Genomic DNA, 43066 nt, shown 5'->3' on the forward strand with positions numbered 1-43066 from the left:
CAAGCTTGCCGGCGGCGTCCACCGTCTCGACGGCCAGCTCATGGTCGTTCTCGATGTCGATCGCGTTCTCGAACTCGAAACCAAAGTGCAAATGGCTGCGTGAGCCCAACAACATCGAAGCCGGAGAACCAAAATGAAGACATGTTTGGTCGTCGATGATTCCAGCGTCGTGCGCAAGATCGCGCGCCGCATCCTGGAAGGCCTTGAATTCGAAGTCACCGAAGCCGAGGACGGCTCGAAGGCGCTGGAGATCTGTCAGCAGAAGCTGCCCGATGCCGTGCTGCTCGACTGGAACATGCCGGTCATGGACGGCTTCGAATTCATGGGCCACATGCGCCGCATGCCCGGCGGCGACCAGCCCAAGGTGGTGTTCTGCACCACCGAAAACAACGTCGCCCACATCGCCCAGGCGCTCAGCGGCGGCGCCAACGAATACATCATGAAGCCGTTCGACAAGGACATCATCGCCGACAAGTTCGCTGAAGTCGGCTTGATCCCGGTCGGACAAGCCTTTGCTTAAGTCTTCCTGGCCTGAGTGTTCCCGGTAATCCTGCGAGAGGCTGCCCTGTGACCCCGCCCGAGTATGAGTATCTGCGGAAGTTTCTGAGAGACCATTCCGGTCTCGATCTGTCTGCCGACAAGCAATATCTGATCGAGAGCCGGCTGTTGCCGCTCGCGCGCAAGGCCGGACTCTCCGGCATCGGCGAGCTCGTCCAGAAGCTGCAAGCTGGTTCGAGCGCGCTGATCACCAGCGTGGTCGAAGCCATGACCACCAATGAGACCTTTTTCTTCCGCGACAAGGTCCCGTTCGATCATTTCCGCGATACGATCATGCCAGAGGTGCTCAAGGCGCGCGCGGCGCGCCGGAGCGTGCGTATCTGGTGTGCCGCCGGCTCGACCGGGCAGGAACCCTATTCGCTGGCGATGAGCTTGAAGGAGATGGGCGCGGCGCTCACCGGCTGGCGGGTCGAGATCATCGCCACCGATCTGTCGCAGGAGGTTTTGGAGAAATCCAGGGCCGGCATCTACAGCCAGTTCGAGGTGCAGCGAGGCCTGCCGATTCAGCTTCTGGTCAAATATTTCAAGCAGACCGGCGAGACTTGGCAGATCAATCCCGAGCTGCGCGCCATGATCCAGCATCGGCAGCTCAATCTGCTGCACGATTTCTCCCAGCTCGGCACTTTCGACGTGATCTTCTGCCGCAACGTGCTGATCTATTTCGACCAGGAGACCAAGATCAACATCTTCAACCGCCTCGCTCGTCAGGTCGAGGGCGACGGCTTCCTGGTGCTCGGAGCTGCGGAAACCGTGGTCGGGCTGACCGACACATTCCGTCCGATTCCGGAGCGGCGCGGCCTCTACAAGCCCAATGACGCACGCAGCGTCGGCGCCAAGCCGGCGATCGCGGCGGCGCCTCCGCGGACTGCTGCAATGGCAGGGCTGCGCGCATGAGCGAGGATGGCAAGGGTGCGGAACGTGTGACGTTCAGTCGGGGCTATGATGTCTGCATCATGGCGATCGACGGAACCTGGCGTCGCGATTGCAAGCTCAACGCGATTTCCGACACCGATGCCATCCTTACGGTCGAAGGCTCGATCCAGGGCCTGAACCTCAAGGAATTTTTTCTCCTGCTGTCCTCGACAGGCCTTGCCTATCGCCGTTGCGAGCTGGTGCGCGTCAACGGTGCGGAAATGGACATCCAATTCCTGCGCGGCAAGAACAAGAAGAAGCGCGCCGCCGCGGGTCATGACGCGATGGTCTGAACACGGGGCTGGCGTCCTGCTTGCTTTCCTAACGCGTTGTGTCGAATTTGCTGCAAACATCCGATTGAATTCGCGGCCTCCGTTTTACGTGGCCTAAGCGCGTGCGCTGTATGAATTGCCGGTCTCACTCGCAGGATCCGGTAATGCCAAGAAGCTCCTTCTCCACACTCCCGTCAAACCCGTCTGATGCCGGCGAACGGCGTCCGTTGCAGCTTCTGGTCGTCGATGACGACGCCACGCAGCGCAGCCTGATCACGGTCGCAGCCAAGCAGGCCGGACATGCGGTGACCGTGGCGTCCTCGGTTTCGGAGGCGATCAGCAAGCTTCGCGCCGGGCGCTTCGACTGTGTGACGCTCGATCTCGTTCTGGAGGACGGCGACGGCATCGAGGTGCTGCGCGTGATGTCGGAGGCGAAATTCGCGGGCTCCGTGATTGTCATCAGCGGCATGGATGGCCGGCGTCGCAGTGCCGCCCGCCACTTTGCCCGGTCGGTGGGAATCGAACTGCAGAGCCTGCCGAAGCCGCTCGATCTCGCCGCGCTGCGCATCTGCCTTGCCAATCTCGGCAAGATGGCGATGGGTCTGCCGACGATGCATACTTGGGGCGGAGTCGCCACCGATGCGATCGTAGAGCGCCACCGCGCGTGATCACGCGCGGGGTACGCGCGGTATCAGCCGATCAGGTGCGGCTGCCGTGCCGCTGCGGTCGCAGTTTCAGCCAACCTGCCGGAATCAGAGAACGATTTTAAGGCAAGGTCGAGGCCGGCCCTGCACGCACCGAGCGCTGCGTTTGCCGTGGCATAGCGGGGCGTGACGTCATCCAGCACGAAAACGTCGGTGGAACCCGGCGGATCGCAGGCATCCTCCAGCGTGATCGCGGCCTCGATCAGGCGTATGCTGGTCTCGATCTGCGCGATCAGAGAGCGAAGATCGGCGGCGATCAACTGACGGCTGTCGGAAATGGCCGCTGCGACACGTGGGTCGGTGCCAGCAGAATTTTGCATGGATATTCTCCGTCCCCCAGTCATTAGGCACTACGCCGCTACTTGTGCGTTAACTTCATGTCCCGTACAAATGCGGGGTGGGCCGAATCCGTGCCGAACGCCAAAAACGTTTGGCGCGGACACAAGTCTTCTCATGCCGGATGGACGTGGCACATGGCCGAAAAAACCTCCCGTGGCGAGATCTTTGTGGTCGACGACGACCCTGCCGTTCGCGACACCCTCTCGATGGTGTTGAAGGCGGCGGGCTATGAAGTGATCTGTTTTGCCGACGGCGCCGCGCTGCTCGCGGTCGCGCGAAATCGCACACCGGCCGCGATCCTGCTCGACGTCCACATTCCCGGCAAGTCGGGCCTCGACATCTTGAGGGAGCTGCACGGCGAGGATTATCCCGCGCCGATCTTCATGATCTCCGGACAGGGCGATATCTCGATGGCCGTCAGCGCCATCAAGAACGGCGCGCTCGACTTCATCGAGAAGCCGTTCCGCGGCAGCGAGATCGTCAACCGGCTCGACGAGGCGATCGGGGCTTATGCACGTCGGCAAGCGGAGAGCGCCTCGCCCAAGTTCGGCCAGCTCCACTTCCCCGGACGCGAGCCCCTGACCCGGCGCGAGCGCGAGGTGCTCGAGCAGTTCGCCGCGGGTGCCTCCAACAAGGAAGCCGGCCGTACGCTCGGGATCAGCCCGCGCACCATCGAGGATCATCGCGCCAACATCATGAAGAAGCTCGGTGCCCGAAATGCGGCCGATCTGATCCGCATCGTGATGACGGCGGCCCAGCGCGCGTCGTAAATCGAAGCTCCTCTCTCGTGCCCCGGACACAGCGCGTCACGCAGTGATGCGCTGCTGAGCCGGGGCCCATCTCTCCAGTTTAGAGCAAGCGTTGTGGATCCCGGCTCTGCACAGCAGCGCTGGCGCGCTGCAGTGCGTCCGGGACACGAGAGTTACGCGCGTCTCAACCGTCGAGCGCCTTGCGCAAAATCCTTGCGAGATCCGACTTGCGGTACGGCTTGGCCAGCAGCAGAACGCCTGAGTCCAATCGTCCGTGGTGGATGATCGCGTTTTCCGTATAGCCTGATGTGTAGACCACTTTGAGATCTGGCCTGGTCTTCAGGATCTCGTCGGCAAGCTGACGGCCGTTCATCTTGCCCGGCATGATCACGTCGGTGAACAGGAGGTCGAACGGCTTTCCGGCCGTGACGATCACCAGCGCGTCAGCCGCATTGGCCGCCTGCAACGTCGCGTAGCCCAGCGAATGCAGCTGAGCCAGCACATAGTCGCGCACCAGGCGATCGTCCTCGACCACCAAAATCGTCTCGTCTCCGCCCTCGATCGTAGCCGGCGTCACGCCCTCGCCGTTCGCGGTCGCCGTCATGCCCGGCGGCAGGTACATCTTGATCGTGGTCCCGTGTCCTTCCTCGCTGTAGATCCTGATATGGCCGGCAGACTGCTTGACGAAGCCGTAGACCATGGAGAGGCCGAGGCCGGTGCCCTTGCCGGGTCCCTTCGAGGTGAAGAAGGGATCAAACACCCGGTCCAGGAGCTTTGCCGGGATGCCGGCGCCGGTGTCGCTGACCGCGATCAGCACGTAGTGGCCGGGGCGAATGTCGTTGATGTTGGCGTAGACTTCGTCGAGATAGGCAGCTCCCGTCTCCAGGATCAGCTTGCCGCCGTTCGGCATGGCGTCGCGGGCGTTGAGCGCCAGGTTGAGAAGCGCGGTGGTGAGCTGGTTGGGGTCGACGATCGCCACGCAACTTTCCGCCTCGAACACGGACTCGATCTGGATCTGCTCGCCCAGCGTCGGACGCAGCAGCTTGGCGGTGTCGACGATCAACGAATTGACGTCGATCTCGCGCGGTTGCAGCGGCTGCTTGCGTGCAAAGGCGAGCAGGTGCTGGGTCAGATCGGCGCCGCGCGCCGCGGCCTCGTCGATCATCTTGGTGATGGCGGCAAGCTGCGGCTCCTTCTCGACCGCTTCCGCCAGGATCTCGATCGTCCCGGTGATGACGGTGAGGATGTTGTTGAAGTCGTGCGCCACGCCGCCCGTGAGCTGTCCGACCGCCTCCATCTTCTCGGCATGGCGAATGCGCTCCTCGGCCGCGACCTTGTCGGTCAGGTCGCGGTAAAAGACGTTGAACAGCAGTCCTTCGCGACGGCTCAGCGCGGTGACGCTCAGCTCAGCCTGGAATTCCTTGCCGTCACGTCGGCGGACCATCATCTCGCGCCGGCGCTCGGGGACCCTGCCGTCTTCCGAGCTCACGAAGCGTTGCAGGCCGGCCCGGATCGTTTCGCGTTCGCTCTCGGCGACGATCAGGTCGATGCTATTCCTGCCCAGCGCCTCATCGCGCCGCCAGCCGAACAGCCTTTCCGCCTGCGAGTTCCAGTCCAGGATGGTGCCGTTCTCGTCGGTCTGGACGAAGGCGTCGAGCGAGGTCTCGATGATGTTGCGGGCGAGCTGCTCGCTTTCCCGCAGCGATTCCTGCGCAAGCCGGGCTTCGGTCATGTCGCGCCCGACGAAGTAGAAGCGCTTCATCTCGGCAGACCATGTTCCGAGCCAGGAGAGCCAGACCTCGTGCCCGTCCTTGTGGAAACAGCGGGTGTCGGCCAGCTTCGGCCGTTCGCCGTGCCGCAAGGCCCGCATGTCCTCGCGTGCCCCCTCCAGATGATCTGGATGGACGAAGTCGGCGCCGCTGCGGCCGACCATCTCCTGCGGCCGATAGCCGAGAATGGCTTCCGAACTCGGACTTATCTGAGCGACGTAGCCCCTCGCATCCATGATCATGATCAGGTCCTGCGAGGCGTCGAAGATCCGCCGCCGCTCCTCGAGCTGCTGCTGCAGTGCCCGCTCGGTGCGCCTGGCTTGGGTGATGTCACGGGCCGATCCGGAAGCGCCGATGATTTCGCCGCCGGGACCCCTGATCGGCGACAGGCTGAGCGCGATCTCCACAGGAGTGCCATCCCTGCGCAGGCGCACCGTCTCGAAGCGTTCGATCGGTTCGCCGCGCGCGATCCGTCGCAAATAATCCTTGCCCTGCTCGCGGCGATCGGGAGGCACGATGATCGAGGTGTGCTTGCCGATCGCCTCGTCCGCCGAATAGCCATAGAGCCGTTCGGCCGCAGGATTCCAACCGGTGATGATGGCGTCGAGCGACTGCATGACGATCGCATCGTCGGAGGATTCGACCGCGGCACTGAACAGGCGCTCGCGTTCGGCATGATGGCTTCGCGCGGCTTCGGTACGGCGGTGCTCGCGAACCTCGCGTTCGAGAGCCGCGGTCTTGGCCTGCACCTCCGCTACCATGTGCGCGAAGGCCCGTGCCAGTGCGCCGGTTTCGCCGGCCGCATCGACTGGAATGGCGATCTCGCCGCCTCGGCCGACGGTCTCGACGGCGCGCGTCAGTTGCACGACAGGCCGTGTCAGGGTTCTCGCGAGCAGGATCGCCAACACGGCTGCGCCGAGCACCGCAATCGAGCCGACCGACAAGGTGGTGTTTTGGATCGCCGCGGCAAAACGGGCGAATGTCGTGTTGGGAGCAATCTCGATGATTCCGAGCCATTCTTTGCCGGCGAGTAGCGCCGGCGCGAAAGCTGCGCCGCCAACCCGGCCTCGCGCATCCCTGACGGCTTGAGCAGCACCTTTGGTGGCCCCGATCATCCCCGCAAAATAGGGAAGATCCTTCGTCCAATCGTTGGACTCGCCGTGCGAAAGGCCGAACTCGCGACTGCGGTCGGGATGCACGACGTAGTCGCCGCGCGCATTCACGACGTAGAGCTGCTCGCCCGGGCGGACCAGCGAACGGAGACGCTCCAGCTCCGGACGCATATCGATGTTGACGATGATGATTCCGAATGGCTTGCCGTCCGGCGTGAACAGCGGAGAGGCCACACGCAGCGTCGGTGCGTGGGCCGTCGTCGTGCCGCCTCGATCACTCGCCGGTTCGAGTGGCGAGACGTAGAGCTCGCCCGGAGGAAGCCGGATCGTCTCCTGGAAGTAGCTGCGCTCACCCTTGCGCCGGAGCTCGTCATTGGGAGCAATCCGCGCCGAGTCGCTGGGGCCGGTCCGGTCCACCCGGATCAGTTCCGGCTCGCCCTCCTCGATGCCGATGATACGAAACTGCGCGTAAGCCGGCTTGGAATCGATCTCGGCGGCAAGGCGCGCCGCGAGGCGGTCGCGCCAGGTTTTCTCGGAAACGCCATCCTGCGTGTCGGTCCCTCCGGCAAGATGCGCGCGGATCAGGCCGTTGAGAGCGGCCGCCGCGCGGTAGCCGGCAATGTCGCCGCGCGCGCTGGCGACGTAGCCTTCGACGTCGGATGCAAGCAACCGTGAGTGGGTCTCCAGCCGATCGATCACCCGCGGCAGGACGGCCTGCTCGACGCTCGAGGAACTCAGCCAGCCTACCGCAGCCACGGTAGCCGCAACCAGCAGAGTCATGGCGATAGCGAGCCGCGTCGCCAGCGTCATGTCGCGCTTCTCGCTGTTTCGGGTACGGTTCGGCTTGTCCTGGTGCGTCGCAGAACCGCTGCCCTCGTTATCTGCCGCCGGTGCTGACATCAGGAGTCCTCGGCTTGCTCGCCTGCAGGCAATCGTCGACGGCCGCGAGCAGCGCCTCGGGGCGGAACGGCTTGGGCAAGCTTGCCGCTGCGCCGAGCCTCGTCGCCATATTGAGGAAGTCCGGTTCGGCATAGGCGTCGGGCGCGGCCGACCGGCCGGAAATCACGATGATCGGCACCCCCGGCGCTCGCGACCGGATGTGTCGCATCGTCTCCAGTCCATCCATTCCGGGCATGAAGATATCCAGGAACAACAGCTCGAACTGATCGGCTTCAAACAGTGCAAGGCCCTGTTGGCCGTCACCGGCGACCATCACGCGATGGCCAGCCCTCTCCAGCAGCAGCCGGATCGTCATCTGCACGGCCGGATCGTCATCCACGATCAGGATGTTGGCCAAGTTCCAGTCCCCCGAGCCTGGTCCAGGTCGACCATGTCGGTCGAAGCAGGGATTAGGAAATTGTTGCGCGGATTCCGCGTAACCTGCAAGCACTTCGCGACGATGGGACGTGCCGGTGGCGTGGCTCGGACGTGATCTGCCTATATGCACGCTTGCATGCATATCATGCTACAGCAGGTGGCTGCGCCGCGTCTAGTCGCTGAGATATTCCGGATAGCTTGCCCGGATCCTGTCGAGCTCGCTGAGCGTGCCTGACAGATGCGTGCGCAAATGCTGCTGCGCGGCATCGGCGTCGCCGGCTTCGATCGCGCGGGTGATCAGCCTGTGGTGCCGCACGATGTTCTGGGCCTTGCCGGGGGAGGGAAGGTGCAGCCGCCGCAAACGGTCGATATGTCCGCTGCGGCTGCGTACCAGCGTCCAGAGCTCGTGCTTGCCCGCGGCCGCGTAGAGCTGGGCGTGGAAATCGTTGTCGCCGGCGATGAAGCTCTCGAAATCTCCGCCCCTGGCGCATTGCTGCTGGAGCGCGATCGCGTGGTCGAGACGGATGATCAGGGCTTCGTCATGGCTCTCCGCGAGCAGCCGCACGATCTCGAGCTCCAGCGCCTGGCGCAGGAAATGCGCCTGCTGGGCGCGGCCGACATCGATTCGGCTGACCACCGTCGCGTGCTGAGGAAACACGTCGACGAGCCCTTCTTCCTCCAGTCGCATCAAGGCGTCGCGGATCGGCGTCGAGCTGACGCCGAATTGCGTGGCGAGATCGGCACGCGACAGCGGCGAGCCCGGCGGCAGCTCAAGGGACAGGATCGCGTTGCGCAGCCGCTCGAACACCTGTGGCGCGGCCTGCCGGGCGCGGTCGAGCCGTGCGCCGGCGCGGGACGCCCCGCGAGGCGCGGTATGGGACACTTCCATGGCGGCGGCTCCGCGCGCTTGCCTTTGATGCACTAATGCATTAGTGCATCACCAACGCCGCTCGTCAATGCCGGCCGGAGGAAACGAACAACAATGATCAAGCAGTTCCAGCACGGCCTCGCCGCCGTCGCCCTGATCGCCGCCATGGCCGTGTCGGCGACTCCTTCAGCGAGAGCGCAGCAGAAATCCGAGATCGCGCTGTCGCGGCAGCCCGGCATTTTCTACATGCCGAGCCACATCATGGAGAAGCTGAAGCTGATCGAGAGGCATGCGGCTGCGCTCGGCGTATCAGGCGTCACCACCAAATGGATCACCTTCTCTGGCGGCGGCGCGCAGACCGACGCGCTGCTCGCGGGCGGGGTCGACATCCTCAACACCGGCACCGGCAATCTCCTGCTGCTGTGGGATCGCACCCGCGGCGGCGTGAAGGGCATCGTCGCGACCTCGGCGCAGCCGATGACGCTGATCAGCCGCGATCCCAACGTCAAATCGATCAAGGATTTTGGCCCGACCGACAAGATCGCGGTGCCGACGGTCAAGGTCTCGACCCAGGCGATCGTATTGCAGATCGCGGCCGCCGAAGCCTTTGGCGCGGACCAGTGGTCGAAGCTCGATGCCAACACGGTGCAGCTCGGCCATCCCGATGCCTACGCCGCGCTCGCCAATCCCAAGCACGAGGTGCACAACCACTTCTCGATTCCGCCGTTCAGCTTCCTGGAACTGAAGAACGTGCCGGGCGCGCATGTCGTGCTGAATTCATCCGACGTGATGGGTGGGCCCCTGAGCCAGGCGCAGTTCTTCACCACGACCAAATTCGCCGACGCCAATCCAAAGATCATCCAGGCTGTGCGCGACGCGACCAAGGAAGCGCAGGACCTGATTCGCAGCGACACCAGGCAGGCGGTCGAGATCTACAAGGAGATCACCGGCGACAAGACCTCGGTCGAGGAGCTGCTGGATCTGCTCAAGCAGCCCGGCATGATGGAGTGGAATCTCGAGCCGCAGGGCACGATGAAATTCGCCGCCCATCTATTCAAGACCGGCACGCTGAAGACGCAGCCCAAGGCGTGGACGGACTATTATCTCCCCGTCGCGCACGATCTGAAGGGCAGCTGAGTCCATGGCGCTGCTCGATGTCAGCGGGGTGACGCTGCGCTACAAGACCTCGAGCGCCGTCGTCACCGCGACCGAAAAGGTGTCATTCACCGTCGACAAGTCCGACCGCTTCGTGTTGCTCGGACCGTCCGGCTGCGGCAAGTCGACCCTGCTCAAGGCGGTCGGCGGCTACATGGTGCCGAGCGAAGGGCGGATGGCGATCCAGGGACGCGATATCGTCGGCCCCGGCGCCGACCGCATGATGATCTTCCAGGAGTTCGATCAGCTCCTGCCCTGGAAGACCGTGCTCGCCAACGTGATGTTTCCGCTCCTGACCGCACGGCGGCTGCCGCGCAAGGAGGCCGAGGCGCGCGCGCGGGCCTATATCGACAAGGTTGGCCTCACCCGCGTGGTCGATGCCTATCCGCACACGCTCTCGGGCGGCATGAAGCAGCGCGTCGCCATCGCCCGCGGCATGGCGATGGAGCCGGACATTCTCCTGATGGACGAGCCGTTCGCGGCGCTCGATGCGCTGACGCGGCGAACCTGCCAGGACGAATTGCTCCAGCTCTGGCGCGAGACCAAGTTCACCGTGCTGTTCGTCACCCATTCGATCGCCGAGGCGATCCGCATCGGCAACCGCATCCTCCTGCTGTCGCCGCATCCCGGCCGCGTCAAGGCGGAGGTCGTCGATGTCGATCGCGTCTCCACCGACGATGGCAGCGCCGGGCGGCTGGAGAAGGAGATACATGATCTCCTGTTCTCGTCCGCGGCAACGGCGCATTGAGGGAGCCGGTCATGAGTGAAGCGAGAATCCTGCTGCGAGCCGCACCGGTTGGGGACGCCGTCAGCGCCGGGGAAGTCGAGCGCAGGCTGAGCGTCCTTGAGCTGTTGTGGAACGAAGGCTTCGTCCGCAAGACGATCATCATCCTGTTTCTTGCGGCGATCTGGGAAGCCTACGGCGTCTACCTCGACAATCCCCTGCTGTTCCCGACGCTGCACGATACCCTCGTCACGCTGTTCGAACGCGTCAAGGACGGCACCATTCCCATGCGCGCATGGACCTCGTTGAAGGTGCTGTTCATGGGGTACTCGGCGGGAATCGTGCTGGCCGCGATCTTCACGGTGCTGGCGATCTCGACCCGTATCGGCACCGACTTCCTCGAGACCGTCACGGCGATGTTCAACCCGCTGCCGGCGATCGCGCTGCTGCCGCTGGCGCTGATCTGGTTTGGGCTGGGCAATGCCAGTCTAGTGTTCGTGCTGATCCATTCGGTGCTGTGGCCAGTCGCCCTCAACACCCATTCCGGCTTCAAGAGCGTCTCCAACACGCTGCGCATGGTCGGGCGCAATTATGGCCTGCGCGGATTGCCTTATGTTGCAAAAATTCTGATCCCGGCGGCGTTCGGCTCGATCCTCACGGGCCTCAAGATCGGCTGGGCCTTTGCCTGGCGTACGCTGATCGCGGCCGAGCTGGTATTCGGCGTGTCGTCAGGCCAGGGCGGCCTCGGCTGGTTCATCTTCGAAAATCGCAACCTGCTCGACATTCCTGCGGTCTTCGCAGGCCTCTTGACCGTCATTATCATCGGGCTCTTTGTCGAGAACCTGATCTTCCGCGCGATCGAGCGGAATACCGTCCAGAAATGGGGTACCCAATCATGACGAAGAAAAAGACGCCCGACCAGCTCCGCAGCGCGCGCTGGTTCGCGCCTGATGACCTGCGCTCGTTTGGCCACCGCTCGCGCACCATGCAGATGGGTTACGCGCCGGAGGAATGGAAAGACCGGCCGATCATTGCCATCCTCAATACATGGTCGGACGCGCAGCCCTGCCACATGCACTTCAAGTCGCGCGTCGACGACGTCAAGCGCGGTATCCTGATGGCCGGCGGTCTGCCGATCGAATTGCCGGCGCTGTCGCTGTCGGAATCGCTGCTCAAACCGACAACCATGCTTTACCGCAACCTGCTGGCGATGGACGCAGAGGAGCTGCTGCGCAGCCATCCCGTCGACGGCGTGGTGCTGATGGGCGGCTGCGACAAAACCACGCCGGCGCTGCTGTTGGGGGCCACCTCGATGAACATCCCGGCGATCTACCTGCCGGCAGGTCCGATGCTGCGCGGCAACTGGAAGGGCAAGACGCTTGGCTCGGGTTCCGACGGCTGGAAGTACTGGGACGAGCGGCGCGCCGGAAAGATCTCCGACAAGGACTGGGTCGACATCGAAGCCGGTATCGCCAGAAGCTATGGCACCTGCATGACCATGGGCACGGCGTCGACCATGACGGCGATCGCCGAAGCGATCGGAATGACGCTGCCGGGCGCCTCCTCGATACCCGCGGCCGACGCCAATCACATTCGCATGGCCAGCGAATGCGGTCGCCGCATCGTCGAAATGGTCTGGGAAGACCTGACGCCGAAGACGGTCCAGACGCGAAAGGCATTTGAGAACGCGATCGCGGTCGCAATGGCGATGGGCTGCTCGACCAATGCGATCATCCACCTGATCGCACAGGCGCGCCGCGCCGGTCAGGACATCGGCCTCGATGATTTCGAGAAGGCCAGCCGCAAGGTGCCGGTCATCGCCAATGTGCGGCCGAGCGGCGATGCCTATCTGATGGAGGACTTTTTCTATGCCGGCGGTCTGCCGGCGCTGATGGAGCAGATCAAGCAGCATCTGCATCTGGATTGCATCACGGTCACCGGGAAAACGCTTGGCGAGAACATCGCGGGCGCTGAGGTTCACAATGATGATGTCATCCGCTCGGTCGATAACCCCATCTACAAGGAGGGAGCGCTTGCCGTGCTCACGGGCAACCTTGCGCCGGATGGTTGCGTGATCAAGCCAAGCGCTTGCGCGCCGCGCTTCCTCAAGCACACGGGACCGGCGCTGGTGTTCGACGACTATCCGTCGATGAAGAAGGCAGTCGACGATCCCAATCTCGACGTCACCGAGGACCACATCCTCATTCTCCGTAATGCGGGGCCTCAGGGCGGGCCGGGCATGCCGGAATGGGGCATGCTGCCGATCCCGACGAAGCTCGTGAAGCAGGGCGTGCGCGATATGGTGCGCATTTCTGACGCCCGCATGAGCGGCACCAGCTACGGCGCCTGCATCTTGCACGTCGCGCCGGAGTCTTATGTCGGTGGCCCGCTCGCGCTGGTGAAGAACGGCGACCGCATCACGCTCGACGTCGCCGCGCGCACCATCAATCTGGATGTGCCGGACGCCGAGCTCGCCAAACGCCGCGCGGAATGGAAGCAGCCCGAGCGCCGCTTCGAGCGCGGCTATGGCTGGATGTTTACCAAACACATCAAGCAGGCCAATGACGGCTGCGACTTCGATTTCCTGGAGACCGGCTTCGGCGCGCCGATCGGCGAGCCATCGATTTACTAACCCAATCACCGTCGTTCCGGGATGGTCCGAAGGGCCAGACCCGGAACCTCGAGATTCCGGGTTCGATGCTGCGTATCGCCCCGGAATGACAACACAGGGATGCACCAATGACAAAACTCAGCGACGCCACCCGCAACAAGCTCAAATCCGTCTCCACCGCCACCGTCGCCACCGCGCTGTTCAAGCGCGGCCTGCGCATCCAGATGATCCAGGATGTGCATCCCCTGAGCCCGAACCAGCCGACCATGGTCGGCGAGGCTTTCACGCTGCGCTACATGCCGGCGCGCGAGGATCTCAACACCATCGAGGTGTTCCGCGATCGCTCGCATCCGCAGCGCAAGGCGGTGGAGGATTGTCCGCCCGGCGCCGTGCTGGTGATGGACAGCCGCAAGGACGCGCGCGCTGCTTCGGCCGGCGCGATCCTGGTGACGCGATTGATGAAGCGCGGCGTCGCCGGCGTCGTCACCGACGGCGGCTTTCGTGATTCCGCCGAGATCGCCAAGCTCGGCTTCCCCGCCTTCCATCACCGCCCGAGCGCGCCGACCAACCTGACGCTGCACCAGGCGATCGAGATCAACGTCCCTATCGGCTGCGGCGACGCGCCGGTGTTTCCCGGCGACGTCATCCTTGGCGACAGTGATGGCGTGATCGTCATCCCCGCGCATCTCGCCGATGAGATCGCGAATGAAACCTTCGAGATGACCGCGTTCGAGGATTTCGTCACCGAGGAAGTCGGCAAGGGCCGCGGCATCTTCGGGCTCTATCCCGCCACCGATCCGCAGACGCTCACCGACTTCGCGGCCTGGCGCAAGGCGAACGGCAGGTAGCTGAGCGCGGCCAACGTGCGGCGCGTAGCCCGGATGGAGCGAAGCGTAATCCGGGGCGGTGTTGTCGTCTGCACGAATCCCGGATTTCGCTGCGCTCCATCCGGGCTACCTGGCTACGCCACCGCCTCCGTCATTCCCGCCGCCCAGAGCGCGAACGCGTAGACGATCGCCACCTCGTCTAGCCGGTCGAAGCGGCCCGATGCGCCGCCGTGGCCGGCGCCCATGTTGGTGCGGAGCAGGACCGGGCCGCCGCCGCTCATAGTGGCGCGCAGGCGCGCGATCCATTTGGCGGGCTCCCAGTAAGTGACGCGCGGATCGGTCAAGCCGCCCATCGCCAGGATCGCCGGATAATCCTTTGCCGCAACATTGTCGTAGGGCGAGTAGGACAGGATCGTACGAAAATCCTTCTCGCTCTCGATCGGGTTGCCCCATTCCGGCCATTCCGGCGGCGTCAGCGGCAGCGTGTCGTCGAGCATGGTGTTGAGCACATCGACGAAAGGCACCTCGGCGACGATCCCTGCGAACAGCTCGCCGGCGCGGTTGGCGACCGCGCCCATCAGCATGCCGCCGGCCGAGCCGCCATGGCCGACGATGCGTTTTGCGCTCGTGTAGTTGGCCGCGATCAGCGCGCGCGCGCTCGCGGCGAAATCGTCGAACGTATTGGTCTTCTTCTCGCGCTTGCCGTCGAGATACCAGCCCCAGCCCTTGTCGGCGCCGCCGCGGATATGCGCAATGGCGTAAACGAAGCCGCGATCGACCAGCGACAGGCGGTTGGTGTTGAAGGAGGCCGGCATCGCTGCGCCATAGGAGCCGTAACCGTAGAGCAGCAGCGGCGCCGTGCCATCGAGCTTGAGGCCGCGGCGATACAGGATCGAAACCGGCACCTCCGCGCCGTCATGGGCTTTCGCCATGATACGGGTGGTGACGTAGTCGGCCGCGTCGTGGCCGGACGGAATCTCCTGGCGCTTGCGAAGCACGCGCGAGCGCTTGGCCATGTCATAGTCGTAGACCTCCGACGGCGTGGTCATCGACGAATAGGAGAAGCGAAGATTCGTCGTCTCGAACTCGTAGGAACCCATGGTGTCGAGCGAATAGGCCGCCTCATCGAAGGCGATCGCGTGCTCTTCGCTCGAAGTGAGATCGCGGATCACGATCGCCGGCAGCGCGTTGGCGCGCTCCAGCCGCACCAGATGGCCGGCATAGAGATCGATATCGATGATATAGATGCCCGGACGATACGGAATCAGATCGCGCCAGTTGTTGCGCTCCGATGCGGCGAGCGGTGCGGTGACGATCTTGAAGTCGATCGCGTCGTCGGCGTTGGTGAGGATGAAGAGCTGGTCGCCGCGATCGGCCAGCGAATATTGCACACCCTCCTCGCGAGCCGCGACCAGTCGCGGCGGCGCGTCGGGATTGGCGAGGTCGATCAGCCGCTGCTCGGATGTTTCGTGATCGCCGCCGGCGATCACGCAGAAGCGCCCGCTGGTGCTTTCGTGCAAATGGGTGAACCAGCCGGAGTCCTGCTCCTCATAGACCAGGGTATCGTCGGCCTGCTTGGTGCCGAGCCGGTGCCGCCACACCTGCATCGGTCGGTGATTGTCGTCGAGCTTCACATAGAAGAAGCTTTTGGCGTCCTTGCTCCAGACCACGCCGCCGTCGCTTTCCTCAACGAGGTCGTCGAGGTCTGTTCGCGTCGCCCAATCGCGCACGCGGATTGAAAAATACTCCGAACCCTTGGTGTCGGCTGTCCAGGCCTGGAGCTTGTGATCGGGCGAATGCCGGCTGCTGCCGAACCTGAAGTATTTGTGATCCTTTGCGAGCGCATCGCCGTCGAGCACGATATCGCTGTCGCCGCCGTTGCGCGGCATGCGGCCGAACAGCTCATGCTGTCCGCCTTCGCGAAACTTGCGGAAGTAGGCGAACAGGCCGTCCGGTGAGGGTACGCTGGAATCGTCTTCCTTGATCCGGGACCGCATCTCGCGCACCAGCGTCTTCTGCAGGAGGGCGGTGTGGCCGAGCAGGCTCTCGGTGTAGGCGTTCTCTTCCTCGAGATAGTTGCGGATGTCGGGATCGAGCACCTGGGGATCGCGCAGCACCTCCTGCCATTTCGCATCCTTCAGCCAGGCATAGTCGTCACTCACGCTGATGCCGTGCCGGGTGAACGAATGCGGCCGCCGCGGCGCGACGGGGGGCTTGGTGGGGCTGGCGGTTTTGGTCAAGTCGATCCTCGCGTCAGGGGGCGTGTCTCGCCATATATCGGATCGAAGACACCAGATTTAAAGAAGCGCCAAGCACCGCGCTCGTGTCCCGGACGCGGCGCGGCGCGACAGTGACGCGACGCAGAGCCGGGACCCAAGGCCGCCACCTGGGCCCCGGCTCAGCAGCGCATCGCTGCGTGCTGCGCTGCGTCCGGGGCGCGAGACGAGAATTACGCCCCCACCTGCTCGCCGAGATACGCGACCGCCGCCTCGAGCCCACCCTTGCCGTGCGGGATCTTCAGCGCGTTGAGGCCCACTTCGATCACGCCGAGCGTGCCGAGCAGCATCGGTGCGTTGACGTGGCCCATATGGGCGATGCGGAAGGCCTGGCCCTCGAGATCGCCGATGCCGGTGCCGAGCACCACGCCGCATTTGTCCTTGCAATAGCGTTGCAGCACGGCCGGGTCGTGACCGTTGCCCATGGTTACGGTCGTCACCGTGTTGGAGCGCTCGTTGTTCTCCAGAATGTTGAAGCCGAGTACCTGGCCCTCCGACCACACCGCGACTGCTTGCCGCGCGGCTTCGCCGAGCAGGTGATGGCGACGGAATGCGTTCTCCAGACCCTCCTCGTGCAAGAGGTCGATCGCCTGGCGCAGCGCGAACAACAGATGCACCGGCGCGGTGCCGGCATATTTGCGATAATGCTCGGTGCCTTCGCGCTCGCTCCAGCTCCAATAGGGCGTCGCCATGTTCGCCTTCTTGTGCGCCTCGAGCGCGCGATCATTCGCCGCAACGAAGCCGAGGCCGGGCGGCGTCATCAGGCCCTTCTGCGAGCCGGACATCGCGACGTCGATGCCCCATTTGTCCATCTCGAACGGCATGCAGCCCAGCGAAGCCACGGTGTCGACCATGTACAGCGCCGGATGGCCGCTCGCCTTGATCGCCTTGCCGATCGCCTCGATGTCGTTCTGTACGCCAGAGGCAGTGTCGACCTGCACGACGACGACGGCCTTGATCTTGTGCTCCTTGTCACGGCGCAGGCGCTCCTCGACCTCGTGCGGCCGCACTGCGCGGCGCCAGTCACCCCGGAGCACCTCGACCTCGGCACCCATCAAGGATGCCGCATGGCCCCAGCCGATCGCGAAGCGGCCGCTTTCCAGCACCAGAAGCTTATCGCCGCGCGACAGCACGTTGCTGAGCACGGCTTCCCAGGCGCCGTGGCCATTGGCGATGTAGATGTAGGACTTGCCCTTGGTCGCGAACAGTTTCGAGAGGTCGCTGATCAGGCTCTCGGTCAGATCGGTCATCTGCTTGGAATAGATGTCGATCGCCGGACGATGCATCGCCCGCAGCACCTCGTCGGGCATCGTGGTGGGCCCGGGGATGGCCAGAAATTCCCGGCCCGCGCGAACGGTCATTGTTGTTTTTCCTTAGTTGATGAAGACGGTCTGGAGGGTCATTGATCTAGCTTTTACGCGCCGCGGGGGCCCGAGAAAAGCACGTAAAACGCGGGATGATCATGCAGGGCGAGAGCGTCCGGAGCCCTATCGCCGCGTCTCGCGACAGCCGGCGGCCTCCGCCTCTTCGACTGAACAGAACCAGCGGGTGCCCTTGCTGATCTTCATCTTGATCTGCGCGTACCAGCGGCTGGTCGGCTGGTGAAAGATGCATTCGCCGGCACTGTTGACGTTGCCCTTGATGGTGCAATCCGGCGAGGGCGCGATGGCGCCCGACGCCGAGGCGAGCAGGATTGCATGCGCCCCTTCGGGCGGCTTGGTGGCGCCGAGGATCGCGGTCTTCTTGTTGCGCACGCGCCAGTCCCAGGGGGCGATGAAGGCGCCCTGCCACATGCCGGCCTTGGCTTCGCGTGCGGCGGCTTCATCCGCCTCGTAGTCGTGGGAGATGCGAGTAAAGGCCAGCGCCCAGCCGTTTCGCACCAGCCATTTCTGGATGTCCTCGCCATCGACCTCGCAGCGCGCCACGGTGCGGCCGCGGCGGTCGATCGACCTCGCATGGCAGACCCAGCTCTTGCCCTCGACGTGTTTGGTCAGTTCCTCGCGTGCTGCCACGCCGCAGGTCCAGCGCTCGCCCTGGGTGTTGAGGCACAGCTGGTCGGTCGAGGGTGCATCGATGCCGCCGAGCCGGATGCGGGTATTGCCGATCTGGAGTGTATCGCCGTCGCGGATCTTTGCCGTGCCGGTGATGTCGGCGGCCTGCGCCAGCGTGGGCAAGGCGAGAAGGGAAATCGCAGCTAGGAATTTGCGCAGCATGCCGGTCCGCGGGTCAGGAAAAATCGCGATCAACGACGCAATTGTGGTCGGGATTTGGCCGCCGGGCCAGCACCTGCCCAAGTTATGGGCTTTCAACTTCCTGTCATCGAGCTCCAGATCCGTAGGGTGGGTTAGCCGAAGGCGTAACCCACCTCTTTGCTTTCCGCGGGTCGAAGGAAGTGGTGGGTTACGCTTTGCTAACCCACCCTACGATTCTACGCGGATCCGCGCATCGCCTTCCGCGCCACGGCCAGCCCCATCAGCACGAAGGCCGACGTCACCTCCGGCCCGCCAACCAAGATCCGCGTCGGGGTCTTCATCTTGTTCCATTCATAGGCGCGGAACGGGCCACGGCGGCCACCTTCGCCGAGAGCTTTGACGATGCAGTTCAGCGCCGGCGCGAAGGTCCTGGGATCGGCGCCGAGATGGCCGAGCGCGATCAAGGCGAGCGCCGCGTCGAATGCGTTCATCTCGGCGACGAGCATCTCGCCCTGGACATAGCCGAGCACGCGGGCGCGGATGAAATCGAAGGTGCCGTCGGGATCGATCGCGGCCTGGGCGGCCAGCGGCAGCGACAGGAAGCTCGCATAGCAGCGGCCGAAATAGGCGCTGTAGAGTTCGGGCAGATAGTAGATGTGCGAGCGCGAATTGGCGAAGGCGCCGCTCACCGACAGCCGTTTCTGGAACGCGATGATGCGATGTACGGTGGCGAGCCGCGCCGGCATCTCCAGAATTTTCCAGCGCTTGAGATTGCGGAACGACACTTCGAGGATGTCGAGGTTCAGCGTCGGATCGAGATCGTTGCCGTAGGGCCGCTCGCCGGCGAGATTGTCGATCCAGGTGGCGACGCCGCCTTCGTAATCGATGTTGTCGTTGAGCGGCACGGTGACGCGCGGCTCGTTGACGCCCTCGCGCACCTGGTAGCCGGCGTAGAAATCGAGCAGCGGTTGGGCGAGGATCGGATCCTCGCAGCCGGCCTGCGTCGCGGCCGAGAGCGAGCACGCCGTGGTGTCGCAGTCCGGCACGTAGACGCCGAAGCCGAGATCCTGCTTGATCTGCGCGAAAAAGCGGGAGAAGCGCGGATGCGGCGCCGGCGCGAGCGCGGTGATGACGTCGAAGCGATGGCCTTCGCTGCTTCGCACCTCCTCGCGACTGATGTTGATGCAGAAGTCGACCATGTCGGCGATCGCGGCCTGCGCGGCAGTGGCGTCGTCGGGCGAGGCGAGGCCGGTCTCGCGATAGGCGAGCAGCGCCTCGATGAAAAAGGCGTCGTAGTAGGCCGAACGGTGGCGGATCTGCACCGGCTCCCACATCGGCTCGGCGATGCCCCTCCAGGGCGGATTGATGATGGCGCCTGCGCTCGAGCGCGCGATGAAGACGCGCGCCAGATTGAACAGCAGTGAGGAGTTCTTGTAGCCGCGCGAGTTCAGGCCGGTCAGCGCCATGATCAGCTCGCGACCGCGCAGGTCTGGATCGCCGATCAGGTTGAACGCGGCGAAGGTCGGCAGAAAGCCGTTCTGGCGGTAGCTGCGCAGCAGATGATGGGCGCAGTCGCGGATCACGTTGTCGATCTCCGCCAGCGCCGGCGCCGCACCGTTGAACGGCATCGGTGGCGGCTTGGGATGGTCGAGCGCGATGGTATCGAGGAGGTCGGCGACGGGGCGGCCGACCGCCTCCCAGTCGGGTTCGGCGTCGTCACGGGCGCGGGTCAGCGCCGCGCGCAGCCCGCTGAGCCTTGTCTCCTCGAGCAACTCGGGCAGGCCGGCGCGGCGGAGCAGCGCCCGCAGGGCGGGATTGCCGAGCGCGGTCTTGTAGAATTTTGCCAGATGCGGATCGCCGGTGGCCGGGTCGGCCAGCACAGGATCGCAGACGTCGTAAAGCGAGGGGCCGTCCTTCCGTGCCGTCAGGGCGCGGAAGGCGTGCCCGGCGAAATAATGAAAGCTCATGAATGACCTGGTCGCGCGGGGCCTTGCCGGGGTTCACGGCACGCCGTCCCGGCAGCGCGCCTATGTCTCCGCAAGTGTTTGAAAAGTGTCACGAATTCGTGGGGAACACAAATGTGACTTATGTCACATAAAAATCCGTCACGGAGGCTGCCCCTTTAGCCCCCAAAAGGCGGCGAAAAGGTGCAAAAATTCGCATCGGGGCTGACGTGAATTAACCAGTATATTCAGTGGTTTATCTAAAAAGAGGGGCAATCTATTGCCCCGGGGGCGATATCCGGTTAAGGGTTTGTTTGGTGCGGCGCCGCAAATTGCGCGCAATTCGGGGACACACCCCCGGCCAATCCCTCAAACCTAAAGACGCCATCGCGCTACTCGGACAAGTACGCGCGTCGCGATGGCTCCTGACAGGAATGAACCGAGATGAATGTAAGGCAGCTCGACATTTCCCGACGCACCATTGCGGTCGCCGCCGCCCTGATCGGCACGGTGTCGCTGGCGATCGGCGCCCACGCTGCCCTGAACATGCGCGCCCTCGATGCCGCGAAGGCGGTCTCGACCGTTGAGGTCACCGGTTCCGTCGGCCACACCTCGCGCCTCGCCCTCGTCATCGGCAATGGCCACTATCCCGATGCCAATGCGCCGCTATCGCAGTCGATCAACGACGCGCGCGCGCTGTCGTCCGCGCTGCGCAAAGGCGGCTTCGACGTCGACATGGTGGAGGACGCAAGCAAGGATGACATGGTCCGCGCCGTCAATCGCCTCAAGTCGAAGATCACGCGCGACAGCGTCGTCATGCTGTTCTTCGGCGGCTACGGCGTGCAGGCCGGCCGCGAGAGCTACATGCTGCCGGTCGACGCCGTGATCTGGAAGGAAAGTGACGTCCGCCGCCACGGCGTCTCGATCGAGAGCGTGCTCGAGATGATGAAGGAGCAGGGCGCCAAGGCCAAGCTCGTCGTCGTCGATGCCTCGCGCCGCAACCCCTATGAACGCCGTTTCCGCTCCTACAGCCACGGGCTGGCGCCGATCAGCGCATCCGACAACGCGCTGATCCTCTCCTCCGCCTCGCCCGGCAAGGTCGCCGACGACGGCAGGGGCGAGCACAGCGTGCTGGTCGGCGAACTCCTGAATAACCTCAATGCGCAGGGCAGCGCCGAAAGCGTCTTCAACAAGACCCGCGTCGCGATCTCCCGCGCCTCCGAAGGTGACCAGGTCCCGACGGTGTCGTCCTCGCTCCTGGAAGACGTCCAGTTCGACCAGGCCGGCGGCTAGTCTCTCGCCGCAATTTGTAGCGCTGCATTTTGCAGGGTGGGCAAAAGGCGCAACGCGCCGTGCCCACTGGTGGGCACGCTTCCGCCTTCTCTTCGAGCTACGGCGGACAAGCCGCTTTGCCCGCCCTACGAAGTTGCGCGTTACTTCGTCTCTGCGCTCGCCATCACCGGGCGCACCGGGTCGCCTTCGCGCAACAGCGCGCCGGCGCGGGCGACGACGATGTCACCTTCGTTGACGCCGTCGCGGATCTCGATATTGCCGCCGGACATCAGTCCGATCTCGACGCGCTTGGTCTCGACGCGGTTGCGACGGATGAGCTGAACCACGGTGCCGGCGGGACTGTACTGCACGGCGGTGAGCGGGACGGCGACATTACAGCTCTGCCCGGTCTTGATCAGCGCGCGCCCGCTGGAATTCAGCAGCAGCCGTCGCGGCGTCGAGATGCCGATATAGACCATGCCCTGCTGGATGTTCGGCTCGACCGTCGGCCCGATCTTGCGCACCTTGCCGTCGATGTCGCCGGCACCCGCGATGCGCACGGTGGCCGGCTGGTTCACCGCGAGCTTCTTGATGTCGGCGGTGGCGACGAGGCCGACGAGGTCATATTCGCTGCGCGCCACGATCGAGAACAGCGCTTCGCCGCGTGCCGAGGCCGGCGCGCCAATCTGCGCGGTCGAGGCGGAGATCACGCCGGCGACCGGCGCCGTCACCTGGACTGTGCCGCCTTCGGGCAAGGCCAGCCGCGCCAGCACCTGGCCGGCGGTGATGGTGTCGCCGGCTTCCGCCAGCACCTCCGTCACCTTCAATCCGGGACGCTCGGGCCGCACCGAGGTTTCCTCGCGCGCGATGATCGTGCCGCTCGCCTCCACGATATCGGAGAAGCAGGACTTTGCCGCCTTCAGCACCGTGACGGCCGGGCCCTTCGGCGCCTCCTCATCGGCGGCCCGGGCCGGGAGGGGCCCAAGAAAAAGGCCAAGCCCCAGTGCGATGGTCACGGGAAACAGGGTTTTGCGAGATTTGCGGGTGCAATGACGCATCGGACTAATCCACGGGATCAAACGCTTCACTCGATAGCAGATGGCGGGGGCACAGACCATGGCGCACGGGTGCCACAGCAGGATCGATTGCCGCGGGGTGTAGTCCACGGCAAGCCTTTGATTAGTCGCGGAATTGAAGATCAGGTTCGGCGCCTCGCGCCATCCGTCAGCGGCGTTCGCCGAGCAGCCTGCCGGTCGTGCGATTGATCAGGTGCAGGCGCGCGCACGCCGGACACGTCACCGAATCGTGCGTATCCTTGGCATCGGTCGGCTCGGCCACAAGCCGATGCTGAACGTTCATGCCGGTCTGCGGGCATTTGAAGACAATATGACGGTCCATCGCGTGTCGGAATATGACCGCGGCGAGCCGCGACCGAAACTACGGATGATTGCGTAGGTCGGTCGCAGCTCCCGTACTCTTACGGCAGCGTGACGAACTCCACCCAGTTCGGCTTCTTGCCGGTCGGATAGGACTTCAGCTTGGTTAACGCGCCGCTGGCCTGGTCGATGGCGTAGACCGACATGCCGTCGGACAATTCGCCGACGGCGGCGAGATAGCGGCCGGTGGGATCGATGTTGAAGCCGCGCGGCTGCTTCTCGGTCGGCACAGTTCCGACCGTGGTGAGTTTGCCGCTTGCCGGATCGATCTTGTAGGCGGTGAGCGTGTTGGTGGTGCGCTCCGAGGCGTAGAGGAAGCGGCCGTCGGGCGTAACATGGATGTCGGCGGCCCAGGGTTTGCCGGTGAAGCCTTCGGGCAGCGCCGTGGTCCGCTGGATCTCGCTCCACGCGCCGGTCTTGGCTTCATAGCTGAATGCCGCGACGTCGCCGTTCAGCTCGTGGATCAGATAGATATATTTGCCGTTGGGGTGGAATACGAAGTGCCGCGGGCCCGATTTCTCAGGCACCTTGTAGACCGGCGGATCGCTCGGCGTCAGCTCGCCGGTGGTTGCATTGAAGGCGAAGGCGAGCACCTGGTCGGAGCCGAGATTGGTCGCAAACGCGAAGCGGTTGTCGGGCGAGGGGATGAAGGCGTGCGCATTCAGCCCGGTCGGAATCACCTGCTTGGGCTCGCCGACGACGCCGGTATCAAGCAGCGGATTGAGCGCGACCTTGTTGCCGCCATAGGAGGCGCTGAGCACGAACTTGCCGGTGCGATCGGTCATGACATAGGCCATGCTGTCGGCGAGCGGCCCGTTGCCGATATGCTTGAGTGTGCCGGTCTTCTGATCGATCGCAAAGCTCACCGCCGAGAACGGCTGCGAGCGCACGCCGGCAATCAGCACGCGGTGATCGGGCGTCACCGCCAGCGGCGTCGAGGAGCCAGGCTTCTCGATGCCTGCGAAGGGCGCGGTCTGCACCGCGCTCATTTCGCCCTTGTCGTCGATGCGGAAGACCGAGATGTCGTTGCTGTCGGCATTGCCGACATAGGCGAAAGTGTCGGCCATGCCGGCGCTTGCTCCGAATTGGGTGGCGAGAATGACGGCGCATGCCGTCAGCGGCAGTTGCAGGGCAATACGGCGGGTCGGTCGAGACATGAGGCTTCCTCCAGCTTTCCAAAATCGCCATTGCCGTCCGGCAAGGCTTTTCTTGGTTCCCGCGAGGATACAAGGCTGCCTGCCATTCCACCAAAATCCAGTTTGGATCGATCGATGTCGGAATTGTATCAGTCGGGCGTCGCAAAGCCGGTCCCGCGATGCCAATCAATAGGGTGGGCATGAGTGTGGGGCAGGCCTTTCGAAAGAGGAGCTTGACCATTGCCCCGCGAAAACGATCTTGAAGGCAAGCCCGACATGGGCGGCGAGCATGGCGGCCAGGCCGGCCAGCCGAAATCTCCGCCACGCCCAAAAACCAGCCAGCGCGATGAAGATGTGATGGCAAAGCATCGGAGCCATCAAACCGATCAGAGGCCGCCGCCGACCAACAGGTGACAGTTCGGCAAGAGATTGGCCTCAGGATACGGGACAGGGTTGGTTCAAGAACTGGTCCAAGGGTTGATTCTTGAGTGCGCTCACAGGCCGCAGCAAAAGAGGAACGGCATCGTCGTTCGGCTGTTCTAGAATTCCTGCATGCGGCGGGAGGTTTTTGCGGAGGCTGACGTGTTTTGGATTTATTGGGACACCGCCTGGTCGATCATCATTAGCGGCATCATGTTCGCGACCATCGTCGCGCATCCCGATGCCGAGTTCGCGGAAGTGCGCGCGGCGAAACGGTCCTGAAGATCGCGCTGCGTCCTGGCTGCGTGTCTCCGTAGTTCTGCGGAGTTTGCCCTTCCGCGCGTCATTATTCGACGCCACGGCCTTTGCCGGCATCGAGGTGAACCAAATCTTAGGAGCGCGACGGTATTTTTCCGCATCTTTTTAAAGGATGCGGCCCCGCAATGAAATTGTTCGGCAATCCCTCCATTCGTTCGGTTCTCGGCGCCATCATCGGCATCCTCGGCCTGTTTCTGATCGCCCAGCTCGCGACCGGACTCTATGGCGCCGTTGAGCGCAACGCCACGGCGCAGAAGCTCGAGCGCTTTGCCGGCACCGACCAGCAGCTGTTTGCGACCCTGCTCGGCTTTCGCTTGGAGCGCGGCACCTTCCTGTCGGCGCTGCTGGCGGAGGGGCCGGCCAACGCCAATGCCGACAATCGCATCGCCACCAACCGGCAATCGTCGGAAGTCGCCTATAAGATCGTGCTCGAGCGTCTCGAGGGCGTGACCGATTCCCGTCTCGCCGGCGCCCTGAGCAGGCTGGTCGCAATCCACGATGCGCTCGTGTCGCTCCGGCCCAAGGCGGAAGCCGCCATCCACCAGGCGAGAGCCGAGCGCGACACGAAGCTCGCCGACGATTTCCGCAAGACCGCGCAGGACTATCTCGACGGGATTCTGGCGCTGACGGGTGAGCTCGAGAACGCGCTGAAGCTGAGCGATCCCGTGGTCGATCATCTCCTGGGCGTGAAGCAGTCGGCCTGGGCCGCGCGCAATTTCGGCGGCCTGATCGCGATCCGCCTGGAAGCCGCGGCGGCCAGTGCAAAACCCTGGAGCGCCGCCGACATGGTCGGCGCCGCCGAGGATACCGGCCGTGCCAAGCAGGCCTGGAGCCAGGTGCTGGACGCAGCCGGCCGCGCCGACGCGCCCGCCGGCCTCACCGACGTGATCGCGCGCTCGAAGCAAGGCGAAGCCGCCGCCATGGTCGAGCGCCAGCAGGGATTCATCAAGGCGCTGAGCAACAACCAGACGATCGACATCAAGGTCGAGGACCTCTCCAAGCTCAACACCGCCATCCTCAACTCCAGCGTCGAGGCCGGTCAGGTTGCGCTTGCCGAGATGGTCGCGCGCGCCGGCCAGCAAATGAGCTCGGCGAAGTGGAGCCTGGTGTTCAACGGCGCGATGATGCTGGTCGCGCTCGCCATCACCGTGTTCGGCTTCATCCTCGTCAACCGCCGCGTCAGCGTCCCGATCCGCAAGCTGACCCAGGCGATGCAGCGCCTCGCTGAGCGGGACTATGCGATCGAACTCGCCGGCATCGAGCGTGGCGACGAGATCGGCGAGATGTCGCGCGCGGTGTCGGTCTTCAAGGAGAACATGATCACGGGCGATCGCCTCGCCGAGGAGCAGGCGGACGAGCAGGGTCGGAAAGAGCGGCGCCAGCTTGCTGTCGAGCGGCTGATCGGAGAGTTCGAGAAGACCGTCACGGCATCACTGCATACGCTTGCCTCGGCGTCCGGCGAGCTGAACGGTACCGCGCAGTCGATGTCGTCGACCGCCGAGCAGGGCTCCTCAAAAGCGGCCTCCGTTGCGTCCCTCTCGGGTGATGCGTCATCCAACGTGCAGACCGTTGCCGCTGCCACGGAAGAGTTGTCGGCCTCGATCGCCGAGATCAGCCGCCAGGTCGCGGAATCCTCGAGTATCGCCGGCGCTGCCGCGGCGGAAGCCGATCGTACCAATGGCGAGGTGCAGGCGCTGGCGGACGCCGCCCAGCGCATCGGCGATGTCGTCGAACTGATCACGGGCATCGCAGAACAGACCAACCTGCTGGCGCTCAACGCCACCATCGAGGCCGCGCGCGCCGGTGAAGCCGGCCGCGGCTTTGCCGTGGTCGCAGCCGAGGTGAAGAATCTCGCCACGCAAACCGCGAAGGCGACTGAAGAGATCACCGGCCAGGTCGCCGCAATCCAGGGCGCGACGCGTTCGTCGGTGACCGCGATCCAGTCGATCGGCACCACCATCCAGCGCGTCAACGAGATCGCGGCCGCGATCGCCGCCGCGGTCGAAGAGCAGGGCGCCGCCACGCGCGAGATTGCCCGCAACGTGCAGCAGGCCTCCCAGGGCACCACGGAAGTCTCGCGTCACATCTCCGGCGTCTCGCAGGCCGCCGGCCAGACCGGTGCGGCCGCCGGCGAGGTACTCGATTCGGCCAAGATGCTGTCGCGCCTCTCGGACGACCTGAAGCGCGAGGTCGATCGCTTCGTCGAGGATCTCAGGGCGGCGTAGTTTTGCAGTGCGGTAGGGTGGGGTAGCCGGTCACGTTCTCGCTTGCTCAACAGGCGACAGCGCAAGGCGTAACCCACCGCTTGTCTCGTACGCGGGATGATGGGTTACGCCGGCGCCTGTCATCGGGTCGCGCTTCGCGCGGACCCGGTGGGCCAACCCACCCTACGAATCCCGCGAAGCCTCACGTCATGCTGCCGGGCATGAAGCAGCGGATCAGCGTGCGGCCGTTGACGTAGTACGGCCAGACCATGGTGCGACCGGCGCGGTTCGGCTCGGTGATCACGGTGTCGTCGGGCACCTCGACCCACATGCCTTCGAGACGAACGCGGTAATGGCCTTCCCTGGTGTCCCAGTCGGCATCGGCTACCGCGGTGCCGTCGGCGTCCCCGCAGCACGGGCCACCGCCTTTGCTGTGCAGGCTTTCGAACCAGCCTTTGAGGGGGGAATTTGCAAACTGGCCGTTGTCGCGGCCTAGTGCGGGGGCGCCGATCAGGGCAAGCGCCGCAACGAGAGGCAGTAACCGATAGCCGACAGACATCCTTTCGCCTCTTGAGTTTCGCACGCAAAAGACCGTCCGGCCCCCGGAGGCCCGGTGCGCACGTGATGTATTTTCGGCTGACACCCCCCGGCTGGACCGTTCCGCATCAGCGATTGCGACAACCCGCGGCTCGAAGCTTTGATCCTATTTGGGAACGCGCATCACTGCGGCCCTATCGGTCAGAAGTTGTGACCGATTGCCGATCGTCCATTTTGCCGACTTGATGCGCGCGCGAATTGAGCGCAGTTTGCGTTCGTGATTTGTCGTGAAGGGCTTTAAGGGGCTTTGGGATTCATGGTGATCGCATCGAAGGCGACAATCGCCGTTTGCTCATTCCTGCTGGTTGCGGCCGGGGGTACAGCGATCGCTGTCGGCACCGGTGGGCTGTGGCAGGCTTTGCGTGGCCAGCCCGAGGCCAAGGTCGCCGACGGCAATGCCGAATCCAAGCCGGAGGCCCGGACGGCACGCGCGGCGCCACCCACATTCCTGCCGCCGAGTGCGCCGTCCGTCGCACCGTCAGCGTCGCCCAGCAATGACGTCGCCAATGCGCTCGGCAAAGCCGAGACCGCGCTTGCCGATCTGCCGACGCCAACCGCTCCGCCGCCCACTGCCAGCGAGGAGACCGGACCGCGCTTCGATGTCGCTCGCGTCGATGACGACGGCGAGGCGGTGATCGCCGGTCGCGCCGCGCCGGGCGCCCGCGTCGAGCTGCTGCGCGATGGTGAGAGCCATGCATCCGCAGTCGCCGATGCGTCCGGCCTGTTCGTGATGACCCCGCCCAAGCTGCCGCCGGGCAGCTACAAGCTCAGCCTGCAATCGACTGCGCCGGACGGCAGCGTGACGAAATCGAGAACCGACGTTCCCGTGACGCTGAACGCGATGGCGCAGCCACCGCGCGCCGCACAAGCGCGTACCGATGTCGCCAAGGTTGCAAAGGATACGCCCGCTGCCAAGGAAGTGTCTGCGAAGGAAGACAGTCCGGCGGCACCGCCGGCCGCATCGCCAAGCACCGCACAATCGGTTCTGGCACTCGCCGCCGCATCGCCCGTCGAGAAGGGCCCGTTGCGCTCCAGGGTGGAGGCGACGGGGGCGATTGCCAACAGCCGCATCGTCATCCGAGGCGACAGCCTCTGGCAGATCAGCCGCCGCGCCTATGGCGACGGCCTCAACTACGCCCTGATCTACAACGCGAACCGCGACAAGATCCACAACCCGGACCGGATCTATCCCGGCCAGACATTCGTCTTGCCGCGCAAGGCAAGGTGAGGGGTTCTCGCTCCGTAAATTGTAGGGTGGGTTACTGAGCGCGGGAACTTTCTGTTCCACTGCGCGTCATTCTCGTTGTGACGAGATGCGGCTCGACCCGGAGACTTGGTGCTGAGGAGTGAGCCAGGGTGACCATCATGTCGAAATCCCGCTTTGGATTTGCGGCCGCCGGGATCGCGCTGGTCGTTCTCGCGCTGCTGCCTGACGTGGCCGAGGCCGGCTTCGGGCTGCGAGTCGGCGGCCCGCTTGGTGTGGCACGCTTTGCGATGGCGCGTATGCTCGGGGTTGCCGGCATCCGCCACATGCGTTTGGCGGCGCGGCGCGGCCATGCCCGGATGGCGGCGCTGCATCCGCAGGATCTCCGCTCTGCCGCGGACGCCGTCCGCCCGACCGTTCGGGCCCAGCTCACGGCCGTTGCGGCGCTGGCCGGCTGGCGCGGCGGGCGCGCCGAGCAGGGCTGGTGGCAGCACGCCGACGGGACCTATGGCTGGGTCGGCCCCCTGTTCTGGCCGTTCGCCGATGACGACATCACCGATTTCACGATGCGCGGCGACGGCACCGCGCTGTGGGCTTATGGCTATGGCGATATCTATGCCGCGATCTTCGCGCCCTATGCCCCGACCGAGCTCGCCGCCTACACGGCGACCGGCCGTCGTCACCGCAGGGTCCCCGAGCTCCAGCAGCTCTGCGACACCGGCGATGCCGTGGGCCTTCCGATCGATGCCATCCTGCGCACGGTGCAGCCGAACGAGGTCCAGCGCGCCGGCCTCGACGAGCTCGCAAGTGCGTGGGGCTCGGCTGGTGCGACGATCCGCTCATCCTGCCCGACCGATGCGGCCGCCAATGCGATCGATCGCTTCGCGCTGATGCAGCGCCGCCTCGAGGCGATGATCAACGCGGTGGATGCGGCCGCACCATCGCTCGCAAAATTCTACGGCCTGCTCGACGACGAGCAGAAGTCGCGCCTCAACGCGCTCGGCAAGGACAGTCGCGCGAATGCTGCCGAGACCAAGCGCAAGGAGATGCAGGCCGCGGCGTGCAAAGCGCCCGCTGAGCCCCCGAGCGACGAGCAGGCCCAGCGCCAGTACGAGCAGCTCGTAAAGCAGCAGTGGCCGGCCGACGAGATCGGTGCTGCCCTTCGCCTCGACGATACCAAGCGCGCTGCGCTGGAGGTGCTGCAAGACACCACCATGCGCACCATGGAGGCCTTGTCCCCCTGTCCGCCGCAGAACCTGCACACCCCTCAAGCTCGCCTCAAGGCGGTGAAGGCGCGGCTCGATGCCGTGCTCGAGGCGGTGAAGACCGTAGGCGACGCGCTCGACGATTTCGAGTGGGGGCTCTCCGACGAGCAGAAGACGCAGTTCGAGGCGATGGGGCTGAAGCGGGGCGTGTGAGCAGCGGAGAGGTGCGGGCTGTCGCCACGTGGACACTCTTCTCCCTCCGCCTTGCGGCAGGGCTATCGCATTTGATGTGAGAGCTCGAGGCGTTGAAGCTTCCAGATCGTCGTGGCCGGGCTTGTCCCGGCCATCCACGCCTCGCCCCGGCACCAAGAACGTGGATGCCCGGGACAAGCCCGGGCATGACGACCTCGTGAATGCCTATATGCGATTGCCCTGCCCGCAAGGGGGGAGGGAATGCAGCGGAGGCGACGTTGTCGAGCCTGCGCGCTACCCGCACGCCCAGTCGAACTTCATGTCCTTGAAATCGAGCTGCGCGTTGCCACCGCCGAAATTGTAGCCGCCGAACTCTTCCTCGAACTCGATGTAGAACGGGCTCATCTCCGGCACCCACTGGTTGGGTCGCATGGTCCCGCCAAGATGATTGTTGCCGTGGTTCTTGGCCCAGTCGTGCTCGCGCCAATTCTCCAGCCTGCTCGCATCGCCGACATAGTAGTAATAGGGCTGGTAGCCGGTGGGTTCGCCTCGCCAGAGATGTTCGTCTCGGGGCGCCTTGCCGGCGTTGGGGTCGCGCTCGCGCGGTTGCAGCGCGATCGCTCGGTTCTCGGCGAGATTGGCGCGCGGCGGGCCGGCGAACATCTTCTTCGCGTAGGGGGCGGCGTCTTCGTGAAAGGCGCTGGCCCCGCCGACGTCGAGCCAGCGCGGCCGCTCTAAGGTCGCGAGCGCAAGCGGTGCCGGCGGGATCGCGAAGGCGCCGACATATTCGCGCGCCGTCAGCAGAAGCGCGGCATATTCGTAATCGAGAATGTCCGTCATGCGGGCGAGGCGCGGGTGTGAGGGGTGTGCTAGCACCGCCTCGCGGATTTCAGGATCGTCCGGCGCGCCGCCGCCATTGTGGTCAAGGGCGGGCGCGAAGAACGACAGCGCGACGATGTCATCGCCATGCACGCGATAGTCGTCCGGCAGCTTCAAGGTGAAGCCGTGCATCAGCGGATAACCGGAAACCGGATCGAGCGGCCACTGCTCGCTGGCGATACCCGGCGGCAGGCCGAATACCCAGCCATTGTCGCTTTGCCGATCGGCGGCGCGATCCAGCATCTGCAAATCATAGGCGCGCGAAGGCGGGGCAAGCGTCACGATCGATCTCTTCATGCGAACGCCTCGCGATCGAGGCGATCGTTAGTCGTGGGCAGGAGCGGTGAGGTTCGTGGGACGGGGGAGGGAGTTTTGCCGGAGGAGCGCGCCGCGTTCTCAACTGTCGTCGCCCGGCTTGACCGGGCGATCCAGTATTCCAGAGACGGTGGTGATCAATCGAGCAGCCGCGGCGTACTGGATGCCCCGGTCAAGCCGGGGCATGACAGTGAGTGTTTGGCACGCATCGTCGCTCACATCCTCCGCCGCGCCGCCGACGCATCCACGACATTGTCGACTTCGTCGCGCCAGCTCAGGATCTCCATCGCGAGCACGGGGTGATTGAAGCCCTTGAGCTGGAGATCATCGAGCGGGCGGGCTTCGACCCAGGGCTCGACGATGCCGTAGACGCGCCGCGCGACCACGACCTGTCCGGCCTTGGCCTCGTCGCACAGGCGCGAGGCGAGATTGGTGACGCTGCCGATCGCGGCGTATTCCAGTCGCTGCTCGAAGCCGATCTGGCCGAGCGTGGCATAGCCGAGCGCGACGCCGACGCCGAAGCCGAGCGAATGGCCGCGGTTCTTCCATTTCTCGGTCAGCTTGCCGATCGCATCGCGCATCTCGACGGCCATCTTCACCGCGCGCTTGGTGTGGTCGGCAAATTGAAGCGGTGCGTTGAACAGGATCATCACGCCGTCGCCGGCGAAGCGGTCGAGCGTGCCCTCGTAGCGGTGGATCAAATCGCCGAGCGCTGCGTGGTATTCGCGCAGCACGTTCATTGCCTCTTCCGGCTCGGTCGCTTCGGTGAATGAGGTGAAGCCGCGCAAATCGCAGAACACGACGGTGACCTCGCGGCGATGGCTGTCGAGCAGCGCATCATGGCCGTCGGAAGAAGCGATGAGCTGTGCGACCTGCGGGGCGAGGAAGCGTTCGAGCCGCTTGATGCGGCCGATCTCGCCAAGCTGCTTTTCGACGCGCTCTTCCAGCGAGCGGTTCCAGTTGCGGAGCTGCTCGGTCTGCTCCTGCAATTTTGTCGCCTGCTGCTGCACCGTCTCATGGGCGGCCGCAAGCTCGCGGCCTTTGTGGTCGACCTCGGTGAAGAGCCGCGCATTGCGCATCGCGAGCACCGCCTGGTGCGCGAAAGTGCGCATCAATCCGGTGAGGCTGCTTAGGAACTCGCCAGCCGCGCGGCGCAGCACCACCAGCGAGCCGAGCGTGCCCTGCTGGTCGACCAGCGGCACCACGAGCACGGAGTGGAAGCCGGCATTGACCGCGACGTCGCGCAAAGGCTGCTCGGGGGCCTCATCGAGATCGGGAAGCGCGATCGGCTCTCCGCTCCTTGCGGCGTCGCTGAGCAGGCTCGCGCCCTCGTCGATGGCGACATGCGCGCCGTCGGTCGACTTGTCGATGCCATTGGCCTCGACCAGGTTGAACTGGTGCTTCTCGGCATCGTAACCGTAGATCAAGACCGCGTCGGCCTGGGTGATCTCGATCGCGCGTGCGGCAATCGTCGGCAAGACCGCATCGAGATCGAGCGAGGAGGCGACGGCGCGGCCGACTTCCTCGAGAACCTTGAGCTCGTTGATGGACTGCGCGAGGTCGCGCGTGCGTTCCTCGACCTTGGTTTCGAGAACCGAATAGGTCTCCTGGATCTGGCCGGCCATGCGGTTGAACTGGCCGGCGAGCTCCTCCAGCTCATCGGAGGTCTTCACGTCGATGCGGTGGCTGAAATCGCCCTCGCCGAGCCGGTTTGCACCGGCACGCAGCGCGGTGATCGGGATGAGCATGCGCCGCGCCAGCAGCGTGCCGGCGAGGATCGCAACCAGCAGGCCCATGCCGATCAGAAGCGCGACCCGCACCAGCTGGTCGCGGATCGGCGTCAGCGCCTGCGCAGTCGGCTGCTCGAACAGCACCGTCCAGTCGAGCTTTGGCACCTCGCTTGTAGCCGTCAGCACCGCGTGGCCGTTGAAGTCGGCGCCGGAGGACGCGCCATCGCGGTCGGAGGCGATCGCGGCCGCGACTTGCGGCAGTTTCGAAAGGTCGGCGGCGACGTCCGGCCCCTTTGACGATGCCGCCAGCACCCTGCCGTGCGGATCGACCACATAGGCAAACGCAACCTTGCCGACCTGGGTGTCGGACAGCAACTCGGCGAGGAAGCCGAGGTCGACCTCGGCCAGCGTGACGCCGGGCTTGAAGCCGGAATGCGCGACCGAGATCGTCATGAACGGCTCCTGGTCGATGAAATGAGCCGGCGCGTAACTGGTGCCGCGAGCGACGGCGTCGGTGAAGCGCATGTCGCGCGCGTAGTCCGTGCTGCTGCCGCTGGAGACCGCGGCGCGCGACACGCGTTGCACCACCTGGCCCTCGCCGTCGAGCTGGGTGAGCCGGCTCACGGCCGGGACCTGGTTCAGGAGCTGGACATAGTCGGCGCGGCGCTTCTCGATGGTGTCCTGCGAGGCGCGCGTTACCCAGCTGATCTGGCGCTCGAGATCGGACATCGATTGCTCGATGCGCTTGGAGACGGCCTGCGCTTTCTCCTCGAGGCCGTCGGTCAGACTTGTCCTGGTGGCGCGATAAGAGATCCAGGTCTCCATCGCGCCGTTGACCGCGAGCACGAACACGACGAGGCCGACGAGCGAGACGACATATTTGGCGAACAGGCCCTCGCGGAAAAACCAGGTCTTGTCTTTCGCTCCCGCCATCCAGATCCTCACGCGCCACGGCCGATGCTGGGGCTGCGGGCCGTTTTAGCACAGTTCAGCCGCCATGGCGGTAAGCTCGGCCGGCGTGGTTACCCATTGTGGGCTAGGAGAGCCTTCCGCAGGCGTCGAATCGTCGCAGTAAGCAGGGCTTTGCGCTGGCGCGCCGCCCGGAAAAATCACCGGTTAAAGAGCTGGCGTAGCACGTCATTCATCGGCTGGCTGTCCTGCTGTTCGGCGGGCGGGTTGGCGGGCGGGTTGTCCTGGGCCGGCGGCGCCGGTGAGGCTTGCGGCGCCGGTTGCGCCGGCGTTCCGGGTAGGCCGCGGCTGCGGCCGGTGCTGGTCCCGGGGGCACCGCCGGACAGGCCCTGCTGGATCAAATTGCCGATCGCCTCGCCTAGCGCGCCGCCGAGCGGATTGTTTTGCGGCGGCTGTCCTTGCGGATTGGCATTGCCCGCATTGTTTCCGCCTGGGGCAGCGCCGCCGAGACCGAAGCTGCCTAGGATGTTGCCCAGGCCGGCGCCATCGGGACCGAACAGGCCCTTGCCCATCTCGCGCAGCTTTGCATAGGCAGCCTCCGGATTGTCGAGCATGCCCGCCATGTCCGGATAGATTTTTGGCTGCGACCAGGAGCCCTCGATCATCACGGGAATGCCGAAGCCGATGGGATCGGAGGTGCGGCCCTGGCCCTCGGTGGTCATCACCAGTTTCGGCTCGACGCGAAAACCCATCATCTTGGTGTCGAGCGCGATCGTGCCGGCGCCGGTCACACGCACCAGTGGGCCGATCAGGTTGAGATCGGTCGTCACCGCCTGGCCCTTGTCGATGCTGAAGGAGGCTGAGAGCTGCGTCAGATCCGTGCTCTGCTCCTGGCTGTCCTGCCAGCCGGACAGGGTGGACGTGGTCAGCGAGCGGATCATCTGCGCGACATTGATGCCGCGGATGGCGCCGTCCTGGAAATTGGCGAACGCCGTGCCCTGCATGTTCGCCATCAACGCACGCTGGCTGATGCCTGCAGAGCGCACCGCGATCTTTGCCTGCAGCTTGCCGTCGAGCCGGTCGAAATCGGCGAGCCCCTTGAGCAGCGGCAATGCGCGCACGCCGACGAGGTCGGAATGCATGGCAAAGCTCGGCGCGCCGCCGGTCGCATCCAAGATCACCTCGCCGGAGACTTGGCCGCCATAGGCGCCGAGATTGGTCGTACCGGCCTTCAGCACGCCGCCGGCGAGCTTTGCATCGAGCGCAAGAGGTCCAAAACGCGCTTCGCCGATATTGGCCTCGGTCGCCGAGACCCGCATCTGCGCGTCGACATAGTTGAGTCCGGAGATGCTGATCGGCGCATCGCTCCAGGGCTGGCCGGCGGCACCGTCGGCCGATTTCGACAGGGGAATGTCGAGCCGCTGGAAGTCGAGATCGAGCTTGAGCAGCGGCTTGCTGGCGATGTCGACCGAGGCCCAGCCGTTGAACGCGCCTTCGCCAAGCGCGCCGTTGATGCCATTGACCATCACGACCGAGCCGTTGAGCCGAGCCTCGGCGTGGCCGCTGAGCTGCGACTGCAACAGGCTCGGTGCGTCGATGGCGAAGTCGAGCGGGATCGTCTGCCGCTCGACCGGCGCCGCAGGCATCACGGCCTTGATGTCGAACTTGATGCCGTGATCGCCAGCCCGCGCCGTGCCCTTGAGACTGACCTTGCGCTCGGCATTCATGGTCGCATCCGCGTTGATCGCGCTGAGCCGGCTCTCGACACGGTCGCGGGCGACCGAGAACGCCACTTCGCCGTCGGCGACCTTGAGGCGGTCGATGCTGACGTCACCGGCGGCCAGCGGCACCGCCGGCTTCGATGCAGCGGCCGCGTTCGGCCTGCGCTCGCGCAGCAGCGGCTGGTAGAGTACGGGATGGGTGACGACGAGATCGCCGATCTTCGGATGTCCCGACCACACGCTCGCCAGCGACATGTCGGCCTGAACGTTGTCGATGGTGAGGCGATTGATGCCGGTGTGGTCCTTCGGATCCTGGAGCGTGAGGTCGCTCAGCGTCACATTCAGCGTCGGCCATACGCTGACCTTCGTGGTGCCCGCGATCGTCAGGCGGTAGCCGGTCGCGCTTTCTACCCGCGAGGTGATTGCCGAGGTCAGGAATCCGGAGGGGACCCCGATCACCAGCAGAAGCGCGATGACGATGATGACGGCGGCGACCGCAGCGCCGGCGAATTTCACTGCTCTCATGTCGACTTTCCAAACGGAGCGGTATCGAACCCGGCCGGCCCGATCACCCGTCCGTTGCCCGTCAGTCTATCCCGGGAGGGGAAACCGCTCCAAGCTGCCAAAAATAAACAGGAGGTGCTGCAAAGTTATGTGACTTATGACACACTTCTCTCCGCGGGTTTTCCGCGAGTCTGATGTTGATGGTTCCGGGGGAATTGCCAAGGGGATTACCAAGGGGGATTACCAAGGGATTGCAAAGGAAATTGCCATGAGCAAACAGGCCGAATTTGCGGTCATTCTGAAAATGAATCCGATGTTCGCCGACCTCGGTGCGGACGAACTGCAGCGCTTGTCCAATCTCTGCCATACCCAGCATCTGGCGAATGGCGAAGTGCTGTTCCAGAAAGGGGACCCAGGCGATGGGCTGTTTGGCGTCCGCCGCGGCCAGGTCCGGATCGAGACCGGCGCCCCTGATGGCAGCAGGCTGACGCTGAATTTCATGGGACCGGGAGACCTGTTCGGCGAGGTCGCCGTGCTCGACGGCCAGGACCGCACCGCGGATGCGACCGCGGGCGAGGCCAGCGAGCTGTTCGTGCTGCGGCGCGAGGATTTCCTCGCCTTCCTGGAGCGCGAGCCGAAGGTCGCGATCAAGATCATCACGCTCTTGTGTCAGCGCATCCGCTGGCAGAGCGAGCGCATGGAAGAGTCCATGCTCCAGCCCCTGCCGGTGCGGCTTGCCCGCAGGCTGTGCGCCCTCGCCGCCGATTTCGGCTCGGAGGTGCATATCTCGCAGGAGCAGCTCGGCGTCTTCGTCGGCGCCGCCCGCGAAAGCGTCAATCGTCAGCTCCAGGCCTGGCGCAAGGAGGCGATCCTCGACCTGCAGCGTGGTCGGATCCTGCTCAAGAACATGGCCAAGCTGACGTCGATCGCGCGGAATGAATAGGGGTAGGTAACGCCTACTCCGCCGCCGGATGTACGATGCTCTTCGGCACCGGTGTTGCTTGAGCAGGTGTAGCCGCGACCGTCGGCGCAGCATGGTGCTCGTCGGCGTCCGCATCTGCGCTGTGAACGATCAGGCGCTTGCCGAAGCGCCAGCTCAGCGCGCCGATGTCGTCCATCACCATGAACATCGCGGGCACGAACACCAGCGACAGCACGGTGGAGAAGATCAGGCCGCCGATCACCGCGAGCGCCATCGGCGAGCGGAACTCGCCGCCGGCGCCGACCGCGAGCGCGCTCGGCATCATGCCGGCGACCATCGCGATCGTGGTCATCACGATGGGGCGGGCGCGCTTCATGCCGGCGTCGATCATGGCTTCGTCGCGCGGCTTGCCTGCGCGGATCGCTTCGATCGCAAATTCGACCAGCATGATCGCGTTCTTGGTCACGATGCCCATCAGCATCAAAATGCCGATCCACACCGGCGTGGTGAGTTGCTTGCCGGTCACGAGCAGCGCGGCGATCGCACCGCCGATCGAGAGCGGCAGTGAGAACAGGATGGTGATCGGCTGCAGGAAGGTGCCGAATAGCAGCACCAGCACGGCATAGACCATCATCAGGCCGGCGGTGATCGCGGTGGCGAAACCATCCGACAGCTCGTTCAGGCTTTCGGCGTCGCCGGACGGGCTGACCCTGACGCCCTTCGGCAGGCTCTTCATCACCGGCAGCTCGTAGATCTTCCGCGTGGCATCGCCGAGCGCGGCGTGGCCGACGAGGTCGGCGGCGACGGTCGCCTGACGTTCACGGTCGTAGCGGTTGATGGTGGTCGGGCCCTGGTCGAGCTTGACGTCGGCGATGACCGAGAGCGGCACGCCGCCCTTCTCGCCGCGCTCGCCGAGCGGCACCCGCAACTGTTCGAGCGTTTTCAAATTGCCGCGCGCGGCATCTTCGAGCTGAACGCGGACCGGCACCAGCCGGTCGCCGACGTCGAACTTCGCGAGCGCAGGTCCCACGTCGCCGATGGTCGCGACGCGGATGGTCTGCGACAGGATTTCGGTCGAGACACCGAGCCGTGCCGCAAGCTCGGCGCGGGGCTCGACGCGCAGCTCGGGCCGCTCCAGTGCGGTTTCCGAGATCACGTCGGAGATGGTCGGGATCCGCTTCATCTGCGTCGCAAGCTCGCTCGCAACGTTGTTGACGATGTTGGCGTCGACACCTGTGACGACCAGCGAGATCGCGCGCAGGCCGTTCTCGTCGAGGAACCAGAAGCGGATGTCGGGGATGCTCTCGAGCTCCTGGCTGATCGAGGATTCGAGCTCGCGCTGGGTGATCTTGCGCTCGTTCTTCGGCGTATAGTTGATGATCAGGGAGGCGCGCCGGACTTCCTGCGTGCCCGGCGGGACGCGGCCGCCGTCGACGAATATGCTCTTCACCTCGGGCCGCTGGCGCAGCCGCGCGACGATGTTCTCGGTGACCTTCTCGGTATAGGAGAGCTGGGTGCCCGGCGGCAGCTCGATCGCGAGCAGCGATCGCGCACTGTCCTGCGCCGGCAGGAAGCCCTGCGGCAACAGCGTGATGCTCCAGATCGACGCGGCGAAGATGCCGAAGCCGATCAGCACGGTGATGAAATAGTGCTTCACCGACCACGCCACGATCTTGTGGTAGGTGCGCAGCACGCGGCCTGGCGGCGGCTCCTCGTGATTGTGATGCTTGAGGAAATAGGCAGCCAGCATCGGCGTGACGAAGCGCGCGGCGAGCAGCGAGAAGAACACTTGCACCGAGACGGTGATGCCGAACTGCTTGAAGAACTGCCCGGCGATGCCGGACATGAAGCTTGCGGGTGCAAAGATCGCGATGATCGTCAGCGAGATCGCGATGACCGCGAGCCCGATCTCGTCGGCAGCTTCCAGTGCGGCACGATAGGGCGATTTGCCCATGTTCATGTGCCGCACGATGTTCTCGATCTCGACGATGGCGTCGTCGACCAGAATACCGGTCGACAGCGTGATGGCGAGGAAGCTGACGAGATTGAGCGAGAAGCCGAGGAGATCCATCGCCCAGAATGCCGGGAAGATCGACAGCGGCAGCGAGATCGCGGCGATGATGGTGGCGCGCAGGTCGCGCAGGAACAAGAGCACGATGATGACGGCAAGGATCGCGCCCTCGAACAGGGTCGAGATCGCGGCCTCGTAATTGCCCTTGGTGTATTCGACCGAGGTGTCGATCAGCTTCAGGTCGACGTCGGGATAGGCGATCTTGAGCGCATCGATGCGCTTCTGCACGGCGGCGGCGACCACCACGTCGCTGGCGCCCTTCGAACGCTTGATGCCGAGGGCGACGACCGGCTCGCCGTTGAAGCGGGCGAAGGTGCGGCGGTCGGCGATGGTGTCGGTGACTGTGCCGAGATCGTCGAGCCGGACCTCGCCGCCGCCGAACAGCGGGATCATGGTGCCGGCCAGGTCGCTCAGCGTCTTGGCGCCGGCCAGCGTCCGGATCGCCTGATCGTTCTTGCCGATCTCGGCGCGGCCGCCGGCGACGTCGACATTGGTGCCGCGCAGGCTCTGGCTGACATTGACGGCCGTCAGCCCCATGGCCTGCAGCCGGTCCGGATCGAGCGAGACCAGGATCTCGCGCTCGACACCGCCGATGCGCTCGACCTGGGCGACACCGCGCACGCCCTGCAGCGCGCGCTTGACCACGTCGTCGACGAAATAGGAGAGCTGTTCCGGCGTCTTGCCGGGCGAGATCGCGGCATAGGTGACGATCGGCAGGCCGATGACGTCGACGCGCTGGATCAATGGCTCGGTGACGTTCTGCGGCAGGTTGGAGCGCACCCGCGTCACCGCGTCCTTGACGTCGTTCAGCGCGCGGTCGGTGTTGGTTTCCAGGGCGAACTGGATCGTCGTCACCGACAGGCCGTCGGTGATCTGCGAAGTGATGTGCCGCACGCCTTCGACGCCGGAGACCGCGTCTTCAACCGTCTTGGTGACCTGGGATTCAAGCTCGGCGGGAGCTGCGCCGAATTGCGACACCGCCACCGAGATCACGGGGATGTCGGCTGAAGGCAATCGCGTCACCGCGAGCTTGGTGAAGGACACCCAGCCGAGGATCAGGAGAATGATGGAAAAGACGACCGACGGCAGCGGATTGCGGATCGACCATGCCGAGATATTGAGAGCCATCAGCGTACTCGCGATCGATCGAGTTCATCGGCGAAGACGGTCTTGATCTGGTCGCCGTCATGGAGCGAAGAGCCGGCGTCGGCCACGACGATCTCGCCGACGTCGAGACCTTCCAGGATTTCCATTGCGGTATCAGAGGTCAGCCCGACCCGCACCCGTCGCGTCTCGACCGTGTTTCCTTTGACCACCTGGACGGTGAGATGGTCAATGGCGGTCTTGGGAACCGCAACGCCGCAGCTCCGCTTGGCGTCGATGGAGGCGCGGGCAAACATGCCGACCTTCAGTGACGGATTGTTGGCAACGCTGATCCGGACGCGGCCGAGCTGCGTGGCGCGGTCGATCTCGGGCGAGACCAGCCGGACCCGGCCGATCAGATCGGGGGCGTCGTCCCGGCTGATCCGAACCGTCGCGCCGGGATTGAGCTTTGGCATGTGCACGGCCGGCACCTGCGCATCGAGCTCGATCTCGCCGCCGACGGCGATGCGGAACATCGGACCCGCCTGCGGCGAGGCCGGGGCGCCGACGACGGTGCGGACTTCGGTGACGAGGCCTGCGGCGGGTGCCTTGAGCGAGATCGGTCCCTGCGGTCCCGGTCGCGCCGGCTGTCCCGGCATCTGCGGAGGCGGGCTCAGCCGCGCCAGTTCCTGGTTCTCGGTGACGGTGGCGCCTTCGGCGACGAAGAGGTCGGTGACGCGCGATCCTTCCTGGTCGGCAGTCACCACGGCCTCGCGGCGCGGCACGAAGAAACCGGTCACGCGCACCAGATCGGAGAAGCAGGCATTGGTCGATTTGGTCACGACCACGACGGCTTCGCCCGGCGTCTCCTTCACTTCCGGGCGATGGCGGTGCTCGAACCAGTAATAGCCGGCGCCGAGCACGACGATGAACGCCGCGGTTCCCGCAGGCTTGAGGTATTCGGTGATGTTCATCGCCGGATCATCCTGGCCTGGCTCGCTGTCGCCCGCTCGCGGCCCGCCACTGAAAGAGTTTCCCCGAAACGAAGCTGCGTCCCGCAAGGCTGCGGGACGCGCGTCGGACACACGGATTTACCACATCACGACGAGGCACTTGAACAATTGTCGCCGTTACTTGGACGCAGTGGTCTTGTTTTCCATATTGACGACCTGCACCCGGCGATTGACCTCGGCCATCGGCTGGCTCGGATCCTTCAGCTTGCTCTTGCCATAGCCGACGGTGACGAGATCGGCCGCGGGAATGCTGTACTTGTCGATGAGGTAGCGCTTGATCGAGTCGGCGCGGCGCTCCGACAGGTCCTGGTTGTAGCCTTCGCCCCCGGCGGCGTCGGTGTGGCCGGCGACGACGAAGGTCGAGCCCTTGAGGTCGGGATTGGTCAACGCGCGGCCGAGCGCCTGCACGGATGGCATCGACTTGGCGCTGATATTGGCCGAGTTGTAGTCGAAGGTGATCTCGAGATCGATGTTCGGCTTGTCCTTGGCGGCGGCTGCGATTTCCTCGCGTTCGGTCACTGAGAGCGAGCGCGTGGCGCGGCCCCGCACGCTCTGGAGCAATTTGGTCTCGGCGGCGCTCGGCGCCGGATCGGTGGTTTGCGGTCCGATCGAGAGGCCACGCGTCAGGGGCTTCTTCGGTGGCGCGAGCGCCCGGACGATCTGGTCCTCGGTGACGTTGTTATTGGTGTCCTTGTCGTCGCCCGCGAATGCGCTTCCCAGCGGCAGCGTCAGCGCGGCGCTGATCGTGAGGATCGAGAGAAGCGCGGTCACGCCCTTTGCAGCCAATCTCATTGCCAGTCCCTCCTGCAAAAATTCCTGCAACAAGCCCGGAAGCGCCCTTGCGGCATCCTTCCCTTGGTCTCCGCAGAGCTCTCGGGGGTTCGAGGCGCGTCGCCCCGAATCTCAAAAAAATGTCAACGGACTCCGTAACTTGCGAACTCCTGGACGATGTTCGGATCCATCGCCTTGGCATTCGCAATGTCCAGCGCGCCTTCCGGGGCCGAGCCGTTGCGCTGCTTGGCAAGCCCCCGCCCATAGAGCGATGAGGTCAGGCGCGGGTTGATCTTCAGTGCCGCATCGAAATCCGAGATGGCGTTCTTCACCGCCCCCGATTTCAGGTTGACCAGGCCGCGGCTGTCCAGCGCATCGACGAAGTTCGGGCGCAGCCGCAAGGCCTCGTTGCAATCCTTCAGCGCGCCCTGGAGGTCGCCGATCACGGTACGGGTCCAGCAGCGGTTGTTCAGGGCCTCGACGTCCTTGGGATTGATCCGGATCGTGTCGTCGAAATCCTTGATCGCAAGGTTATAGGCGCCCTTGCTGGCATAGACCTGGCCGCGCCGGTAGAGCGCGTTCACGTCGTCAGGGTTGGCCGCAATCTTGGCGGTCAGGCTCTTGATGGTCGGGTCGTCCGCCAGCGTGGCCTGGCTCGGTCCGGTGTCGCCGGTATTGGGACTGGTGCCGACGTCGGCCGGCTTGGCCGGCGGCTGCGGCGGGGGAATAGCCGCATCAACCTGCGGCTTCGGTGACGGTGCAGGAGCGGGGGAAGGCGCAGGAGCGGGGGGCGGAGCAACATTCGCTTCGACCTGCGGCTTCCCCCGCTCCTGCAC

At 64.8% G+C, this 43066-nt stretch carries 34 protein-coding genes and 1 pseudogene; 16 read left to right on the forward strand and 19 right to left on the reverse strand.

Annotation, left to right across the window (positions count from 1 at the left end; all coding sequences use genetic code 11):
• The 5 genes and pseudogenes from SO156_RS37510 to SO156_RS37530 form a co-directional block, all read left to right on the forward strand.
• Window positions 1-103 (forward strand): annotated as a pseudogene (locus SO156_RS37510) (chemotaxis protein CheW); the annotation flags it as partial.
• A 30-nt stretch (window positions 104-133) separates the two neighbouring features.
• Entirely contained in the window at window positions 134-520 is a 387-nt protein-coding gene (locus SO156_RS37515) for a response regulator (RefSeq protein WP_458149657.1), read from the forward strand.
• 47 nt (window positions 521-567) lie between these two features.
• Window positions 568-1452: a CheR family methyltransferase gene (locus SO156_RS37520; protein WP_498538314.1), complete on the forward strand. Its 885-nt coding sequence runs from the start codon at window positions 568-570 to the stop codon at window positions 1450-1452.
• Window positions 1449-1763 (forward strand): PilZ domain-containing protein, encoded by a 315-nt coding sequence (locus SO156_RS37525; protein WP_458149659.1) that lies wholly within the window; start codon window positions 1449-1451, stop codon window positions 1761-1763. Before SO156_RS37520 ends, SO156_RS37525 begins: the two co-directional genes overlap by 4 nt.
• A 143-nt stretch (window positions 1764-1906) precedes the next feature.
• Window positions 1907-2410, forward strand: a complete 504-nt coding sequence (locus SO156_RS37530) for a response regulator (protein WP_458149660.1) — start codon at window positions 1907-1909, stop codon at window positions 2408-2410.
• Window positions 2411-2433: 23 nt separating this feature from the next.
• Here SO156_RS37530 and SO156_RS37535 read toward each other — a convergent pair whose 3' ends face one another.
• Complete coding sequence (locus SO156_RS37535) at window positions 2434-2766, reverse strand: hypothetical protein (RefSeq protein ID WP_498538315.1); 333 nt, start codon at window positions 2764-2766, stop codon at window positions 2434-2436.
• Between the two features lie 153 nt (window positions 2767-2919).
• Between SO156_RS37535 and SO156_RS37540 the strand changes: the two genes are divergently transcribed.
• A complete protein-coding gene (locus SO156_RS37540; protein ID WP_449384159.1) occupies window positions 2920-3555 on the forward strand; it encodes a response regulator transcription factor in 636 nt (211 codons plus the stop codon).
• A 163-nt stretch (window positions 3556-3718) separates the two neighbouring features.
• Here SO156_RS37540 and SO156_RS37545 read toward each other — a convergent pair whose 3' ends face one another.
• From SO156_RS37545 to SO156_RS37555, 3 genes are all read right to left on the reverse strand, one after another.
• Window positions 3719-7315, reverse strand: coding sequence for a PAS domain S-box protein (locus SO156_RS37545; protein ID WP_498538316.1), 3597 nt, complete (start codon window positions 7313-7315; stop codon window positions 3719-3721).
• Entirely contained in the window at window positions 7293-7712 is a 420-nt protein-coding gene (locus SO156_RS37550) for a response regulator (RefSeq protein ID WP_498538317.1), read from the reverse strand. The genes SO156_RS37545 and SO156_RS37550 overlap by 23 nt, the downstream gene beginning before the upstream one ends.
• A 192-nt stretch (window positions 7713-7904) precedes the next feature.
• Complete coding sequence (locus SO156_RS37555; RefSeq protein WP_498538318.1) at window positions 7905-8621, reverse strand: GntR family transcriptional regulator; 717 nt, start codon at window positions 8619-8621, stop codon at window positions 7905-7907.
• A 93-nt stretch (window positions 8622-8714) separates the two neighbouring features.
• Between SO156_RS37555 and SO156_RS37560 the strand changes: the two genes are divergently transcribed.
• The 5 genes from SO156_RS37560 to SO156_RS37580 all read left to right on the forward strand — a co-directional run bounded on the left by SO156_RS37560 (window position 8715) and on the right by SO156_RS37580 (window position 13938).
• A complete protein-coding gene (locus SO156_RS37560) occupies window positions 8715-9737 on the forward strand; it encodes an ABC transporter substrate-binding protein (RefSeq protein ID WP_498538319.1) in 1023 nt (340 codons plus the stop codon).
• Window positions 9738-9741: 4 nt separating this feature from the next.
• On the forward strand, window positions 9742-10503 hold the full coding sequence (locus SO156_RS37565; RefSeq protein WP_498538320.1) for an ABC transporter ATP-binding protein: 762 nt from the start codon (window positions 9742-9744) through the stop codon (window positions 10501-10503).
• A gap of 11 nt (window positions 10504-10514) precedes the next feature.
• The gene (locus tag SO156_RS37570; protein WP_498538321.1) at window positions 10515-11378 is read left to right on the forward strand and encodes an ABC transporter permease; all 864 of its coding nucleotides are present in this window, start codon (window positions 10515-10517) and stop codon (window positions 11376-11378) included.
• Window positions 11375-13111, forward strand: coding sequence for an L-arabinonate dehydratase (araD, locus tag SO156_RS37575; RefSeq protein ID WP_458149668.1), 1737 nt, complete (start codon window positions 11375-11377; stop codon window positions 13109-13111). The genes SO156_RS37570 and araD overlap by 4 nt, the downstream gene beginning before the upstream one ends.
• A gap of 107 nt (window positions 13112-13218) precedes the next feature.
• Complete coding sequence (locus tag SO156_RS37580; RefSeq protein ID WP_498538322.1) at window positions 13219-13938, forward strand: ribonuclease activity regulator RraA; 720 nt, start codon at window positions 13219-13221, stop codon at window positions 13936-13938.
• A 113-nt stretch (window positions 13939-14051) separates the two neighbouring features.
• Here the strand turns inward: SO156_RS37580 and SO156_RS37585 are convergent, their stop codons facing one another.
• The 4 genes from SO156_RS37585 to SO156_RS37600 form a co-directional block, all read right to left on the reverse strand.
• Complete coding sequence (locus SO156_RS37585) at window positions 14052-16157, reverse strand: S9 family peptidase (RefSeq protein WP_498538323.1); 2106 nt, start codon at window positions 16155-16157, stop codon at window positions 14052-14054.
• 209 nt (window positions 16158-16366) lie between these two features.
• Window positions 16367-17554 (reverse strand): pyridoxal-phosphate-dependent aminotransferase family protein, encoded by a 1188-nt coding sequence (locus tag SO156_RS37590; protein ID WP_498538324.1) that lies wholly within the window; start codon window positions 17552-17554, stop codon window positions 16367-16369.
• Window positions 17555-17680: 126 nt separating this feature from the next.
• Entirely contained in the window at window positions 17681-18406 is a 726-nt protein-coding gene (locus SO156_RS37595; protein WP_458149672.1) for a thermonuclease family protein, read from the reverse strand.
• Between the two features lie 215 nt (window positions 18407-18621).
• Complete coding sequence (locus SO156_RS37600) at window positions 18622-20352, reverse strand: hypothetical protein (RefSeq protein WP_498538325.1); 1731 nt, start codon at window positions 20350-20352, stop codon at window positions 18622-18624.
• Between the two features lie 420 nt (window positions 20353-20772).
• On the opposite strand from SO156_RS37600, the gene SO156_RS37605 reads away from it, so the two are divergent.
• Window positions 20773-21621: a caspase family protein gene (locus SO156_RS37605; RefSeq protein ID WP_458149674.1), complete on the forward strand. Its 849-nt coding sequence runs from the start codon at window positions 20773-20775 to the stop codon at window positions 21619-21621.
• Window positions 21622-21761: 140 nt separating this feature from the next.
• Here SO156_RS37605 and SO156_RS37610 read toward each other — a convergent pair whose 3' ends face one another.
• The 3 genes from SO156_RS37610 to SO156_RS37620 all read right to left on the reverse strand — a co-directional run bounded on the left by SO156_RS37610 (window position 21762) and on the right by SO156_RS37620 (window position 24193).
• Complete coding sequence (locus tag SO156_RS37610) at window positions 21762-22658, reverse strand: efflux RND transporter periplasmic adaptor subunit (protein WP_498538326.1); 897 nt, start codon at window positions 22656-22658, stop codon at window positions 21762-21764.
• Window positions 22659-22824: 166 nt separating this feature from the next.
• Entirely contained in the window at window positions 22825-22959 is a 135-nt protein-coding gene (locus SO156_RS37615) for a hypothetical protein (protein ID WP_458149676.1), read from the reverse strand.
• Between the two features lie 118 nt (window positions 22960-23077).
• Window positions 23078-24193, reverse strand: coding sequence for a lactonase family protein (locus SO156_RS37620; protein WP_498538327.1), 1116 nt, complete (start codon window positions 24191-24193; stop codon window positions 23078-23080).
• 842 nt (window positions 24194-25035) lie between these two features.
• On the opposite strand from SO156_RS37620, the gene SO156_RS37625 reads away from it, so the two are divergent.
• Window positions 25036-27135 (forward strand): methyl-accepting chemotaxis protein, encoded by a 2100-nt coding sequence (locus SO156_RS37625; RefSeq protein ID WP_498538328.1) that lies wholly within the window; start codon window positions 25036-25038, stop codon window positions 27133-27135.
• Window positions 27136-27316: 181 nt separating this feature from the next.
• Here the strand turns inward: SO156_RS37625 and SO156_RS37630 are convergent, their stop codons facing one another.
• Complete coding sequence (locus SO156_RS37630; RefSeq protein ID WP_498538329.1) at window positions 27317-27673, reverse strand: hypothetical protein; 357 nt, start codon at window positions 27671-27673, stop codon at window positions 27317-27319.
• Between the two features lie 294 nt (window positions 27674-27967).
• Between SO156_RS37630 and SO156_RS37635 the strand changes: the two genes are divergently transcribed.
• Window positions 27968-28939, forward strand: a complete 972-nt coding sequence (locus SO156_RS37635; protein ID WP_498538330.1) for a LysM peptidoglycan-binding domain-containing protein — start codon at window positions 27968-27970, stop codon at window positions 28937-28939.
• Between the two features lie 137 nt (window positions 28940-29076).
• Window positions 29077-30333 (forward strand): Spy/CpxP family protein refolding chaperone, encoded by a 1257-nt coding sequence (locus SO156_RS37640; protein WP_498538331.1) that lies wholly within the window; start codon window positions 29077-29079, stop codon window positions 30331-30333.
• A 273-nt stretch (window positions 30334-30606) separates the two neighbouring features.
• Here SO156_RS37640 and SO156_RS37645 read toward each other — a convergent pair whose 3' ends face one another.
• From SO156_RS37645 to SO156_RS37655, 3 genes are all read right to left on the reverse strand, one after another.
• A complete protein-coding gene (locus tag SO156_RS37645) occupies window positions 30607-31488 on the reverse strand; it encodes a hypothetical protein (RefSeq protein WP_458149682.1) in 882 nt (293 codons plus the stop codon).
• 233 nt (window positions 31489-31721) lie between these two features.
• Window positions 31722-34169 (reverse strand): adenylate/guanylate cyclase domain-containing protein, encoded by a 2448-nt coding sequence (locus SO156_RS37650; RefSeq protein ID WP_498538332.1) that lies wholly within the window; start codon window positions 34167-34169, stop codon window positions 31722-31724.
• A 176-nt stretch (window positions 34170-34345) separates the two neighbouring features.
• Window positions 34346-36391 carry an AsmA family protein gene (locus SO156_RS37655; RefSeq protein WP_498538333.1) on the reverse strand — a complete coding sequence of 682 codons (2046 nt, stop codon included), beginning with the start codon at window positions 36389-36391 and terminating at the stop codon, window positions 34346-34348.
• 247 nt (window positions 36392-36638) lie between these two features.
• On the opposite strand from SO156_RS37655, the gene SO156_RS37660 reads away from it, so the two are divergent.
• Window positions 36639-37313 (forward strand): Crp/Fnr family transcriptional regulator, encoded by a 675-nt coding sequence (locus tag SO156_RS37660; protein WP_458149685.1) that lies wholly within the window; start codon window positions 36639-36641, stop codon window positions 37311-37313.
• Window positions 37314-37326: 13 nt separating this feature from the next.
• On the opposite strand, the gene SO156_RS37665 is transcribed toward SO156_RS37660, so the two are convergent.
• The 4 genes from SO156_RS37665 to SO156_RS37680 form a co-directional block, all read right to left on the reverse strand.
• Entirely contained in the window at window positions 37327-40491 is a 3165-nt protein-coding gene (locus tag SO156_RS37665) for an efflux RND transporter permease subunit (protein WP_498538334.1), read from the reverse strand.
• Window positions 40491-41420 carry an efflux RND transporter periplasmic adaptor subunit gene (locus SO156_RS37670; RefSeq protein WP_458149687.1) on the reverse strand — a complete coding sequence of 310 codons (930 nt, stop codon included), beginning with the start codon at window positions 41418-41420 and terminating at the stop codon, window positions 40491-40493. The genes SO156_RS37665 and SO156_RS37670 overlap by 1 nt, the downstream gene beginning before the upstream one ends.
• Before the next feature lie 156 nt (window positions 41421-41576).
• A complete protein-coding gene (locus SO156_RS37675; protein ID WP_458149688.1) occupies window positions 41577-42251 on the reverse strand; it encodes an OmpA family protein in 675 nt (224 codons plus the stop codon).
• 122 nt (window positions 42252-42373) lie between these two features.
• Window positions 42374-43066, reverse strand: a 693-nt coding sequence (locus tag SO156_RS37680) for a tetratricopeptide repeat protein (protein WP_498538335.1), incomplete at its 5' end; no start/stop codon positions are given.

The organism is Bradyrhizobium sp. UFLA05-125, from assembly GCF_059803515.1.

Bases quoted from the DNA above. Each gene is read 5' to 3' on its own strand.
- SO156_RS37670 (WP_458149687.1), bottom strand. From the start codon at position 41,420: ATGAACATCACCGAATACCTCAAGCCTGCGGGAACCGCGGCGTTCATC.
- SO156_RS37525 (WP_458149659.1), top strand. From the start codon at position 1,449: ATGAGCGAGGATGGCAAGGGTGCGGAACGTGTGACGTTCAGTCGGGGC.
- SO156_RS37630 (WP_498538329.1), bottom strand. From the start codon at position 27,673: ATGTCTGTCGGCTATCGGTTACTGCCTCTCGTTGCGGCGCTTGCCCTG.
- SO156_RS37615 (WP_458149676.1), bottom strand. From the start codon at position 22,959: ATGAACGTTCAGCATCGGCTTGTGGCCGAGCCGACCGATGCCAAGGAT.
- SO156_RS37540 (WP_449384159.1), top strand. From the start codon at position 2,920: ATGGCCGAAAAAACCTCCCGTGGCGAGATCTTTGTGGTCGACGACGAC.
- SO156_RS37635 (WP_498538330.1), top strand. From the start codon at position 27,968: ATGGTGATCGCATCGAAGGCGACAATCGCCGTTTGCTCATTCCTGCTG.
- SO156_RS37595 (WP_458149672.1), bottom strand. From the start codon at position 18,406: ATGCTGCGCAAATTCCTAGCTGCGATTTCCCTTCTCGCCTTGCCCACG.
- SO156_RS37660 (WP_458149685.1), top strand. From the start codon at position 36,639: ATGAGCAAACAGGCCGAATTTGCGGTCATTCTGAAAATGAATCCGATG.
- SO156_RS37655 (WP_498538333.1), bottom strand. From the start codon at position 36,391: ATGAGAGCAGTGAAATTCGCCGGCGCTGCGGTCGCCGCCGTCATCATC.
- SO156_RS37675 (WP_458149688.1), bottom strand. From the start codon at position 42,251: ATGAGATTGGCTGCAAAGGGCGTGACCGCGCTTCTCTCGATCCTCACG.
- SO156_RS37570 (WP_498538321.1), top strand. From the start codon at position 10,515: ATGAGTGAAGCGAGAATCCTGCTGCGAGCCGCACCGGTTGGGGACGCC.
- SO156_RS37535 (WP_498538315.1), bottom strand. From the start codon at position 2,766: ATGCAAAATTCTGCTGGCACCGACCCACGTGTCGCAGCGGCCATTTCC.
- SO156_RS37600 (WP_498538325.1), bottom strand. From the start codon at position 20,352: ATGAGCTTTCATTATTTCGCCGGGCACGCCTTCCGCGCCCTGACGGCA.
- SO156_RS37640 (WP_498538331.1), top strand. From the start codon at position 29,077: ATGTCGAAATCCCGCTTTGGATTTGCGGCCGCCGGGATCGCGCTGGTC.
- SO156_RS37560 (WP_498538319.1), top strand. From the start codon at position 8,715: ATGATCAAGCAGTTCCAGCACGGCCTCGCCGCCGTCGCCCTGATCGCC.
- SO156_RS37515 (WP_458149657.1), top strand. From the start codon at position 134: ATGAAGACATGTTTGGTCGTCGATGATTCCAGCGTCGTGCGCAAGATC.
- SO156_RS37565 (WP_498538320.1), top strand. From the start codon at position 9,742: ATGGCGCTGCTCGATGTCAGCGGGGTGACGCTGCGCTACAAGACCTCG.
- SO156_RS37645 (WP_458149682.1), bottom strand. From the start codon at position 31,488: ATGAAGAGATCGATCGTGACGCTTGCCCCGCCTTCGCGCGCCTATGAT.
- SO156_RS37590 (WP_498538324.1), bottom strand. From the start codon at position 17,554: ATGACCGTTCGCGCGGGCCGGGAATTTCTGGCCATCCCCGGGCCCACC.
- SO156_RS37610 (WP_498538326.1), bottom strand. From the start codon at position 22,658: ATGCGTCATTGCACCCGCAAATCTCGCAAAACCCTGTTTCCCGTGACC.
- SO156_RS37620 (WP_498538327.1), bottom strand. From the start codon at position 24,193: ATGTCTCGACCGACCCGCCGTATTGCCCTGCAACTGCCGCTGACGGCA.
- SO156_RS37545 (WP_498538316.1), bottom strand. From the start codon at position 7,315: ATGTCAGCACCGGCGGCAGATAACGAGGGCAGCGGTTCTGCGACGCAC.
- SO156_RS37555 (WP_498538318.1), bottom strand. From the start codon at position 8,621: ATGGAAGTGTCCCATACCGCGCCTCGCGGGGCGTCCCGCGCCGGCGCA.
- SO156_RS37665 (WP_498538334.1), bottom strand. From the start codon at position 40,491: ATGGCTCTCAATATCTCGGCATGGTCGATCCGCAATCCGCTGCCGTCG.
- SO156_RS37605 (WP_458149674.1), top strand. From the start codon at position 20,773: ATGAATGTAAGGCAGCTCGACATTTCCCGACGCACCATTGCGGTCGCC.
- SO156_RS37650 (WP_498538332.1), bottom strand. From the start codon at position 34,169: ATGGCGGGAGCGAAAGACAAGACCTGGTTTTTCCGCGAGGGCCTGTTC.
- SO156_RS37580 (WP_498538322.1), top strand. From the start codon at position 13,219: ATGACAAAACTCAGCGACGCCACCCGCAACAAGCTCAAATCCGTCTCC.
- SO156_RS37625 (WP_498538328.1), top strand. From the start codon at position 25,036: ATGAAATTGTTCGGCAATCCCTCCATTCGTTCGGTTCTCGGCGCCATC.
- araD (WP_458149668.1), top strand. From the start codon at position 11,375: ATGACGAAGAAAAAGACGCCCGACCAGCTCCGCAGCGCGCGCTGGTTC.
- SO156_RS37530 (WP_458149660.1), top strand. From the start codon at position 1,907: ATGCCAAGAAGCTCCTTCTCCACACTCCCGTCAAACCCGTCTGATGCC.